The following is a 54,860-nucleotide window of genomic DNA, read 5'->3' on the forward strand; positions in this document are numbered from 1 at the left end:
CTTCTTCGCCAGCTGGCAGGTCGCATCAATCGACTTGACCAACCGCCAACCTGTCAGTGATGTGTCCGAACAAGTGTCAGCCATGTCTCCGGACTAAACAGAAAGCGGGGGATCCAGTACGCCGCGGCCGCTCCATCGTCCGTCCACGTCTCTGGAATACTGGGTCCGCCGCTTTCGCGGAGGACGACAGGCTGAATGAGCCTTTACCCCTCGACGAACTCATCCCGCCGGTATCCCTGCGCATACAGCAGCGCGCTGAGATCGCCGTGGTCGATCCGGACCGCGGCTGCCGCCGCGACCGCCGGCTTGGCGTGATAGGCGACGCCGAGGCCGGCGGCCTGGATCATGCCGAGATCGTTGGCGCCGTCGCCGACGACCAGCGTGTCGATATCGTCGAGGTCGAAGGATTCAGTGAGCTCGATCAGGGTGGCGAGCTTGGTGGCGCGACCGAGGATCGGCTCGACCACCTCGCCGGTCAGCTTGCCGTCCGCGACCTGCAACTGGTTGGCGCGGTTCTCCTGGAAGCCGACCTTTGCCGCGACCACCTCGGTAAACAAGGTGAAGCCGCCGGAGATCAGGCAGGTGTAGGCACCGTGCGCGCGCATGGTCATGACCAACTCGCGGCCGCCCGGCGTCAGCGTGATGCGCTTGTCGAGCACTTCATCGACCACGCTGACCGGCAGGCCCTTGAGCAGCGCCACGCGCTCGCGCAGCGCAGATTCGAATTCGATCTCGCCGCGCATCGCGCGCTCGGTGATCGCGGCGACGTGCGCCTTGAGCCCGGCGAAGTCGGCGAGTTCGTCGATGCACTCCTGACCGATCATGGTCGAATCCATGTCGGCCAGAAAAAGCTTCTTGCGCCGGCCGATCCGAGGCTGCACGACAATGTCGATCGGCAGGTCGCCGCTGGCCTGGCGCAGGCGCTTCTCGATGGCCTTGATCTCGTCCTTGCCGGCATCTCCGCCGGAGTCTTGGCTCGCAAAGGGAATGTCGACGGCGACCTCGTTGAACAGCCACTGCGCCGGTCCGGGCGAGGGCAGCACGGCCCGTGCTCCGTCGACGATGGTGGAATCGAGCGCGGGGCTTGCGGGATTGCAGATCAGCGTGGCAACGAGGGACATGCAGGCGCATTCGGGATTGTTGGACAAGGCAGTGCTTATCGCAGGGCCGACCGCCAGCGGCAAGTCGGCCCTGGCGCTGGCGCTCGCGCAGCGGACCGGCGGGGTCGTGATCAACACCGACTCCATGCAGGTCTATCGCGACCTCAGGATCATCACCGCACGTCCGACCGCGGCCGAGGAGGCCGAGGTTCCGCACCGGCTGTACGGCCATGTCGACGCCGGCGTGAATTTCTCCGCCGGCGCCTGGGTGACTGACGCGGCCAAAGTGCTCGGCGAGGTGCACGCGCAGGGACGGCTGCCGATCTTCATCGGCGGCTCGGGCCTGTATTTCAAGGCGCTGACGCGCGGGCTGTCTGCGGTGCCGCCGATCCCTTCTGACGTGCGCGATGCGGTGCGCGCAAGGCTGGAGCAGCGCGGCGTCGAGGCGCTGCATGCCGAGCTTGCAGCGCGCGATCCGGTGTCGGCCGAACGGCTGAAACCGCGCGATCGCACCCGCATCGCGCGGGCGCTCGAGGTCGTCGAGGCCACCGGCCGCCCGCTGCCGGACTGGCATCGCGATGGCCTGCCGCCGCTGCTGCCGCCGGGCCAACTCCACGCGCTGTTTCTCGCGCCGGATCGCGAGACGCTCTATGCACGGATCGACGCGCGGTTCGGCGCGATGCTCGATGCCGGCGCGCTCGATGAGGTCGCGGCGCTGGCGGCGCGCGGGCTCGATCCGCTGCTGCCGGCCATGAAGGCCCATGGCGTCCCGGCGCTGATCCGCTACCTGAAGGGCGAAATCAGCCGGGAGGAGGCGGCCGAGATCGGCCGCGCCGACACCCGCCATTACGCCAAGCGCCAGTTCACCTGGTTTCGCCACCAGCTGCCGGAATTCGAATGGGTGGCGCCCGAGGCGGCGACGGAATGGCTTACGACCCGGATTCCGTAGGCCCGTAGCCCGGATGGAGCGCAGCGTGATCCGGGAATCTCGCCCCCAGGAAGTGCTGGCCCCGGGTTTCGCTTCGCTTCATCCGGGCTACGGAGGCGCTTTCGGGCAGCGCACGCCCGTCTGCCATGCGCGTTGCGCCGCGCAAAAATGCTCGCCGAACGGCCGGAACCCCGTTACACTTGAAAAATCGCGAAAGTGCTTGCCTTGCCTTGACATTCGGGCTTTGGCCGCTATGTTCGCGCAACCTTTGGGAAGACTGGGTCGTCTCGTGCGCAACATTATTACCAAACTGCTTATCGCCGTCGTACCCAGGCACACCGCCGGGGATGGCTAGCGGCCATCCAAATTCGGGCGGTGTGCATGGGGCCTCTGGGGCCCCTTTTTATTGCCCGAAGCAGCACTGACGAGAACTGACAAAAGCCGCGCAAAAACAAGCGCATCCGGAGCGAACCATGACCGACAAGAGCCACGATCCCAATCAGATGACCGGCGCCGCGATGATCGTGCGCGCGTTCATCGATCACGGCGTGCAGCATGTCTTCGGCTATCCCGGCGGTGCGGTGCTTCCGATCTACGACGAGATTTTCCAGCAGAGCGAGGTCGAGCACATCTTGGTCCGCCACGAGCAGGGCGCCGGCCACGCCGCCGAAGGCTATGCCCGCTCGACCGGCAGGCCCGGCGTGGTCCTGGTGACCTCGGGTCCCGGCGCCACCAACATGGTGACGCCGCTGACCGACGCGCTGATGGATTCGATTCCGCTGGTCTGCATCACCGGCCAGGTGCCGACCCATCTGATCGGCAATGACGCTTTCCAGGAATGCGACACCGTCGGCATCACGCGGCCCGCCACCAAGCACAATTGGCTGGTGCGCGACGTCAACGACCTCGCCAGGGTGCTTCACGAGGCCTTCTATGTCGCTACCACCGGCCGGCCCGGCCCGGTCGTGGTCGACGTGCCGAAGGACGTGCAGTTTGCGACCGGCACCTATCATCCGCCGCGCAAGTCGGACGTGCACATCTCCTACACGCCGCGCGTCAAGGGCGATGCGACCCAGATCCGCAAGGCAGTGGCGATGCTCGCCAACGCCAAGCGTCCGGTGATCTATTCTGGCGGCGGCGTGATCAATTCCGGTCCCGAGGCCTCGCAGCTGCTGCGTCAGCTGGTGGAGGCAACCGGCTTCCCCATCACCTCGACCCTAATGGGGCTGGGCGCCTATCCAGCGTCGGGTCCGAACTGGCTCGGCATGCTCGGCATGCACGGCACCTACGAGGCCAACATGACGATGCATGATTGCGACGTCATGCTGTGCGTCGGCGCGCGCTTCGACGACCGCATCACCGGCCGCACCGATGCGTTCTCGCCGGGCTCCAAGAAGATCCACATCGACATCGACCCGTCCTCGATCAACAAGAACATCCGCGTCGACGTGCCGATCATCGGCGATGCCGGCAACGTGCTCGGCGATTTGCTGCAGGTGTTCAAGGCGGAGGCCCGGAAGCCCGACATCAAGGCGTGGTGGCAGCAGATCGCGCAATGGCGTGCGCGCAACTCGCTGTCCTACCGCAAGAACAACGATATCATCCTGCCGCAATACGCGATCCAGCGCCTGTTCGAGCTGACCCGCGGCAAGGACACCTACATCACGACCGAAGTCGGTCAGCACCAGATGTGGGCGGCGCAGTTCTTCGGCTTCGAGGAGCCGCACCGCTGGATGACATCGGGAGGTCTCGGCACCATGGGCTACGGCCTTCCGGCCGCGGTCGGCGTCCAGGTGGCGCATCCGGACAGCCTGGTGATCGACATCGCCGGCGACGCCTCGGTGCAGATGACGATCCAGGAGATGTCGACCGCGGTCCAGTTCGAGCTGCCGATCAAGATCTTCATCCTGAACAACCAGTACATGGGCATGGTGCGGCAGTGGCAGCAGCTGCTGCACGGCAACCGGCTGTCGCACTCGTACTCCGAGGCGCTGCCGGACTTCGTCAAGCTCGCCGATGCCTATGGCTGCGTCGGCCTGCAGGCGCACAAGCCCGCCGATCTCGACGGCGCGATCAAGGAGATGATCTCGATCAAGCGGCCGGTGCTGTTCGACTGCCGTGTCGCGGCGCTGGAGAACTGCTTCCCGATGATCCCGTCGGGCAAGGCGCATAACGAAATGCTGCTGCCGGAAGAAGCCACCGACGAGGCCACCGCGAAGGCCTTCTCCGGCGGCAAGGCGCTGGTGTGATGATGGGCGACAGAAACTCCACTGTCATCGCCCGGCTTGACCGGGCGATCCAGTACGCCGCGGCGCCTCGATTGCTCTCAGGCGCCTCCGGAATACTGGATCCCCGCTTTCGCGGGGATGACAGGAGAGAACGAAAGTTGGCAGGACGACAGGATGTTTGATCTCGACGACCTCGAGCGCGCGCACAGGATCGTCGGCACCACGGTGCCGGCGACGCCGGCGTATGCCTGGCCGCTGCTGGCCGAGCGGCTCGGCACCGAGGTCGTGGTCAAGCATGAGAACCACACCCCGACCGGCGCCTTCAAGGTGCGCGGCGGGCTGGTCTATCTCGAACGGCTGAAGCGCGAGCGGCCGGATGTGCCCGGCATCATCTCGGCGACGCGCGGCAATCACGGCCAGAGCCTGGCGTTTGCCGCAAGCCGCCACGGCGTGCCGGCGACGATCTACGTGCCGTGCGGCAACTCGGTCGAGAAGAACCGCGCCATGCATGCGTTCGGCGCCGAACTCGTCGAGCATGGCGAGGACTTCCAGGCGGCGCGGGAAGAGGCCGAGCGCCGCGCCCAGTTCGCCGGCCTGCACATGGTGCCGTCGTTCCACACTGACCTGGTGCTGGGCGTTGCGACCTATGCGCTCGAACTGTTTCGGTCGGCGGCCGACCTCGACATCCTCTATGTGCCGATCGGGCAGGGCTCCGGCATCTGCGGCTGCATCATGGCGCGCGACCTGCTCGGGCTGAAGACCGAGATCGTCGGCGTGCAGTCGACCGAGGCGCCGTCCTACGCGCTGTCGTTCGCGGCCGGAAAGATCGTCACCACCGCGACCAGCAACACGCTCGCCGATGGTATGGCGACGCGGATTCCGGACGCGGAGGCATTCGCCCTGATCCAGAAGGGCGCCTCGCGCATCGTGCAGGTCACCGACGACGAAGTCGCCCAGGCGATCCGTGCCTACTGGACCGACACCCACAATCTCGCCGAGGGCGCAGGCGCCGCGGCGCTTGCAGCCGCGCTGCAGGAGAAGACCAGGCTCGCCGGCAAGCGGGTCGGCCTGATCCTGAGCGGCGGCAATATCGATTTCGATCTGTTCCGGACCTGGATCGGAACGGACGCCGCGCCGGCCGCCCGACGGGCGGTGGCGTGAAAAGACGATTAAGGGGACGACCATGAACCAGCCCGCATCCGCCTACTTCCTCGAAGAACGTCACGATCCCACCGAGACGCACACGCTGTCCGTTCTGGTGCAGAACGAGCCCGGCGTGCTCGCGCGCGTGATCGGCCTGTTCTCCGGCCGCGGCTACAACATCGAAAGTCTCACGGTCTCGGAGACCGAGAGCCAGAAGCATCTCTCGCGGATCACCATCGTCACCACGGGCACGCCGATGGTGATCCAGCAGATCAAGCATCAGCTCGACCGCATGATTCCGGTCTACCGCGTCGTCGACATGACCCTGACCGGCAGCTCGATCGAGCGCGAGCTCGCGATGGTCAAGGTCAGGGGCGGCGGCGATCACCGCGTCGAGGCGCTGCGGCTGGCGGATGCGTTCCGCGCCCGGGTGATCGACGCCACGACCGAGAGCTTCGTGTTCGAGATCACGGGCAATTCGTCCAAGATCAGTCAGTTCATCGACCTGATGCGCCCGCTGGGCCTGGTCGAGGTGTCACGAACCGGGGTGGCCGCGATCACGCGTGGGCCGGAAGGGATGTGAATCATGTTGGCGCGCGACTGGTACTACACGCAACGGCGGCAGGTCGGTCTCGATACCGCGGTTGCCTCGATCTATGACGTCAGCGAGGACAGCGATGTCCGTGCCCGTCAGGCCCTGACCATGCTCGGCGTCAAGCCGGGCTGGCGGATCGCCGATATCGGCTGCGGCAACGGCGTGCTGGCGACCGAAGCGGCGCTGATGGGCGCCGAGGTCGACGCCATCGATATCTCGCCGGCGATGATCGGGCTCGCCGAAATCTACGCGCGCGACCGCAAGGCCAAGATCCGGACCCAGCCGGCCGGCCTGTTGTCGTTTGCCTATCAGCCGAATTCCTATGATTTGATCGTCAGCGAGTTCACGCTGCATCATCTGCCGGATTTCTGGAAGGCGGTGGCGCTATCGCGGATCTTCAACGCGTTGAAGCCCGGAGCGAACTTCTATCTGCGCGACATGGTGTTCGTCAGCATGCCCGACGGTGTCGATCGCGATGTCGAGGGCTGGGCCGATTTCTCGATCAAGAACCACGATTTCGAGCGCGAAAGCGTGATGACCCATATGCGCGACGAATACTCGACCTTCGGCTGGGTGATGGAGCGGATGCTGACCGAGACCGGTTTCACGCTGGTTGCCGCCGACTACCATGCGCCGCTGCACGGCACCTATCTGCTGCGCAAGCCGAAGCCGGATGAGCAGATCTAGAGCTTGCATCGACAGAGCTGAACCGAACCAAAGAAGAAGAACAATGAAGCCGGCCGATGTTGGCATCGCCGTCATGGTCGCGGTGATCTGGGGGCTTGCGTTCGTCGCAAGCCGGATCGCGCTCGATGAGTTCTCGCCGGAGCTGATGACGACGCTGCGCTTTGGCATCGCGGCGCTGCCGTGCCTGTTCCTGCGCAAGCCCGACGTTTCGTGGCCGCTGCTGATCGCGATCAGCTCCACGCTGTTCCTCGGCCAGTTCCTCGCGCAGGCCTTTGCAATTTCGCATGGCGTCCCGGTCGGCCTCTCCAGCGTGGTCGTGCAGAGCCAGGCGCTGTTCACCATCGCCTTCGCCGCGATCGTCTTCGGTGAGATGCCGACGCAGACGCAGGCGATCGGCATCGCGATCGCCGCGCTCGGCCTCCTGATGATCTGCGGCACCGTCGGCTACGACTTCAGCGTCGCCGCCTTTGCCATTCTGATGATCTGTCCGATCAGCTTCGCGATCGGCAATCTCTTGCTGCGACGGGCGCAAGGCGCGCCGATGTTCGACCTGTTCGCCTGGCTGTGCCTGTCCGCCGCGGTGCCGCTCGCGGTCATCACCCTGATCAGCAACGGGCCGCAGCCGACCTGGCAGGCGTTGACCCATATGTCGATGACCGGTCTGATCTGCATGCTCTGCCTCGGCGGCATCTCGACCAGCATCGCCTATTGGCTGTGGGGCCGGCTGCTCAGGGATTATCCGGCGGCGCAGGTGGTGCCGTTCGCGCTGCTGGTGCCGTTCGTCGGCTCCGCCGCCTCCAGCATCGCGTTCGGCGAGAGGTTCGGGCCGCTGCGGCTCGCCGGCATGCTCACCGTGATCGCCGGCATCGCGGTGATGCTACTGTCAAGGCGGCCAAAAGCGCTGCCGAAAGCCGCGTGAGGGCGCCATGACGAATTCGCTGCTGTTTGCCTTTGTCGTGTTTTCCGTCGTGATGTTCTTCACGCCCGGTCCCAACAACATCATGCTGCTGTCGTCGGGGCTGACCTACGGCTTCCGCCGCACCGTGCCCCACATCGCCGGCATCACGATCGGCTTCGCCTTCATGGTCGGCGCGGTCGGCGTCGGCCTGGGGGCCGTCTTCATCGCCTATCCGGTCCTGCAGACCATCCTGAAATATGGCGGCGTCGCCTACCTGGTCTATCTCGCCGCCGTCATCGCTATGGCCGCGCCGCCTTCGGCGGACAAGGACCACGGGCCCGGCCGCGGCCCGATGACCTTCTGGGGCGCGGCCATGTTCCAGTGGATCAATGCCAAGGGCTGGGTGATGGTGATCGGCACCATCACGGCCTATGCCGCGATCGCCGCCTTCCCCTGGAACATCGCGATCCAGGTCGGCCTGAGCCTGATCCTGGGGACGGTGTCCTGCATCGTCTGGGCGCTGTTCGGCACCGCCTTGCGGCCGGTCCTGACCTCGCCCCGGGCGATCCGGATCTTCAATGTGGCGATGGCCATCCTGCTGCTGGCCTCGCTCTACCCGGTCTTCATGGACGCATGATGCCGCACCGCGCCATGCGAGATGGGGGTTTCCCCTGAGGGGAAAAATGCTCTAGACAACGCCGGAAATTCGCGGGCGCCCGGCGGTTCTGACCTTCCGAAAGCCTGACTCATCGGCCGATTTTGGCCCCCTTCAAACGAGGAAAAGACGATGCGAGTTTACTACGATCGCGATGCCGACCTGAACCTGATCAAGGGCAAGAAGGTCGCCATCGTCGGCTACGGCAGCCAGGGCCACGCCCACGCGCTGAACCTGAAGGATTCCGGCGTCAAGGAAGTGGCGATCGCGCTGCGCAAGGGTTCGGCCTCGGCCAAGAAGGCCGAGAACGCCGGCTTCAAGGTGATGGAAGTCGCCGAAGCCGCCAAGTGGGCCGACCTCGTCATGATGCTGACCCCGGACGAGTTGCAGGGCGACATCTATCGCGAGCACCTGCACGACAACATGAAGAAGGGCGCGGCGCTCGTGTTCGCCCACGGCCTCAACGTGCACTTCAACCTGCTCGATCCGCGCGCCGACCTCGACGTGCTGATGATCGCGCCGAAGGGCCCGGGCCACACCGTGCGTTCGGAATATCAGCGCGGCGGCGGCGTGCCCTGCCTGATCGCGATCGCCAAGGATTCGTCGGGCAACGCCCATGACCTCGGCCTGTCCTACGCCTCGGCGATCGGCGGCGGCCGCGCCGGCATCATCGAGACCACCTTCAAGGAAGAGTGCGAGACCGACCTGTTCGGCGAGCAGGTGGTGCTCTGTGGCGGCCTGGTCGAGCTGATCAAGGGCGGCTACGAGACCCTGGTCGAAGCCGGCTACGCGCCCGAGATGGCCTATTTCGAGTGCCTGCACGAAGTGAAGCTGATCGTCGACCTGATCTATGAAGGCGGCATCGCCAACATGAACTACTCGATCTCCAACACCGCTGAGTACGGCGAGTATGTCACCGGTCCGCGCATCGTCACGGCCGAGACCAAGGCGGAGATGAAGCGCGTGCTGGCCGACATCCAGGGCGGCAAGTTCGCCCGCGACTGGATGCTGGAGAACAAGGTCAACCAGACCTCGTTCAAGGCGACCCGCGCCAAGCTCGCCCAGCATCCGATCGAGGAAGTCGGCGCCAAGCTGCGCGACATGATGCCCTGGATCAAGAAGGGCGCGCTGGTCGACAAGAGCAAGAACTGAGTTTGGATATGTACGGTGGGTTACGCTTTGCGAACCCACCGTACGCATCGAATCAAAAAGGGTGGGCGCGTTGCCCACCCTTTTTCTTTGTAGCGAAGACTCGCCGAGGCTAACCAGCCGCCATCGGCTGCTTCTCGATCCTGTTGTGCAGCTGCCAGAACCGCACCGTGCGCTGCGCGGTTTCCAGCGACAGCCGGCGGTAATCGCGGTGCGCGACCTCGAGCGTCGCATGGTCGATCGGATGCGGCAGCGGCCGCTTGCGCAAAATGGTTTCGACCGTCGGCCAATTGAGCCGCGCCGAGCGGCAGGGGATCAGCAGCAGGTCGGAGCGAAGGCCGAGCATCAGGCGTTCGATCATGGCGATCGGCACGTCGTTGAGCACGGCGAGCGCGACCGTGACCTCGTCGAACTTGCCGTCCTCGGCGAATTTGTAGACCGCGGCATCATCGAGTTCGTTGAGCTGCTTCATCAGCTTGACCAGCTCTTCGGCGATGCCGTAGTTGCGGCGCGGAGCCGCGGCCTCTTCCTGCGCGATGTCGTTCAGCACCTGGCTGATCTCCTCGCGCGCCCGGGGCGATGCGATCGCGAGCAGGCGGGCGCGTACCGTGTCCTTGGCGCGCTGCAGCAGGTCGCGCAGCAGCTTGGCCGGAATGTCGATGCGCAGTCCGAGGATCTCGACCAGCTCGTCGTCGCCTTCGGCGCGGGCGACGATCGAGGAGTAACCGTTGTCGGAGAACTGCGCGCCGGCATTCTTGGCGAGGCGCCGGATCACCTTGTCCTCGCCGCGATCGATGATCACGTCGGTGACGGAGGCGGGCAGGTTCTCTCGTGCCGAGATCGCGAACAGATGGTCCTGGCCCTTGCTGCTGGCGATCTCGCGCAATGCATCGTTTGAGAGGCGGCTGGAGTGGGTCAGCACGTCGCCGGCGACGCCGATGTCGTCGTCCCAGGCGAGGTGTTGAATCACCTCAAACGGCGCATAGTCGAGCGGTGCGAGCCGCTTGCTGAGCTCGGCCCGCGCACGCGTCTCGACGCGCGCGACCAGGAGGCAGAGCACGTCGTCAAATACCTTGACCTGTTCATCGTTGAGGCGGTCGCCGTCGTTCAGGAACAGATCAGTGACCTGGCGCAGCGTCTGCACGCGCTTGGCTGATGTCCCGTCCCGGACCGCATCCTCGAGTTCGGCAATAATCGATTGTGACGCCTGTTGCGCCATCGATGGGCAACCTTGTTTTTGTTGAATGACACCTGTCCGTGCACCATGCAGGGCGCGGTCTTACACCTGCGTTAAGGTGGAACCCGGTGCAAATACGGGTCCACCGCATCCTTAACGGGCCGCGACCGGACATGATTAAATTCGCGGTTCGGGCGGGCAGCACCTGGCCGCTGCACTTTAAGAGATTGTTTACGACGATGCGCGTGCGACGGCGAAGGTGTCGATCGCAGCCGCACGTCCGCGCAACTGCGTCGAGCCGAGCGCCGCGATGACGAAATCGTGGTCCGGGGGCAGCAGGCGCAGCAGCTCGCCCGAGATCAGCAGCGCCTCGCCGGCCTCCTTGCAATGTGCCTGCAGCCGCGCGGTCACGTTCACGGTGTCGCCGAAATAGGCGATCTGCCGCCGCGAGACACCGCATTCGCTGACCACGACCGGTCCGGCGTGCATTCCGGCCCGAAACGCCGGCACCACGCCGAACTCCTTGCGGTAGTGATCGGCCCGCTTGGCGAGGCGGTCCTCGATCGCGAACACGCAGTCGAGATAGCGCCGCGCCGGTTGGCCGGTGTCTGCCGGCCAGGTGACGATGACCTCGTCGCCGACATAGGCATGCACCTCGCCGCCATGCGCCACGATCGCATCGTCGATGTCGCAGAAGAAGCGGGTCAAGAGCTCCTGCACGCGCAGCTCGCCCATCGTTTCCGCCAACGTCGTCGAGCTGACCAGGTCGAGGAACAGCAGCACACGTTGCTCGCGCACCGGCTGGCGGTAGCGCCCGAGCACGATGCTGAGCAGTGTATGCCCGCCGATCATCCGAACCAGCTCGTAGATCGTCGTGATCGGGATCGAGAGCAGCAGGCCGACCCCGATGATCTTGAAGAAAGTCTCGCGTATCCACTTGGCCTCGACCCCATGTCCGTACAGCACGACCTCCAGCACGATCGCGGCGATCGCGACGATCACGGCGAGGATCACGGAGCGGACGACCAACTCGACAATGAGCGGCTGCCGCCGCAGCCAGCCACCACGCGCGGCGAGATAGAGATGCGTGGCCCAGACGATCAGGGTAAGGGCGGCGCCGTCGACGGCACTGCGCAGATAGTTCGCGACGGAGGCTTCGTTGGATTCATCGAAGGCATAGCGAAACAGCCCGCCGACGAGCAGGCCGAACACGGCCAGAACGATCACAGGCGTCACCGCGCGCCGCATGGTTCCTCCACAGCCATGAAATATCCTGCGCAGGCCGGGAAGACCAGCCGCGTCGCGGCCGGTATGAACGGGATGGGCGGCGGCCACACTAACGTGGGGTCGAGTGACAGGATCGACCGGAAAAGGAAGGCGGGATGAAATCGGCTCTCTCCACAAGCGTGTGCAGGCTCGGGCCGTTGGTTGCGGCCGCTTTCGTCATCGTCACCTCGTCGGCCTGGGCCGGCGATCAGGGCGATCCCGAGCAGTCCTGCGACGGCAACACCTACCAGATGGTCGAGTGCCTCAAGGCCAAGACCGCCCAGTGGGACAAGCGGATGAACGTCGCCTATCAGCAGGCGCTCAAGGACGCCGCCGGCGACAAGCAGCGCGACCAGCTGCGCACCGCGCAACGGTTGTGGATCCAGTACCGCGACGCCAACTGCCTGTATTACGACCTCGGCGAGGGCACCATCGCCCGGCTCGATGCCGGCGAATGCATGCGCAGCATGACCGAGGCCCGCGCCAAGGAACTGGAGAATCTCGGCCATCAGTGAGCCATGTTCCGGAGTCAGGACCGGCGTCATGACTGACGGAAAGAGCCAGGACGAATTGACCCAGCTTGCCGAGGAGGCGCTGCGCGCGCAGCCGGGCTGCGAGACCGCGCGGGTGCCGACGGTCGCGGCGCTGCCCGCTGCGCAGATCGGGCGTAACTGGGAGATTCCGAACGTCGTGCTCGGCGACAGCCTGATCAGCGACGTCGACCGCGCGGTGCTGTCGGTTCACCGCCGGCTCAGCCGCAAGTTTCATCTGGTGTGAGGCAACTTGATCTTCAGCTCGCCTGTGCCTGACGTGGCGCGGGCCGCGCCGCCATGCTGATCATCCTGAACGCGAACACCGCGGCGAGCGGTACGAGGAACAGCGCGTAGAGCGGCATTTCGGGAATCCGCTTGCCGAACGACACCGTGAACTGCAACAGCAGATAATAGCCGCCGATCAAATGCAGCCTGCGCCAGACGCGCGGGCCGAGCAGCGCTGCCGTGCGATCGAACGAGGTCACGGTCAGCGCGATGATCACGAGATAGCCGATGCCGCCGAAGATGTAGGAGACGATGGAGGTTGCGGCGCCAAAGCCGGCCGGGTCGAGCATCGCGAACGCAGCGATCGCGACCGCGTGGATGGCGTGTGAGGCCGCGAAGGTGACGCCGAGGTAACGGCGGTTGCGGCGCTGCCACTGCGTCCAGGCATTCGGCCGCAGCCGCGCCAGCGCCGCCGCGGAAAAGGCGAGGCAGAACAACAGCAGCGAGGTCCGCGCCGTGAAGCGGATCACCATCCGCGCACCCTCGACCTCGAACTGCCGCATCGCGGCGATCCAGATCGAAAGCCCGATCAGGGTCAGCGTGAGCAGGCCGAACAGCCGCCAGCCTTCGAACCAGTTTCGACGCGCCGTCATGTCCGCCTCCCGCGTTGATGTAATCGCCAGTTACATTGCGCGGTCGCGTGCGGTCAATCCGTGTAATCGATGCTTACATTCACAAGCGGGTGATGCTAGGGGTGAGTCATGCGTCGTCCCGCCAAAACCCCGCCCGCCGGACGCCGGTCCGCGAAGCCGCGTCCGGCGCCGGCTGCCAAGCCGTATCATCACGGCGATCTCCGCCGGGTCCTGATCGAGGCCGCCATGCAATTGGTCGGCGAGGGCGGGCCGGAGGCGGTCAGCGTCCGCGAGGCCGCGCGCCGCGCCGGGGTCTCGCCGGGGGCGCCGTTCCGGCACTTCCCGAGCCGGGATGCCCTGATCAATGCGGTGGCCGAGGAGGCGCAGCGCCGCTTCCGCGCCGAGATCCAGGCGGCGCTGGCCGATGCGCCGCCCGGGGATCCGCTCGGCCGCTTCCGCTGTCTCGGGATCGCCTATCTGCGCTGGGCGATGAAGAACCCGACCCATTTCGAGATCATTTCCAGCCGCCGCTTCTTCGACCACGACCGCTCGGCCGGGGTCTCCAGCGACAATGCGGAGCTGATCGGCCTGTCCGAGCGCACGCTGGCGGAGGCATTGTCGGCCGGTCAGCTTGGGACGCGCGACCTGAAGCAGGTCCAGATCGCCGGCCGCGCGCTGGTCTATGGTTTTGCCCGGATGCATATCGACGGCCATTTGCCGCGCTGGGGCGTTGGCGAAGCGGAGGCCGAGCGGATGGCCGCCGACATCGTCGACCTCTTCATTGCGGGCATCGCAAAGCGCTCGGCGGCGCCTGCGGCCAAGGTCTAAGACGCACGGCGCCGCTCGGGCAAATTCATTGCGCGTTCATGACGATTCAATTACGGTTTTGTGACGCCGCGCAGACACCGGCTGTGGGGTGTGCCTCCTGGCCATTGCCAGTCAAGGCCGTGGCATTGCGCCGGGTTTGTATTGCGTCCCGCCCATGGCGCCCGCGCCTCAGCAGAACTCATCCGTTGCCGCACTGGCCGGCGGTCTTGCCGCGATCGGCATCTGGCGCTTGATGGCGCTCGCCGCGCCGCATCTCGGCGCGCTGATCCTGATGCTGCGGACCGAGACCGATTTCGGCTCGCGGCTGTGCTTCCTGCTCACCTGGGGAATCCTGAATTTCCTGTTCATCGCGCTGCTGCGCAGGCCGGCGCTGTCGAGCGCACTGTCGCTGACGCTGGTCGTGGTGCTGGTGCTGCTGTCGCGGTTCAAGCACGACGTGGTGCAGATGACCGCGAACTTCGTCGACCTGATGGTGATCGACCGCGACACCGCGACGTTCCTGCTCACGATCTTTCCGAACCTGCGCTGGTCGATCATCGGTGCCGGCCTCGTCACGCTGCCCTTGATGTACGCGCTGTGGTGGCTCGATCCGTTCCGCATCCGCCGCCTGCCGGCCGCGGCCTGCTGCCTTGCCTGCACCGCGGCGCTCTCGGGCTACGCATTCGCCTGGCCGGATGAAGCCTGGCGCGGTTATTACGACGACGGCTATCTGTCGAAATTCGCCCGCTCCGGCGTGACGGCGGTGTCCGATTTCGTTGCCTACGGCTTCATGGAGTCGGATCCGAGCGCGAGCGATCAGCTCAAGATCCCCGCGGTCGATGCCTGCCACCCCGCCGGCCGGCGGCCGAACATCATCATGATCCATGATGAGTCGAGCTTCGACATCCGCACCGCATCCGGCGTCAAGGTCCCGCCGGGCTATGGCAGCCAGTTCAAATCCTACGACGGTATCGAACGCAAATTCCTCGCCGAGAGCAATGGCGGGCCGAGCTGGTTCACCGAATACAACGTGCTGGCGGGATTGTCGTCGCGTTCGTTCGGCCGGTTCTCCTATTTCGTCACCCGGATCGCATCCGGCCGGGTCGAGCGCGGCCTGCCGCTGGCGCTGCGCCGCTGCGGCTACGATACGCTGTCGCTCTATCCGGCGTTCGGCGCCTTCATGAGCGCGCGCAACTTCCAGGCCACGACCGGCATCCAGCGCTTCTACGACGCGCATGACCTGCATGCGAAGGACGTCGAGCCCGACAGCTTCTTCTACGACAAGGCCGTGAGGTTGATGGCCGAGCAGAAGACATCAGGCACGCCGCTGTTCACCTTCGTCTATCTCGCCGCCAATCATTTCCCGTGGGAGACGAAATTCCGTCCCGACCTGCTGCCGGCGTGGAAGCGGCCGGGCAACACGCCGTCGATCGACGAATATCTGCGCCGGCAGACCATGAGCGCCAACGATTATGCCGGCTTCGTCGCAGCGCTGAAGAAGAAGTTCCCGGCGCAGCCGTTCCTGATCGTGCGCTACGGCGATCACCAGCCGGAGTTCTCGCCGCAGCTGCTCGATCCCGGGCTCGACGAGGCCGGCATCGGCAAGAAGCTGATGGACTACGATCCGCGCTACTACGCGACCTATTACGCGATCGACGCCGTCAACTTCGAGCCGGTGAAGAGCCCGGCGGTGATGGACACGATCGACGCCGCCTATCTGCCGCTGGTGATTCAGGAAGCCGCGGGCATTCCGCTCGATCCGTCGTTCGAGGAGCAGAAGGCCATCATGCTTCGCTGCAACGGCGCGTTCTATTCCTGCAAGGACGGCGCAGAGGCGCGCCGCTTCAACCGCATGTTGATCGACGCGGGAATCATCAAGGGATTGTGAGACGTCGTCATTGCGAGGAGCCAACGGGTCGCGCGAACGCGCGCCCGATGACAGGCTCCGCGACGAAGCAATCCATCTTTCCTCGCATGTGGAGAGATGGATTGCTTCGCTTCGCTCGCAATGAGGCTATCTTCCTCCGATCTTCTCCCAGAGCCAGCGCGCCACGGCGTCGGGCGACGATGACGCATCATTGCCCGACGCGCGCAAATTCGCCTCGCGCATCGCGGCGATGTCGATCTTGCCGAGCAGCGGCCGCAGCGCCGCCTGGAACGCCTCGTCGTCGCGGCGTTTCGGCGACAGCAGCACGATCGCGTCATAAGGCGGGATCGCGTGCCTGTCGTCTGCAAGCGTGACCAGGTCGTATTTCGCGATCAGCCCGTCGCTGGTGTAGCCCGCGATGACGTCGACCTCGCCGGAGGCAACCGCGGCATACATGAAATCCGGCTGCATCGTGCGCTGGGCGCGGAACGTCAGCCCGTAGGCCTTCTGGATGCCGGCCCATTCCGGCCGTGAGAAGAATTCATAGTCGCCCGCGATCGATATCGTCGCGGCGCGCGATGCCAGGTCGGCGATCGAATGGATGCCGAGCGCTTCGGCGCGCTTCCGCGGCATCACCAGCGCATAGGCGTTCTCGAAGCCGAGCTCGCCGAACAGCGTGATGTCCTGCGTGGCCAGGGTCGTCTTCAGCTCACCCAACAGCTCGGCGCGCGGCCTGATGTCGGTGTGGTGAAACTGGTTGGCCCACAGCGTGCCGGAATAGTCGACGTAAACGTCGATATCGCCCGATCCGAGCGCGTCGAAAATCACGTTGGAGCCGAGGCCGGCGCGGGTCGTGGCCGGCAGCCCGGCCGCCTGCAGCCGCTGCGCGATCAGCGCCGACAGCACATATTGCTCGGTGAAGGTCTTGGCACCGACGACGTAGCGGGCGTGCGGACGCGCGATCGCCGGCACCAGCGTCGCCGCGATCAGGGCGGCGATGCCGAGCCCGCCGAGCGCAGTGCGGATCCGGCTGCGGTTGCGCAGGCCATTCTCGATCAGCGCCAGCAGCTGATCGACGACGAGCGCGAGCGCCGCGGCGGCGAAGCAGCCGAACAGCACGAACACCCAGTTCTGGGTCTGCAAGCCGGCAAAGATGTAGTTGCCGAGGCTGGTCTGGCCGATCGGCGTCGACAGCGTCGCGGTGCCGATCACCCACACCGCGGCGGTGCGGATCCCCGCCATCATCACCGGCAGCGCGAGCGGCAATTCGACCATGGTGAGCGATTGCCGCGGCGTCATGCCGACGCCTTCGGCGGCCTCCAGCACGGCGGGATCGACGCCCGACAGGCCGGTAATGGTGTTGCGCAATACCGGCAGCATCGAATAGAGCGCGAGCGCCAGCACTGCGGGCAGGAAGCCGAACGCGGAGAAGCTGAAGCCGAGCCACGTTGCGGTCAGCGCCGCGAGCGCCAGCAGCAGCGGATAGAACAGAGCGAGCAGCGCGAGGCCGGGCACGGTCTGCACGATGCTGGCAAGTCCGAGCAGCGTGCCGCGCAGCACCGGCCGGTTGCGGGCCACGATCGCAAGCGGCAGGCTGATCAAAAGCCCGAGCGCCAGCGCGGATACGCTGACCCGGACATGACTGCCGAGATAATCCGGCAGATGCGCAAGCGCCTCGCTCCAGCGTGGATCGGCTAACAAGCTCATAGGGCGCCGTCCCGCGGCAGCAATGCGCCGAGGCGCTCCGCCTGCCGCCGCGGCGTGCGCAAGAGTTCGCCGACATAGCTGTCGGTGCTGGCCGAGAGTTCTGCAGGCGTACCCTGGGCCAGCAGCCGGCCGCCATGCATCACCGCGACACGATCGGCCAGCAACAATGCCTCGGTCATGTCATGGGTGATCATGACGGTGGTCAGGCCGAGCTCGCGGTGCAGGGTGCGATAATCGTCGCCGAGCGCGTCGCGGGTCAGCGGATCGAGCGCGCCGAACGGCTCGTCCATCAGCACGATGCGCGGCTTCGCAGCCAGCGCACGCGCCACGCCGACGCGTTGACGCTGGCCGCCGGACAGCTCGTGCGGCAGACGGTCGCGATATTGTGAGCGGTCGAGCCGCACGAGGTCGAGCAGTTCGCCGACCCGCGCCGCGATCTCCGCCTGCGGCCAGCCGAGCAGCTTCGGCGTGATGCCGATATTGCCGGCGACGGTGAGATGCGGAAACAGTCCGCCGCTCTGGAACACATAGCCGATGCGGCGCCGCAGCAGGATCGGGTCGATGCGGCTGACATCTTCGCCCTCGACTGCGATCCGGCCGCGATCGGCTTCGATCAGGCGGTTGGCGAGCCTGAGCAGCGTCGTCTTGCCGGAGCCCGAGCCGCCGACGACAGCGAGGAATTCGCCCTCGGCCACGTCAAGCGAGACGTCGTCGACCGCCACCACGCGACCATCGTCGAAACTCTTGCCGACATGCGCGTAGGCAATCAGCGGCGTTGCAGGCATTCGGTCCTGTCCCTCCCAGGGGCCGCCGGATCACCGGATCGGTTGTGGCGTGCACATCTGATCTATTATGCTGTCGGAAGCGTTGACGGAAGGGCGGCGAAGGGCAGCAATGAGCGCCGATCAGTGCAGTTACGACTACTGGCTCGGCGTCTGGGAACTCAAGTACAGCGCCGCCGGCGTGGAGCGTTCCGTCAAACCGGCCGCCACGATCCGGCGGGCGCGGGCCGTCCTCGATATCATCGGCGTCACCAAGGTTGCCGACGTGACCGACCTGGACCGGATCGGCATTCCGAGTTTTACGGCAGTGCGGCCGCACGATGCCGGGCCCGGTATCTCCTATTACAGCGGCAAGGGCACGACGCGCGACCAGGCTCATGCGGGTGCGCTGATGGAGGCGATCGAGCGGCATGGGGCCGAATGGTACGACGGTCCGATTACCGCTGCATCCCACGCCAATCTGCGCCAGGAAGGTGCTTGTGTGGACCCGCTTCACATTCATGTGCCGACGGTCCGCGATTACAGCGAGAAGCTGCGCCTGGAGTGGGCACAGGGATTCGATCTGATCGGTCGCCGTCCCACATACGTCCCGGTTAACTGCCTGCTGGCGCCTTACCGTCCCTATTTGGGCGCGCTGCTGTTCTATTCGAGCACCAACGGTCTCGCCTCCGGCAACACCAGGATCGACGCGCTTTGCCACGCGCTGTGCGAGGTGATCGAGCGGGACACGACCGCGCTGGCGATGGCGGAAGCGTTGGTTGGGCCGGCAGTGGCCGCAACCCTCTCCGAGATCGGATTTGACGTCCGCCAATCGCCGGAGCCCGCGAACGCGCCACTGATCGCGCTTCGAAGCCTGCCCCGTCAGGCGACGGCGCTGGTCCGCAAGATGCAGCGTGCCGGCATCGAAGTCGAGCTGCGGAATTTGACGTCCACGATCGGGATTCCGACGATCGACTGCATCATCACCGAACGGGATGGTCCGGCGGGTGTCGCGGTTGCCTATGGCGGGGCCGGCACCCATCCCGACGCGCGCATCGCTCTGACCCGCGCCCTGACTGAAGCCGCGCAATCGCGGGTGACCGGAATTCATGGTGGCCGGGAGGACATCCCGGAATATGCATCTGCCGTTCCGCGCCACGTACCGGAGCCCAGTCGTTCAACGATCAGCTTCGGCGAAATCCCGTCACGCGAGCATGCCTCCGTGAATGAAGACGTCGAGTTCATCATTGACCGGATGCGTAACGCCGGGTTCGATCAGGCCGTCGCATTCGATCTCACGCGGGCGGAGGTCGGAATTCCGGTGGTACGGGTTGTCGTGCCGCGGGCCGAATCGTGGACGCTCTTCATTGAGCATGGCGGCCGCGCGAGTCTGGGGCCTCGGGCGTTGCGGCAGATCACATGAACCAAACCGCCGTGCCGATGGCCGATCCGCAGGCTTCGCCGAGGATGATCGTGTTTGCCGGTCCATCGATCACCGAGACCGAGCTGCGCAAGTATGCCGATGCCACCCATGCGCCCCCGGTTCGGCGGGGTGACCTCGCAGTGGCCGATGACCACGACATCATCGTAATCCTCGATGGCGAGTTCGGCCAGAGCATGTCGGTGTCGCCCAAGGAGATCCTGGGTCTGCTCGCGCGCGGAAAGACTGTGATCGGTGCGTCGAGCATGGGGGCGCTCCGCGCTTCCGAGCTCGACCGCTGCGGCATGATCGGGGTCGGCTGGGTGTACGAATATTTCCGGCGGAGCGCGGTTCGCCACGACGCCGATGTCGCCCTGGTCTACTCGCCGTTCGACATGAAGGCGATGACGGTGCCGATGGTCGATCTCGAATTCTGGATGGAGGGTGCGGCGCGGGCGGGCCTGGCGTCGCGCAAGGACGTGGTTCGCCTGCTCAAGGCGGCCAGGAGCATCTTCTATGCCGATCGAACGCCGGACCGGTTGATGGACGCGCTGCACCGCGTGGCGAGTTCCGAGATGCTCGAAGCGCTGCTCGGGTTCTCGGGTGGAGCCGTTCCAAGTGTCAAATTGCTCGACGCGGTTGAGGCAGCATGTTTCGGAGCGTCATTGGTCGCGCGCGGCCGGCGGGGCGGGTAGCGCCTCGGGACGGGAGGGGGACGGCAATTGGACGTCGACACGTTTTCAATACCGAGCCGACAGTTGAAGGAGCTGCTTGCCAGGGCGCTGCTGGACGACGAATTGCGCGCGCGGTTATTCGCCGATCCCGGCGCAGTCGCGCGGGAGCTCGATCTTGCTCCCGCCGAGGCCCGGGCCCTTACGCGGCTCGACCATATAGCCTTCGAGCAGCGGGCTGCCCGACTGCGACAGGTCTGAAGCCGCGCCAGCTGCGACAGATCCGTTCAGGGTGTCTCCTGATCAGGATGTTTTGGGTGGGCAACACATCGTGAAGCGGAGCAGGGTTGGACGGGTGCTGTCGGCCGCGTATTCCCATTCCAACTTGACCTCATGCACCTTGCTGCCCGCCGGCAGGTCTTCGACGTCGACAATGATGCAGATCGGATCCGGTTCCGAGTTGAAGCACTTGCGAAGGCAGGCGTCCAGCAGCGCACATCGTGTCAGCGGAATGACGTCGGGCTCGTCTTTCGACAGCGGCGTCGTATTGGGTTGGTTGGTGAGATCGAGACGGGCTTGCCCCATCTCCTTGGTCCAGTACTGGCCGGCCCCGAACGGCCAGTCTTTCAGCGGTGACAATACCGGCTGATACTGCCCGTACTCCATGGTCGCCATGTGGATCTGGTTCGAGGCCTTGAGCTTGGCCACGCTCGCTCTCATGGCGTCGATCGGATGGTAGAGCTGGTTCATATGATCTTTGAACTGCTGATTGTTGTAGATCGCGCCGCCGAATTTGGTGGGCATAATCGGGGATCCTTTCGAAACAAAACCGTGATGGCACTACCGCGGGAAGTCTACGCAAGGTTGCGCGCTTGGCAATACCGCGGGAGCGCCGAACGACGGGTATCCGGTCGACATGGCACGTCTTGCGGGGGACTTGTCCGACCGGTTCGGCTACGTCACAATTGATTAACATCCCTGTCAGATGGGCTGCCGAGCATCCGCTCGGAAATGCGTCTGCCGGCGTAACGCAATAGCAGGCTGGATGGTGGACCCCGATAGCGAACGGAAGTTCGTGACAATTCTCCGCGCGGATGTGGTTCAGTCGACGGGTCTCATTGCCGAGCTCGAACCTGAGCAGGCGGTATCGCGCCTCGAGCCGGCATTGGTGGCGATGCGGGCTGCCGTGCGCCAGTTCGGCGGCATTGTCAGCAAGGAACTGGGCGATGGCCTGGCAGCCGTCTTTGGTGCGCCGATCGCCGACGACAACCACGCACCGTTGGCCTGCCACGCGGCCATCGAGCTGGTCCGGCGGGTGGAGAACCTCGGCGATCCGAACCTGCAGGTCCGCGTCGGGCTCCATTCCGGTCTCGTGGTGGCGTATGTGGTCGCCAGCGAATTCTCCAAGGTCTACGAGATCGGTGGTGCGGCGCAACATCTTGCCGCCAGACTGGAGTCGGTCGCGGAAGCCGGTCAGATCTGCGCGTCGGAGGCCTGCCAGAAGCTTTGCGAAGGACATGTGCGCTTCGAGTTCCTGGGAACGCGGGCGCTCCGGGGCTTCGCGGATCCGACCCCGGTCTATCGGGTTGTCGGAGCAAGCGATCTGTCGAGCTGGCGGGTGCGCAAGGCGCGCAGTGTTTCCCGGTTCGTGGGGCGCCTGGGAGAGACAGAACTTCTTAAGGACATTGCCGAGGCCGCGAGGAGCAATGGACGAACCGTTTGCCTGAGCGGCGATCCCGGGATCGGGAAATCGCGTCTGGTCCACGAGCTTGTTCAGGAGCTCGAGGGCGAAGGTTGGAAGATTGTCGAGGCCGAATGCAGTCCCAATTTGCAGGGTTCGCCATTTGCTGCGCTTAAGCGATTGTTGCTGTCCGTCCTCGGCCCTGCGCACGGCAGTTACGAGCACGGCAATGGCGGTGATCTGCGATCGAGATTGCCCGCGGTCATGCGAACGGCGATCGATGCCGTCCTCGACCTACCGATCGCGGACGCGCACTGGGAGCGGCTGGAGCCTCAGTTGCGCGGGCGAGCGATCTGCGATGCCACCTGCGCGCTGATCGAGAAACTCGCGTGGCAGAAGCCCACGGTGCTGCTGATCGAAGACGTCCACTGGGTCGACCGCGCCAGCGATGCCGCGATGGCTGCCCTGGCGTCGCTGCGCGTCCGAAATCTGCTGATTATCATCACCAGCCGGACCAATGGCCTCCCGGATTGGGTCGATCGAGGCTCTGCCGAGCGGGTCGTTCTGCGACCGCTCGAGGAGGGGGCAGGATTGGCCATGCTCGACGCAATTCTGGGAATCTCGGCGACGACGCTTGATCTGAAGAGCCGGATCATGCGTCACACTGCCAATGTTCCGCTGTTCATCGAAGAAGTCTGCCGCGGCCTCAAGGAGGCCGAGGTTCTCCACGGGCAATGGGGCGCGCTGGTTCTCGCGCAACCGATCAACGAACTGGGAATTCCTGCCAATATCCAGGGGGTGATCGCGTCGCGTCTCGACCGATTGTCGAGAGAGGAGCATTCGCTCATGCAGACCGCGGCCGCGCTCGGTCCGCGTTCGACGTTGAGCACGCTCCGCGACGCCGCCGAACTTCCCGATGCCTTGTTGCAGAGCTGTCTCGCCACGCTCGACGGGGCCGAACTGTTCGTCAGGGCAGGCGACGTTTCGGGGGAATCCTTCGAGTTTCGCCACGACATGGTGCGCCAGGTCACCTACGACACGATGGTCCAGCGCACGCGCGAACGAATCCACACGCGCATCCTTTCGGTGCTGGAACGTGACGACAGCCTGCGAGAGGAGCCCGACAAGCTCTGCTACCATGCGACGCGCGCCAAGGATTGGCCGAAGGCCTTCACCTATGGGCGCGTCATCGCCAGGAAATGCGTCGGCCGCTCCGCGTTCGCCGATGCGGCCACGCATTTCGAGATCGCGATGGATGCGCTCGACCGAACGCCGATCTCCCATGAGCGAGAGGCCGAGGCCGTCGACCTGCGCATCGAGGCCCGGATGGCCTTCATGGGATCCGGCAGGGTCTCAGAATGGCTCGATCTCGGAAAGGAGGCCGAGCGACGTTCTGACTCCATCGGCGATATCGGGCGCAAGGTCGCGGCGATGACGATCCGCTCGGCGGCGCAGAATTTCTACGGCGCGGCGGTCGACGCGGTCGCGACCGGCGAGCAGGTGGTGCATCTTGCGGAGGAATGGGGCAATGTCGGATGGCTCAATCTCGCCGAATACGGCCTTGGCCAGGCGTACCATCTGTGTGGCCGTTATCGCGAAGCCGAACAGGCGCTCGGACGCGCTTGTGCTCGATTGATGGGACCCGAGCCAAGCGCGCCGATCGGGACCACGCCAAAATATCTCCTGCTGGTATGCTGCATGATGAAGGCGATTGCGCACACGGCGCTCGGGGAATTCGAGTTGGCTGGTGCGTTTCAGCGGCAGGCGGATGAAATCGCCGATGAAAGCGGACGTCCGTTCGACCGCGTTGCGGCCGCCTATAGCGGCGGCAGCCTGATCCTGGCGCGCCAGGATCCGGCGGCCGCGGCGATCTTGCTCGATGATGCGTTTGCGTTGGCGCAGGAGCACGGCGTGCGAATTTTCGCTCCGGTCATCGGCAGCCAGCGCGGCATGGCCTACCTCGAGCAGGACCGGGTGGATGATGCATGCGCCATTCTATCGGAAGCCCGTGAGACCGCGCGCGCGGTGGGCTACACCTCAACCGTCGTGCGCAGCTCGGCGTTCCTGGCCGTGGCTCTCAGCCGGAGAGGTGAATTGGCCGACGCACAGAGAATGGTCCGCGACGCCCGCAACATAGCCCGGCAGCAGGGGTTTCGCGGATTGGAGGCCGAGGCCCTGTATTACGAAGCCGTGATCGCACCTGCGACGAGCGAGGACGATCGGGCTCCACTCGTTCGCACCTTGCAAGCCTGCATCGCGCTTGCGACCGAGTGCGAGGCTCATCCGTTGCGCGCGAAAGCAGAGGCGCTTTTCGACAAGATGTTTGCTTCGATGCGCAGCTGAGGCCGGACCTGCCCGCAGTGTGAGGTCCTGCACCTCACACATCACACTTCGTTCTTGGGTACGTATTTGCCCATGATGCACTTATAACTCTGCAGGTGCCAATCATGGTACGGGCCCTTGGCGAGCCAATCGGCGATGCCGATCTGCGCGTTCACTGCGCAGGCCCCCATGGTGATGCCGGATTGGTCGCTATTGGTGACGACCTTTTCCATACAGAGTTGAGCATTGCAGAGGATGGCGACGAGCGTAACAAGCATGATGGTCTTTATCCGTCGAATTAACCCGGTCTACACCGACTCATGCAGGGTTCATGCCACTATCAGCAGGTTTGCCGCGGAGGCCGGCAAGACCGGGAAAGTACGGCCGGTGCGAATCACCGCGTTCGTCAGCGCGTAGCCGCACGCCCGCAGATACGCTATAGTTGCAGTCCAACTACGACGTGAGATCGGGGCGAGCGAGGAAGGTTGCGCGGTCGGGGGCTGCATCGATGATGACGTTACCTGAGTTGGCGGCAGGTGCTTTGGAGAAGTTTCTCGCCACGCATGTCAGCCGCACCTTCGGAGCTTCGCAGGCCCGCTTCGGCGAACTGCTCCCGGCCGCCGCGCGCATCGCGCTGGAATGCATCGGCAACAGCGACGCGCTCTACCACAATGTCGAGCACACGATGCTGGTGACGCTGGCCGGGCACGACATCATCCGCGGCCGCGCGCTGCATACCCACGTCACCGCCGAGGATTACACCCACACGATCATCGCCTGCCTGACGCACGACATCGGCTATGTACGCGGTCTGCTCAAGGGCGATGGGCCGGATGGTTATGTGATCGATGCCGCCGGCAACAAGGTGGTGCTGCCGCGCGGCTCGTCGGATGCCGGCCTGATGCCGTATCATGTCGACCGCTCGAAGCTGTATGTGCTCGACAGGCTCGAGGCCGTGCTGCCGCTCGATCGCGAGCGCGTCGCGCGCAACATCGAGGGGACACGGTTTCCGTCGCCCGAAGGCCAGCACTATGACGATGAGGCGGCGATCGTCCGGGCCGCCGATTTCATCGGGCAGCTCGGCGATCCCAACTACATCAGGAAGGCCAACGCGCTCTATCACGAGTTCGAGGAGGTCGGCATTAACCGCCAGCTCGGCTATGAATCGCCGGCCGATATCGTCGACCGCTATCCGCAATTTTACTGGAACATGGTCGCGCCGCACATCCAGGGCGCCATCAATTGCCTGAACATGACGGCGAGCGGCCGTCAGTGGATCGCAAACCTCTACAGCAACGTGTTCCGCGCCGAGCGCGAGGTCACGCTGTCCGGCCCGCAGATCTGACGCAAGGCGCCAGCAGCGCGGCGTTTCGGCGCGGTCCCCGGCCGATTGCGGGGCGTCCACATTTCAGCCTGCTTCATCGTTGCACAGTCGGTGGAAATCGGCGACCTTGCGCCATGGACCTCGCCATTGACCGTGTTCTCGACCGCTTCAGCATGATCTCCCGTTTCGCTCAATTGATCGCGATTGCCGTCGTCTGCTGGCCTGCGCTCGCCATCGCCGCGGGGCCGGTCTACGACGTCGACCTGTATGCGTTGATGTCGGGCACCTGCCGCAACGTCACCGTTGCGGGCCGCAGTTATAGCTGCAAGGCGGTGGCCTATTTCCACACCCTGCGCGGCCGTTCCGAATTCACCGTGGTGCTCGACGATCCCGCCGACAAGAGCCACATCGTCTCGTTCTCCGGCGAGAGCACCGAACGCACTCAGGACAATCTGTTCGAGCTCGCGGTCGACCGCATGTTGCTGAAGTCGAGCGACCGCCCGCGCGTCGACGGCCTGCCGGTGCCGCTGGTCGAGATGTCGACGGGCTCCTGCCGCCAGGTCGGAAGCTTCATCACGCGACAGGTGTCCACCATCACCTGCGCCGCCACCGACCAGGGCGGCAAGAAATACGAGCTGAGCTTCGAGTCGGATGGCTCGCCGATGACGTTGCGCCGGTTGCGGCAATCGACGCTGCCGTCCGAGCGGCAACGGGCGCGGCAGATCGCGCAGCTCGAATGCCGTCTCAAGGCCCGTGCAGCGCAGGTCCTGCCGCGGGACACGACGGCCTTCATGATCCGCTGTCTCGGTGAAGGCGACGGCAAGCCGGCCGACGAACAGCGATAGCCGCGCGGCCGGCGCTCAGGCTTGAGGAGAACGCGATGCGCCTGACATTCTTCATCGTCGCTGCGATCGGGGTTGGCATCGCCGGGCCCGCCGCCGCGCAAATGTACGATCCGAACTATCCGGTGTGCCTGGAAGTCTATGGCGGCAGGCTGACGCCGGAATATATCGATTGCAGCTACACGTCGCTGCCGCAGTGCCAGGCCACGGCCTCGGGGCGCTCGGCGACATGCTCGGTCAATCCGTTCTACAAGGGCTCCAAGAAGCCGCCCAAGGGGCAAAGACAGCGCCAACCCGCCTATTAGCGCTCGGGCTTGCCGCTCCGCCGGTCACCACCGCATGGCCGTCGCGTCGCCGGTGCTGTTGACTCACTCCGCCGGTTGTGGGGAAACCGTCCGGACGACAAGGAGAGATCATGCGCCTGAAGCTGTTCGCGATCGCCGCGTTTGCGGTCACCCTGGCCGGGCCTGCCGCCGGGCAGGCCTATGATCCGAACTATCCGGTGTGCATGCAGGTCTTTGAGGGCAGGGGCGCCGGAAACTACATCGATTGCAGCTTTACCTCGATCCCGCAGTGCCAGTTCAATGCGTCTGGCCGCTCCGCGATCTGCTCCGAGAATCCGTTCTTCGCGCCACCGCCGGCGCCGAAGCGCCGGGCGCATCGCAGTCGCCACCGCGCTCACTGAGCAATGCCTGCCGTCAGACCGGCACGCTCAACGCGTCGTAGGTGAACAGCCAGTCATAGCGCTCGCGCACCCGGTCGGGCTGCCACTCGCGCGAGACATAGGCGTCGGCGCCATCGGCATCGGCGAGTGCCGGATTGTGGAAGCGCCTGGCATTCTCGGCCGACTTCACCACGATCGTATTGGTTCGCGTCAGCCTTGCGGCCTGATAGCGCTGCAGCGCCTCCTCGGGCGGGAAACGTTCGAGGCAGCGCGCCAGCACCATGCCGTCCTCGATCGCCATATTGGCACCTTGCGCCAGGAACGGCAGCGTCGGATGCGCGGCGTCGCCGAGCAGGCAGGCGCGCCCGGCGACGAAGCGATCGAGCGGATCGCGGCCGAGCAGGGCCCATTTGTAGGGAATATCGAGATTGTCGATGATGGTGTGGATCTCCGGATTCCATCCGGCAAAAGCGCCGCTGCAGGCTTCGCGCGTGCCGCGTTCGGTCCACGACTCGACCGACCAGCTCTCGCCCTCGAAGATGCCGACGAAGTTCAACAGCTCGCCGCGGCGAAGCGGATAGGTGATGACGTGGCCGCCGGGGCCGATCCAGTTGGTGCCGACGTCGCGCCTGAGCGCCGCCGGCAGCCGCTGCATCGGCACCAGGCCGCGCCAGGCGGCGACGCCCGAGAAGAACGGCCTGGCGTCGCCGCCGATCTGTCGGCGAATCTCGGAGTGCACGCCGTCGGCGCCGATCACGATGTCGCCGCGCCGCTGCGCGCCATTGGCGAGCAGCAGCTGGATGCCGTCGGCGCCCTGGTCAAAACCGGTGCAGCGGCTGTCGAGATGAAGCCGCCCCGGTGCCCGCGCATTGAAGGCGTCGACCAGCACGCGGTGAAAGTCGCCGCGATGCACCATCCAGTACGGCGCGCCATAGATCGCGCGCGAGGCGGCGCCGAGGTCGAACAGTTTCCAGGTCCGTCCGGTGCTGAACAGCCGGATCTCCTTGCCCGACGGCTCGCAGGCGATCGCCTGCATCTGCTGCTCGAGGCCGAGCGCGATCAGGACGCGCGTGCCGTTGGCGCTGAGCTGGACGCCGGCGCCGAGCTCGCGCAGCTCGGAGGCCTGCTCGAAGATCTCGACCTCAATGCCCCGCTGCAGCAGCGACAAGCCCGCGACGAGGCCGCCGATCCCGCCGCCGGCAATCAGGACTTTTGGCTTGTGCTGTGAGTTCACGCGATCTGCCCGCCGCTATCTGCGCGTGATCAGGAAGTCGTCGGTGAACTCGCCGCGCGACACCTTGACCGGGATCTCGCCCTCGCTGCCGATCTCGACGATTTCCGAGCCGGACTTGTTGTCTTCAGGCGTCAGTAGCTCGATGCGCTCGGCGATCCGCTGCGCCTGCCAATCGGTCAGCTTCCAGGCGAACCGGCCGCCGAGATCGCGCATGCCGAACTCGTCGTCGGCCGGCGCCAGCACCAGTTCGTTGCGCGAGACCGCGCCGGGAATGCCCTCCGCCACGGCGATGGCGCGCGGGTTCTCGGCAAAGTGCCGCAGCAGCTTGGCCAGCGCGGCGATATCAGCGGCCTCGCCGAGGAACAGGAACAGCGGATGGAAATCGCTCGGCATGTATTCAAATCGCAGCATGATCGATGCTCCGTTCGCCGCAATTACTCGCTGAGCACCTTGATGACGTCCTGGGCATGGCACAGCTCGACGGTGCCGACATCGCCGGGCCGGGCGGGGCACTCCAGATAACGCACCTGCAGCCACTGGCCATCGTCCATGTTCTCCACCACCTCGGCGACGACGCCGGCCTCGAGCTTCAGCCGCGTCCCCACCTTGATCGCCATCACGTCAATCATTGTTACCCTTGGCTCCGCCTGAATTCGCTTCGCTCAGAAGAACGTCGTGAGATTCTTGGCCAGCAGGATGTTCTGTTCAAGCAGTATCTCGCGCCGCGCGATCTTGAAGCCATTGCCGGTCAGCCGCAGCGTGTCGTTGCGGCGGCCGACGAAGATGTAGGTCTCGTACTCGACGCGGTTCTGATAGACCAGGAAGCGGCTGGTGACATCGAGCTCGTGCGGCGCGCCGATCTCCGGCCGCGCGCCCTTGATCTGCACATTGCTGACGATGTGGGTGATCCGCGACAGCGGCTCCTCGGCATAGTGCACGCCGGTCAGGATTTGCTCGACCCGCTTGGTCAATGTCCATTTGTCCTCGTCGAACCAGCTGATGCCTTCGCCACGTTTGGTGTTCTCGCGTGCGGCCTGCTGGCCGAACTTCACGTTGCGCCGGATCGGCATGAAATAGCTGATGTCGTCGCTGAGCAGCTCGAGCCAGTCGCGGAAGCGGCGCTCATCGAGCAGATCGGCCTCGTTGTAGTAGAAGTCCTCGACATCGGCCTTCAGCCGGTAGTAGGCCGCCGATCGTTCGATCGCGGCATTGGTGAGCTGTTCCTGTCGGTCCTGATCCTGAACGGTGGTCGTCATCGGTCTCTCCTCATCAGGCAGGGGTGTCAGGTCGCCGGCTTCGGCGGGATCGGTCCGCCCTGCTGGGCGAAGCAGCCGACATCGATCACGGTGCCGGACAGTGTTTCGGCGTCCGGCGACAGCAGGAAGGCGACGACATTGGCGATGTCGCTGCCTTCAGCGACGCGGCCCGCGGCAGTGCCCGGCGCGCTTTTGCCAAGGCGCGCCGCGTCGCCGCCGACACGGCCGAGGCTCATGCCGCTGACGATGCCGCCGCCGCCGGGGATCACGGTGTTGACGCGGATGCGCTGGTGGAAGAAGTCGTAGGCCATCGCCGCGCTCAACGCGACAACGCCGCCCTTGCTTGCGCTGTAGACTGCCATGTTCGGCTTGCCCCAGCCGGCGCCGGACCCGATGTTGACGATCGAGCCGCCGCCCTGCGCGATCATGTGCGGGATCGCGGCGCGGCTGGTCAAATACGGGCCCTTCAGATTGACGGCGATGATGCGGTCGAACAGCGCCTCGTCGGTGTCGAGCACGGTGCCGAGCGGACCGATCGCGGCATTGTTGACGACGCCGTCGATACGGCCGAACCGCGCCATGGCGTGCGCGACCACCTTGCCGACATCACCCGCCTGCGACACGTCGGCTTCCATCAGTTCGGCGGTGAGGCCTTCGCGAGCGAGCTCGTCGCGCAAGGCCGGAATGGCGTTCTGCGCGGTGCTCGAGATTTGCGGTGCCTCGAGGCCGAACGCCACCACCGCATGGCCGCGCCTGGCGAGGCCGAGCGTGATCGCGCGGCCGATGCCGAAGGTGCCTCCGCTGACGAGGACGGTTTTTCGGGGCGCGGTCATTCTGCGGCCTGCCGGTCGCTTGCGGGCGATCCGAGCAACTCGTGCCAGTCGCCGCCCTGCATGTAGGTGGTCCAGCGGCGATAGAAGCCGCGTGCGATCTGCTCGGTGACCTGGGTGGAGACATCGCCGCCGAGCGGATGATCGGTGACGTAGGCGCCCATCGACTGCTGATAGTTGAAGGGATAGCGCCGGGCGACCGTGCCGGTGCTCGCCGCGGTCGCATAAAGCCAGTTCTCCATGTCGTCCTGCTCGGTCATGCCGGCCGGGCCGGAGTAGCGCATGTAATAGCGGCGCAGATATTCCTTGGCTTCCTTCGGCGCGTCCTTGTCGACCAGGAAGAAGCGCCAGCCCTCGGTCGAGGTCGGGCTGTGCGGATGCCAGGCGCACAATCCGCGCGGCTGGCGGCCGTGATAGGAGGTGTTGGGGAAGATCGTGCCGACGAACGGCAGCAGCCGCGCGCCTTCGCCGAGCCGCCGCTTGCGCTCCTCGAAGCAGTGCCGGAAGTATTGCTCGAGGATCGGGTTGTCGAGGAAGGACTCGATATATTCGTTGGCCTCCGGCTGGATCGCGCTGTGCACGCCGTGGCCCTCGGGAAAGCTGATCCAGACGTGCTGCGCCTTTTCCAGCTCGTCGTCGCGGCGGCCCTTCTTGCCGGCGGCCGCGCTCGGTCCGATGCCGATCAGGTCGACCGAGCGGTGGCTCGGATTGTGATAGGTGTCGCCGAGGAAGTTCTCGGCGGCGAATTTCCAGTTGGCGGGGAATACCCATTTGTGGACGCCGATCACCTCGGAGCCGCCCTCGCGGCCGTCGCGGCAGTCGAGTGCCTGGTCGAGATGGATCCTGGCATCGCCGAGATAGGTGATGAAGTCGGGCGCATCCTTGTCCCAGGTCGCCCAGATCGAGCCCTTGTAGTTGCAGAGTTTGGCGACAGAAACGAGGGAATTTGCCTCGCGGTCGAGCACGCCGTCATAGAGCGTCCGGTGCAGCGGAACGCCCTGCAGCTTGCCGTCGGTGGTGTAGGTCCAGCTGTGATAGGGGCAGGTGAACAGCGACGTGTTGCCCTGCTCGTAGCGGCACACCTTCATGCCGCGGTGCCGGCATGAATTGAGGAAGACGTGGATCTCGCTTTTCTTGTCGCGGCAGAGGATCACGGATTCCTCGCCCATCCGCGAGGTGTAGAAATCGCCGGGGTTGGGCACCAGGCTTTCGTGACCGACCAGCAGCCAGGCGCGGGTGAACACCTTGTCGAGCTCCTGCCGATAGATATCGGCGTCGACGAAGATCTCGCGGCTGATGAAGCCACCCTTGACGTCAACAAGCTGATCGAAATCGTTGCGAAGCGGCATCGGCTCCTCCTTGTCAGACCTGCGCGACCGTGGGTCGCGGCGAATGATGGTGCGTCCTATTTGTCGAGCTTGCAGCCGCCCGTTCCCTCGGGGCGGAACGCCTTGTCGCCGGGGATGACCGCGATCTTCTGGTAGTAGTCCCAGGGATATTTGCTCTCGTCCGGCTTCTTCACGCGGTAGAGCGAGAGGTCGTAGACAACGCGGCCGTCCTTGCGGATATGCGCGGGGCGGCCGAAGAAATCGACGGGCAGCTTGCGCATCTCGGCATTGACCGACTTGGCCTCGTCGCTGCCGGCGGCCTCGATCGCTTTCAGATAATGGCGCACGGCGGCATAGGTCGCGGCCTGCAATTTGGTCGGCTCGCGCTTCTCGATCTCGATGAAGCGCTTGGCGAAGGCGCGGGTGCCGTCGTCGTCATCCCAGTAATATTGCGACGCGATGTACATGCCCTGCGCGTCGCGCAGGCCGATCGAATGCACGTCGGAGATGAAGGTCAGCATGCCGACGATGGTCTGCCCGCCCTGTTGCAGGCCGAATTCATGGGTCTGCTTCACCGCGTTGACGGTGTCGGCGCCGGTGCCGGCCAGCGCCACCACCTTGGCGCCGGAATTCTGCGCCGCCAGCAGGAAGGACGAGAAGTCGGTGGTGTTGAAGGGATAGCGCACCGCGCCGATCACCTTGCCGCCGGCATCGGTCACCGCGCGCGAGGCATCCTTCACCATCGCGGTGCCGAACGAATAGTCGACCGCGACGAAGAACCATTCCTTGCCGACGCGGCGGCTGAGCTCGCCGACCAGGCCGGCCGACAGCGCGTAAGTGTCGTCGGCCCAATGGGTGATGACGGGCGAGCATTTGTCGCCGGTCAGATCGGAGGTCGCGGCGCCCGAGACCAGCGCGGTCCGGTTGCTCTGCGTCGCAAGTCCGGCAACCGCAAGGCCGACCGAGCTCACCGCGAGATCGGTCACCGCGTCGACATGTTCGACATCGAACCATTGCCGCGCGATCCCGACCGCGACGTCGGGTTTGTTCTGGTGGTCCGCCGAGATGATCTCGATCGGCTTGCCCAGCACCTTGTTGTGAAAATCCTCGGCGGCGAGCCTGGCGGCGGTCACCGAGCCCGGCCCGCCGAGATCGCGGCCGCTGCCGTAATCGCCGAGGACGGCAATCCGCACCACGCCGTCCGAGATGCCTGAGCCGTCGGGCGCGGCGTGCGCCAGCGGTGTCGCGAGCATCAGCAGGGCGATCGCCGAGGCGGCCGATCTGCGCGAGGCGTGTGTCTGCAGCAATTCCAATCCTCCCGTCGATTTGTCGTATGTCCATCTAGTGGACATCATTCTCATTATTTGAGATAGTATCCGGGCGGGCCGAATGGTCAAGCGCGCTGGATGCAGCGCGCCCTGCCGAATTTGCGGATGTGGATGGATGGCGAAGAAACCGAAGGCGGAGGCTCAGGACGCGGAGCAGGGGGCGTCAGGCGTGCGGGCGGTCGATCGCGCGATCGCGATCCTGCAATGCTTCACGCCCGATCAGCCGGCGATGAGCGTGATCGAGATCCAGAAGCGCGTCGGGCTGAGCCGGCCGACGCTCTATCGTCTGCTGCAGACGCTGGCGCAACGCGATCTGATCCAGGCCGAGGGCGACCCGCAGCGCTTCCGCCTCTCGCATGGCGTGATGAAGCTGTCGCATGTCTGGCTCAAGGGGCTGGAGATCGTCGCGGTCGCGCGCCCGATCGTCGAGGGCCTGCGCGAGGCGACCGGCGAGACCGCCGCCTTGTTCCGCGAGCAGGACGATCGCGGCATCTGCATCCTCGAATGCGAGAGCCGTCACGTGCTCTCGATCAGCCGCGGCGTCGGCCACAGTCTGAGCCTGATCAAGGGATCGACCGGCAAGGCGATGCTCGCCTTCATGGACCCGGCGCGGCAGGCCAGGCTACTGTCCGGCATTCCTGATAAAGCCGACCGCGCGCGGCTCGAGCAAGCCCTTAGCTTTGCGCGGCGCAACGGCTATGCCACCAGCCACAGCGAGATCTTCGCCGGTTCAGCCGCGGTCTCCGCGCCCTGCTTCGATCACCGCGGCAATGTCGTCGGTTCGGTCGGTCTCTACGGACCGACCGCGCGCATCGACGAGCAGAAGCTGCTGGACTATTCCAGGCTGGTGCGCGAGGCGGGCCGGCAGATCTCAATCCTGCTCGGCTATCAGGACGGCGCGCCCATCGCGTAGGGCTTGAGCACCGCATAAAGGAAGTCGTGCGTCGGCGTCGGCACGCCGAGCTTGCGGCCGAGCTCGACCACCTTGCCGTTCAGCCAGGGCAGTTCGAGCCGGTTGCCGCGCTCGAGGTCGAGCGCCATCGAGGCCTTCATCGCCGGCGGCGCGTGTCCGATGAAGTCGAGCACCTTCGCAAGCGGCTCCGGCGGCAGCTTGATGCCGCTGGCGTGGGCGATGGCGATGATCTCCTCGCAGGCCGACACGAACAGCGGGCGGATGTCGGGGTCGTCGCGCAGCCTGCCGATCGGCCGGCGCGTGACGGCGGTCATGCCGGCATTGGTGGCGAGACCGATGAACTTCATCCAGAGCTCGGTGTTGATCTGCTCGCTCAGCGTCGCGTCGAAGCCGGCCTTCAGGCAGAGCTCGAGCAGCGCCTTGCCGCGCGGCGTGACGCGGCCGTCGAGTTCGCCGAAGATCATGCGCATGAAGGTGCCGACCTGATTGATCACGCCGGGCTTGATGATCGAGGCCGAGATCTGCGCGACGCCGCCCATCACTGCGTCGCGGCCGAGGATCGGGATCAGCCGGTCGGGCGCGTCGATGCCGTTCTGCAGCGGGATCACCGCGGTGTCGGGACCGACCATCGGCTTGATGCGCGCTCCGGCGCTCTCGACGTCCCACAGCTTGACGCAGAACAGCACGATATCGACCGGGCCGACGGCAGCGGGATCGTCGGTCGCCTGGGTCGGCACCAGATGGGTCTCGCCGCGGCCGCCCTGAACCTTCAACCCCTCGCTGCGCATGGCGGCGAGATGAGCGCCGCGCGCGATAAAGGTGACGTCGGCTCCGGCATGCGCGAGCGCTGCACCAAAGCCACCACCGACGCCTCCAGCGCCCACCACTGCGATCCGCATGACCTGCCTGCTCCTGTTTAATATGTCGGCCCGCAGCCTCGGCGATGTCAGAACAATTCTCAACCCGTCTTGCCGTGAAAACTCCGTGACCGCAGCCCTGCGGCCCTGCGCCATCTTCCTGCGTTGACTTGCCCGCCCGAACCGCTAAGCCATTTCGGAATGTTCGGGAGGGATGCGTGGCGATGACGAAGCCGACGGCGGTCGCGCTTGACAGTGCGACGGTGGCGTTTCGGTTGGCGGACGGACGGGTCTATACCGCGGTCGAGCAGGCCAATCTTGCGGTTGATCATGGCGAGTTCGTCGCCATTGTCGGGCCGACCGGATGCGGGAAGTCGACGCTGCTCAATGTCACCGCCGGGCTGTTGAAACCCGCGGCAGGAACGGCAAGGATCTTCGACAAGCCGCTCGCCGGCCTCAATCGCGACGCCGGCTATCTGTTCCAGGCCGACGCGCTGTTCCCGTGGAAGACCGCGATCGACAATGTCGCGATCGGGCTCGAGATCCGCGGCACGCCGCGCAGCGAGGCGCTCGCCCGCGCGCAGCAATGGCTGACCTCGGTCGGGCTCGGCGCCTTCGCGGGCCGCTATCCGCATATGCTGTCGGGCGGCCAGCGCAAGCGCGTCGCGCTGGCGCAAGTCCTGATCCGCGATCCGAAGATCCTCTTGATGGACGAGCCGTTCGGTCCGCTCGATGCCCAGACAAGGCAGATCATGGGCAATCTGCTGCTCGAATTGTGGACCGCCGACCGCAAGGCGGTGCTGTTCGTCACCCATGATCTCGAGGAGGCCATCGCGCTGGCCGACCGCGTCGTGATCATGTCGGCCGGGCCGAGCGCGCGCATCATCGGCGACTGGCGCATCACGCTGCCACGGCCGCGCGATATCGCCGAAATCAGGATGGAGAAGGATTTCCATGCCTTGCACCGCGAGATCTGGGGCGTGCTGAAGGACGAGGTGATGAAGGGGTACGTGCAGTCGACGCAGGCGGGAGCCGCCTGATGTCGCGCGTCACATTGCTGTTCCTGCAGATTCTGGTCGCCGTCGTCACGCTGGCGCTGTGGCAGTTGCTCTCCACCGTGCCTGTGTTCGGCAAGGTGCTGCTGCCGCCGTTCTTCTTCTCCAATCCGGTCGACGTCTTCAGCCAGATCGTCAAATGGTTCTCGAGCGGGGTGATCTGGAAGCATCTCGCGATCACGCTGTGGGAATCGATCCTCGCCTTCGTGATCGGCTCGGCCGGCGGCATCCTGGTCGGCTTCTGGTTCGCGCGGCAGCCGCGCGTCGCCGCGGTGTTCGATCCCTATGTGAAGATGGTCAACGCGCTGCCCCGCGTGGTGCTGGCGCCGATCTTCGCGCTGTGGTTCGGGCTCGGTGTCTGGTCCAAGGTCGCGCTCGGCGTGACCCTGGTGTTCTTCATCGTGTTCTTCAACGTCTACCAGGGCGTCAAGGAGGTGCCGACCACGGTGCTCGACAATGGCCGCATGCTCGGCATGAACGAGCGGCAGCTGATGCGGCACGTCTACTGGCCCTCGGCGCTGTCCTGGATGTTCTCCTCGCTGCACACCTCGGTCGGCTTTGCCGTGGTCGGCGCGGTGGTCGGCGAATATCTCGGCTCCGCCGCCGGCCTCGGCTATTTGATCCAGCAGGCCGAAGGCGTGTTCGACGTCGCCGGCGTGTTCGCCGGGATGTTCGTGCTGTCGGCCTTCGTCATCCTGATCGACATGGCCGTGACTGCCGTGGAGAAGCGGTTGCTGGTCTGGCGGCCGACGGCGGTGACGCGGGACTGACCGTCATTGCAATCAAGGAGGCCGCCAACGGAGGCGGCCTCTACGCGTTCCGGGTACGAAGCCGTCAGGATTTGTATCCCTGGCTGTGGCACCACCACGAAATGCCGTTGGTATCGTGGCCAAACTTAAGCATGGCTTCCCTGCAGTCGTTGAAGCTGTGGAAGCGCTTGACGCCCTCCGGCCAGCAGACCACCGGCGTAGGATTGGGCCAGCTGCTGGAGACGGAGCAGGGTGGTCCCGCGGCGGCCTGCTTGGCGGGGGCTGGCTTGTTCTGAGCATCTGCGGGGGCAATCGACAAGATCGCGACAGCTAGGCCCGCGAAGAGTAACGAGGCTTTCATGGCTATCTTCTCCCATCCACCGTTGGATCGGTGGCGGCCGACTATACCGTGGGTCGTGACAACGCGGCGATACAATTCGCGTTTCGTTTCGTGAACGGGCCGACGATCGTGTCCGTTCATTTCGCCGGTGCGGCGTTCATCAATCCACTGATCTTCGCCGCCACCTCGGGGTCGACAGGATTGTAGACGATCATGCTGAGGTCGGGCCGGCCGTCGACGGCGAACGCCGAATATTCGAACTTGACCGGACCGAGGATCGGGTGCCGGAGCTGCTTGACGCCTTCGCCGTGGGTGCGCACGTCGTTGTCGCGCCAAAGCGCCGCGAATTCCGGGCTCAGCCGGCACAGCTCGTCGACGAACGGCTGCACCTCGGCGGCAGCGCCGGCCCGCGCGGCGTCGACCCTGAAGGCGCCGACCACGAAGCGCGCCACGCTTGCCCAGTCGTGTTGCGCAGCGCGGACGCGCGGATCGAGGAACATGAAGCGCAGCACGTTGCGCTCGCGCGGCGGCAGCGATCCGTAGTCCGTCAGCATCACGGTCGCGGCCCGGTTCCAGGCGACGATGTCCCAGGTCGCGGTGCGCAGCACGGCAGGGCGCGGCTCCAGCGCGTCGAGCACGCGTTGCAGCCGCGGCGAGACGCCGTCATTTTTCTGGTAGCGCACCTCGGGGGTGCGTCCGAGACCGAGCAGGAACAGATGCTCGCGTTCGACATCGGTCAGCATCAGCGCGCGCGCGATGCGGTCGAGCACATCGGCCGACGGCGCGCCGCCGCGGCCCTGTTCGAGCCAGGTGTACCAGGTGGCGCTGATGTTGGCGCGCTGCGCCACCTCCTCGCGGCGCAGCCCCGGCGTGCGCCGCCGCTCCGGCGGAAAGCCGAACACGGCCGGATCGAGCTTGCTGCGGCGGTCCTTCAGGTAGGCGCCGAGCAGGTTCTCTTGTCGACTCTCTTGCCGGTTCTCTCGCGCGAGCGGTTCGCTCATCCTGTTAGCCGTTATACCATGATAAGGTCACTACTTTAACAGGATAGCGCGCAGGGCCAGATTTGTCTCCACGAAACCTGGAGACTGCCTCATGCGCGTGTTCGTCACTGGTGCCACCGGATTCATCGGCACTCCCGTCGTCAAGGACCTGATCGCCGCCGGACATCAGGTTCTTGGCTTGGCCCGTTCGGACGAGGGGGCAAACGCGATCTCTGCCCTCGGTGCCGAGGTTCTTCGCGGCTCGCTCGAGGATCTTGATTGCTTACGCAAGGGGGCAGCCGCGTCGGACGCGGTCATTCACCTGGGCTTCGTCCACGACTGGTCCAATTTCGCGAAGAGCTGCGAGATCGACCGCCGCGCGATCGAAGCCCTGGGTTCTGTTCTGGCTGGATCGAACAGGCCATTGATCGTGACCGGGGGCTTGGCGGGATTGGCCAAGCCCGGCGAGGTCGCGACCGAGGACCAAACGATATCGCCGGATTTCCCATTCCCCCGCGTGTCGGAACAGACGGCCCTGTCACTGAAGGGCGTCTGTGCGTCGGCCATGCGTCTGCCCCAGGTCCACGATCCTGTCAGGCAGGGTCTCATCAGCCCCTTGATCGCGGTGTACCGCGACAAGGGCGTGTGCGCCTATCTCGGCGACGGGCAAAATCGCTGGCCGGCGGCACATGTGCTCGACGTGGCGCGTCTCTACCGGCTGGCCATCGAAAAGGCCGAGCCGAACGCAAGGTATCACGCCGTCGCGGAAGAAGGCGTCTCGATGCGCGAGATTGCCGAAACGATCGGACGGCGCCTGAAGCTGCCGGTTAGATCCATCGCCCCACAAGAGGCGCAGGCCTTTTTTGGCTGGCTCGGCACGTTCGCGGCATACGACATGGCGGCCTCCAGCGCGCAGACGCGCAAGAAGCTTGGATGGCAGCCGACCGGACCGGGGTTGATCGCCGATCTCGAACAGCTGGTCTATTCCGCGCAGTAGGATGCGGTGCAGGCGGGTTACGCTTCGCTAACCCGCCTTGCGCAGCTGAGCCGGAGGTCAGAGCGGGAAGCACCGCATGTAGGCTGCGAACAGCTTCTCATCGCTCACGCTCACCAGCTCTGAAGCGATCGCGTCGGCAAGGTCGAGATCGCGGTTCTGGATGCGCAGCCATGCTTGAGAGTCAGCAGTGACAGTCAGGGCCGCCTCGCCAACGTGCCGCCCCGGCACCACCTGCAGCTCCTTGCCCTTGATCGCGACCGTCATGTCCAGCGCGCTTGCACCGGTGAAGCGCAGATGGGTCACGAAATCGAGGCCGCGCGCCCGGCCGCGCTGAAATCCGAGCGAGAGCGAGAAGATGTAGGCCTGCAGGCTGCCGGTATGGCGGCCGGACGTGACTTGCTGGACCTTCTTGTGCGGAAACCGCCGCGTCACGGTGTCCTCGGCATCGGTATCCGGGATCACGTAGACGAACTCGTCCTTGTCGATCAGCGGCTGCACCACCTCAGTGAAATGTTCGTCACGATCATGCAGGAATGGCCCGATCACGTCCTCGCCGGCCGGGCAGGCCGAGATGCAATAGGCCGCCTTGTAGCCCGGCTTGAACGACAGCGATTGCCAGATGTTCAATGTCTCGGTGCGGGGCACGCGGGCGCGATAATCCCTGGCGTCCTTGGAATCGGCGACCTTCTCGACCCACTGCGTGAAGTTGCCGAGGAAGTCGTGATAATTGTGGGTGTGGCAGGACAGGAAATCGAAGCCGCCGTCCGGCTTGATGGCGCCGACCGGGCAGGCGGCGACGCACAGCTTGCATTCCAGGCAGGGATTGTAGTCGATCGGCTGGTCGTGGGCGTCGACCTCGCAGCCGAGCAGCACGGTGCCGAGCAGGACGAAGCTGCCGAATTTCGGGTGGATGACGCTGCGATGGATTCCCATCCGCCCGAGCCCGGCTTCGACCGCGATCGGCTTGTGCTGGACCATCATGATCCGCGGCAGGTCCATCTCCATCGGAAAGGCGGCAACCGAGTTGCAGGCCGGGATGCCGCGCTCGTCGAGCGCGCGAACGATGGCACGTGCGGTTTCATTGACGTGATCGTAGGTGCCGTGGAATTCCTCGTTGGCGACCGAGCGCGATGGCGAGCGCACCGGCTCGCGGTTCATGTGGCAGGCGATGGCGAGCAGGGAGCGGGTCCGGCCGTAGACCTTGCGGATGAAGTCGCGCTGCGGCGCGATGGCGGCGCGCTCGAACTCGATGATGCCGGCGTCATCGGCGCCGCACTGGCGCGCGATCTGCTTGATGAGCTCCGCTGACACCGGGACATCGTGGACCGGCTGGCTGCTGCGCGCCCGCACCGCCCTGACCGTCGGGTGATCGTCCAGGCTCATCGTGCTGTTCCCATAAAATGACGACTATCATATTATTGAGCGAGCGAGCGCGAGGCAAGTGAATTATCTGTCAGTCGTCATGTCATGGAACTGTCGGTGACGTGACAGATCCGCATAAAGCCTGGACGATGCTTTGCACGGAGCGACGATGTCAGCTCCGTCATCCTGAGCTGCGAGCGGAGCGAGCCTCGAAGGATGGACGGCCACACTCGGGCCGTCGACCCTTCGAGACGGCCGCTTCGCGGCCTCCTCCAGCGACAAAGGCGGAGCCTTTGCGCGGGGGTGACGGGTCCGTTCTCGCGATGACGGCGGATCGACCGCCATCAATCCAGCAGCTTGGTATCGTCAGGTGCCTGCGGTGGCGTCTTGATCGCGATCGCCTTGATGGCGCGGCCGTTCGGCTTGGTGCCGCCATGCGGCGTGCCCTTCGGGATCACGATCAGGTCGCCGGGCTTCACCGTGACTTCCTTGTCGCCGAGCCAGACCGTGCCGGTGCCTTCGAGCACGAATTGCAGCTCGTTGGTGTTGGGGTGCATGTGCTTCGGCACGTTGCCGTCCTGGATCGAGACGGTGGCGCCGTCGGCGGAGACGAACATCTTCGAGCGGAAGCCGACCTTGTTGGCGTCGCCGAGCTTGTCGCCCTCCATCTCGCCGGTGTGGATGACCTGTGCGGTGATGCTCTCGGCTGCGAGCGCCGGCCGCAGCAGATGGGTGACGCCGCAGCCGGCGGCAAAGGCGGCGGCAATCGACAGCGTGGTTGCAATGCGATTCATGAAGATCTCCCTTGATGTTTCTCTTGACGTATTCTTGGCGCTTCGTCGGTGTTTTGTTGTATCCGCGATGCTATGCCGCCGTCGCAGGCTTGACCAGCTATCGGAAAGTCGCCTTCTCAAGCCGGGCCTGCTCCTCTATCTTGCCGGCCAGTCGAACGGAGGACGTCATGAACAAATGGCTTGGCAAGCTTGCCGGAACGCTGCTGGCGCTGATCCTGTCCACGGGCCTTGCCGCGGCGCAAAGCAAGATCACGATCGCGATCGGGGGCGGCGCCTGCCTGTGCTATTTGCCCACCGTGCTGGCCAAGCAGCTCGGCGAATATGACAAGGCCGGGCTTGCGGTCGAACTGGTCGATCTCAAGGGCGGTTCGGATGCGCTGAAGGCCGTGCTCGGCGGCAGCGCCGATGTCGTCTCCGGCTATTTCGACCACTGCGTCAACCTCGCGGCCAAGAAGCAGGAGCTGCAGGCCTTCGTGGTCTATGACCGCTATCCCGGGCTGGTGCTGGTGGTGTCGCCGAAACACACCGGCGAGATCAATTCGATCAAGGATCTTGCCGGCAAGAAGGTCGGCGTCAGCGCGCCGGGCTCCTCGACCGACTTCTTCCTGAAGTATCTCTTGAAGAAGAACGGCCTCGATCCGGCCGGCACCGCCGTGATCGGCGTCGGTCTCGGCGCGACCGCAGTCGCGGCGATGGAGCAGGGCCAGATCGACGCCGCCGTGATGCTCGATCCCGCCGTGACCGTGCTGCAGGGCGGCTACAAGGACCTCAAGATCCTGAGCGACACCCGCACCCAGCACGACACGCTGGCGGTGTTCGGCGGCGAATATCCCGGCGGCGCGCTGTACTCGACCGCGGCCTGGGTCAATGGCCACGAGAAGGAGGTGCAGGCGCTGACCAATGCGATCATGGCGACGCTCGGCTGGATCCATTCGCACACCGCCGAAGACATCATGGCCAAGATGCCGGACGAACTCGTCGGCAAGGACAGGGCGCAATACCTCGCAGCGCTGAAGAACACGATCCCGATGTATTCGGAGACCGGCAAGATGGATCCCAAGGGTGCGGAGGCGGTGCTCGCCGTGTTCAGCGAGGGCTCGCCCGAGGTCGCCAAGGCCGGCATCGACGTCACCAAGACCTACACCAACAAGTTCGTCGATCAGGCCAAGAAGACGACCGGAAGCGCGAAGTAAGCGCGCCGTGCCCGAGATGCAGTCTCCGCTGATTTGTCGGGTCACAGCGCTCGACCTCGTGCTGCAGCGCCGCCCCTGGCCGTTCGCGGACCAGCGGCGCGCCGAGATCGACGCGCATTTCGCCGAGCAGCAGCGGCTGAACCCGAACCTGTGGAACGGCCGCGTGCTGCTCGGGCGCGATCCGCTCTTCTCCGGCGAGCGGCTCAGCGCGAGCTATTTCGAGACCGATTTCGCGAGCTTCCTCGCCTGGCGCGACTGGGGCTTTCCCGACCGCGAGGTGTTCAACGGCTTCGGCATGGGCGCACTGCTGGCCAGCGACGGCGCCTTTGTGTGTGGGGTGATGGGCCAGCAGACCGCGAATGCCGGACGGATCTATTTCCCCTCCGGCACGCCCGACCTCGACGACATCAGGGGCGATACGGTCGATATCGCCGGCAGCGTGATGCGCGAGCTCGAGGAGGAGACCGGACTGCTGCCGTCGGATTGCCGCGGCGACGCCGACTGGCACTGCATCTACACCGGGCCCGCGCTCGCGATGATGCAGATCCTGCGCGTCGACATGCCGGGCGATGCGCTGCGTGCGCGGATCGAGTCCAATCTCGCACAACAGCAGAATCCCGAACTCGCCGGCATCCATCTGGTGCGCAGCCGCGCCGATCTCAATGCCCAGATGCCACGCTTCGTCACCGCGTTCATCGAGACGCAGCTGCCAGCATAGGCGCCTGGAGGTCCGCTTCCGAGGTGAAGCGGTCGCGGACTGGACCTGTCTGACGTTTCCAACGAACCAATCTTGAGGTAGCCTGCGGCGATCTTGAACGTGGCGAGCCACCATGCTCACGCTCTATTCCTATCCGCCGCTGTTCGGCGTCGCCGACAACAACGGCTACGGCCTGAAGGTCTTCGCGTTTCTGAAGCTCGCCGGCGTACCGTTCCGGCACGAGCACATTTTTGACGCGTCGAAGGCGCCGCGCCGGCAATTGCCCTATATCGTCGACGGCCCCGACACCGTCGGCGACAGCGAGACCATCCTCGGCTATGTCACCGACAAATATCGGGTGACGCTGGATGCGGCGCTGACGCCGGCGCAGCGTACCACCAATCTTCTCGTCACCCGTACGCTCGACGATCTCTACTGGGTGATGTCGTATTCGCGCTGGCAGGACGAGCGCTACTGGCCCCAGTTCCGCGATGCGCTCAAGCGCGAGCATCCGGGCCTCACCGACGACGGGTTGATCAAGGCCAGGGAGTTCAACGCGCAGCGCTATTACTACCAGGGCATCGGCCGCTTCGAGCCCGACGCCGCGATGGCCCGCGGGCTTGCCGATCTCGCCGCGCTGGCGGATTTGATCCCGAACCAGGGCTATGTGCATGGCGACGCGCCGACGAGCATCGACGCCGGCATCTATGGCTTTGTGGCCAACATCTACTTCTACGACATCGAAACGCCGTTGAAGAGATTCGTGGTCTCGCACGATGGGCTGGCGCGACATTGCCGTGCGATCCACACGGCAGTCAGCGCGAGCGCGCAATAAGAGCAAGCTGCTTCGACCGCCTTTGTCCCGAGCCAAGCCACACCGAACGCTACATTGCGCTATGGTTGCTGCGGGCGATTCACATATCATTCTGAAGCGCGAAAGAGGGACATACCAATGCAGCCAGTCGTGAGGACCTCGATTCTTCGATGCCCGCCGGATAAATTCGACGAAATGCGGCAAATGATGATCGAGACCGAAAAGGTGCTTCGCCCCGGCATCGAGGTGATGCGTGGATTGATCGCATTCTATGTCGGTGCAGATGAGGCGACCTCGTCGCTCTCGAACATCAGCCTGTGGGCCGATCTGGACGCGGCCAAGCAGCTGGATCGATATCAGCCGATGCTGGATTCGGGGAAACCATTTGTCGCCGCGGGAGGGACGTTCGAGCGGCCGATCATGAACTACACGACCCTGTGGCAGCTGCAACCTGTGAAGAGTTGAGATTCGCCGCGATTCCCTTTGGCTGGGCGCGGCCTGGCGCCGCGCGCCGGCACCGCGCCGCCGAAACTTTGCGCAAGCCTGCGCCGTGGCGACGCAGCCATCGCGCTTGACATCATCGGCCGCTCCCCCTGTGATAGGGCGGCACGATAACAAAAAACGCAGTGCACAATCTCTGGGGAGGGATTCATGCCGGTCAGGAGGATTGCCCGCTGGCTCGCGGGTCTGTCTGTCGTGGTTGCCGCGCTGGGCATTGCCCATGCTGCACAGGCGCAGGACAAGAAGATCAAGATCGGCGTGATCTTCGACTTGACCGGCCCCTTGGCCGGCGGCGGCTCCGAGCTGCAATATACCGGCGTCAAGATCATGCTCGACCATTACGCCAGAACCGGCGTCGAGGGATACAAGGTCGAGGCGGTCTACGCCGACGCGCAGAGCAAGCCCGACATCGCCATCAACGAGGCCGTCCGCCTGCTCGAGCAGGAGAAGGTCGACATGGTGATGGGCTTCTTCTCCTCGGCGCAATGCGTGCCGGTGGCGGCGAGGGTCGACCAGATGAAAAAGTTCATGTGGATCACGACCTGCATCTCCTCGGGCGTGTTCGACGGCAAGAATTACAAATACGTGTTCCGGCCGCAGGCCGCCGGCAACCAATACGGCATGATGACCACCGACTTCATCGCGCAATACTCGATGTCCAAGTTCGGCAAGGAGCCGAAGGACCTCCGCGTCGCCATCATCCACGAGGACGGCGCCTATGGCGTCGACGTCGCCAAGGGCAACGAGGCCGGTGCCAGGAAGGCCGGCTTCAACATCGTGCTCAAGGAGGGCTATTCGGCGACCGCGCCCGATCTGTCGGCGCTGGTCACCAAGCTGAAGCGCGCCAAGCCCGACGTGATCTTCCACACCGGCTACAATCCGGACATTACCCTGCTGTTCCGACAGGCGCGCGAGCAGGGGCTGAAGTTCGGCGCCATCGTCGGCCATGGCGCGGGCTATGGCGTCTACGAGAAGCTGAAGGAAGGTCTCGGCGCCGACGCCAACTATCTCTTCAACACCGACCCGATCTCGATCTGGCTGGCCAATCAGAAGGACATGGATCCCAAGCTGCCGCCGGTCATCAAGATGGTCGGCGAGGAATTCGACCGGCTGAAGCCCGGCGTGCCGATCCGCTCCGCCCATGTCGGCATCGGTGCGGCCAACGCCTATGTGTTCCTCGACGACGTGCTGCCGCGCGCGATCAAGAAGTATGGCGGCGTCGATCCGGACGCGCTGCGCAAGGCCGCGCTCGACACCGACATTCCCGAAGGCGGCACCATGCTCGGCTACGGCGTGAAGTTCTACGGCGAGGGGGAACAATACGCCGGTCAGAATGCGCGCTCGTTCCCGGTGGTGCTGCAATATATCGACGACAAATCCTATGTGGTGTGGCCGAAGAGCCAGATGCAGCGCGAGACCGAGCTGCCGCTGCCCGCCGGCACCACCTACAGCTACAAATAGCTCGCTCGCGAAGGGGACGCCGTGCTCGCCGTCGAAGGCCTGGTCAAGCGGTTTGGCGGCTTTCGTGCCGTCAACAACGTGTCGTTCCGCGTCGAGCAGGGCGAGATCCTCGGCCTGATCGGCCCGAACGGCTCGGGCAAGAGCACGATCTTCAACATGCTGTCGGGCACGCTGCCGCCCACCGAGGGCTCGATCCTGTTCGACGGCCGCGAGATCGCGGGGCTCCCCCCGCACCGGATCATCGTCGGCGGCATCGGCCGCACCTTCCAGATCCCGCGGCCGTTCCATCGGCTCAGCATTTTCGAGAATGTCGTGCTCGCCGGCTTCTATGGCCAGGGCCGTCACAGCCGCAGCAAGGCGGAGGAGGCGGCCGAGCGCGCGCTGGCGACGGTCGGGCTGCCGACCGACCGCCATAGCAGCGTCGAAGGCCTGGGTGCTGCCGGCTTGAAGAAGCTCGAACTCGCCAAGGCGATCGCCACCGGGCCAAAACTCTTGCTCGCCGACGAGAGCCTCGGCGGCCTCGACGAGGCCGAGATGGACCAGGCGGCCGACATGCTGCGCCGGATCCGCGACGAGCTCGGCATCACCATCATCTGGGTCGAGCACATCATGGGCGTGTTGATGCGGGTGGTCGACCGCGTGATGGTGCTGGATCACGGCGAGAAGATCGCCGAGGGCCTGCCGGCAGATGTCGCCGGCAATCCGCGGGTGATCGAGGTCTATCTCGGCACCGACGCGGACGCGAGCCTTGCGGCGGCGGCCGCTGCGCAAGCCCGCCGCCGGATCGGGGCGTGAGCGGCATGCTGGAATTGAAGTCGATCGACGCGGGCTATGGCAGCTTCCAGGCGCTGTTCGACGTCAGCCTCGACGTCAGGGCAGGCGAGGCGGTCGGCGTGATCGGCCCGAACGGTGCCGGCAAGACCACCTTGATGCGGGTGATCTCCGGATTGATCCGCCCGATCCGGGGCACCATCGCGATGGAGGGCATCGACGTCGTCGCGACGCCTGCGCACCGTATCGTCAGCCTTGGGATCGCGCATGTGCCGGAAAACCGCCGGCTGTTTCCGCGGCTCACCGTGGCGGACAATCTGAAGATGGGCGCCTACATGCCGGGCGCCCGCGCGCATTACGCCGAGCGGCTCGACTTCGTGTTCGAGCTGTTTCCGCGCATGAAGGAGCGCCAGCACCAGATGGCCGGCACGATGTCGGGCGGCGAGCAGCAGATGTGCGCGATCGGCCGCGCACTGATGTCGAACCCGAAACTGCTGCTGCTCGACGAGCCGTCGGCCGGGCTGGCGCCGGTCGTGGTGCAGCAGGTGTTCGAGCTGGTCAAGCGCATCCGCTCCAGCGGGCTGACGGTGTTGATCGTCGAGCAGAACGTGCAGCAGGTGCTGCGCGTGGTCGACCGCGCCTATCTGCTGGAAGCCGGCAGCATCCGCGCCGCCGGCACAGCAGCGGAACTCGCGGCCAGCGATACCATCAAGCAGGCGTATTTGGGGGTGTGAGCGGATGATGATCGTGAATCGAGCAGGCGCACTCACATATCCCCCCGTCATCCTGAGGAGCCGCGAAGCGGCGTCTCGAAGGATGCACGGCCCGGCTGGTGGCCGTGCATCCTTCGAGGCGCGCAAGGGCGCGCAGCTCAGGATGACAGTTCGGCTAGTTCAGCCAGACGACGCCACGGTCTAGGACGCAGCCACCATGCAATCCTTCCTCGACATCTTCGACATCTACCTGCTGGAGGCCGTGATCAACGGCATCCTGCTCGGCGGCGTGCTGGCGCTGCTGGCGCTCGGGCTCAATCTGATCTTCGGCGTCATCGACGTCACCTGGATCTGCTACGCGGAGCTGGTGATGATCGGCATGTATGGCATGTACTATCTGGTGCAGGTGTTTCATCTGCCGTACTGGGCCGCCGCGCCGCTCGTCATCCTGCTGGTGGCGCTGCTCGGTGCAGCGCTGCATTTCCTGGTCATCGCGCCGCTGTTGACGGCGCCGCCGATCAACCAGCTGCTCGCCACCGGCGGCGTGCTGTTCATCCTGCAGAGCTTCGCCACCGTCGCCTTCGGCATCGACTTCCGCAATCTCGGCATCCGCCTGCCGGTGCTGGCGCTCGGCGAGATGAATTTCAGTTACGCGCGATTGTTGTCATTCGGTGCGGCGCTGCTCGGCATGATCGGCGTCTATCTGTTCCTGACCCGCACCTTCACCGGCACCGCGATCCGTGCCATCGCGCAGGACCGCCAGATCATGCCGCTGATGGGCGTCGACCCCAAGCGCATCTATCTCGTCACCTCGGCGATCGGCGGCGGGCTCGCCGGGCTCGCGGCCTGTCTGCTGGTGCTGCAATATGACGTGCATCCGTTCGTCGGGCTGTCGTTCGGGCCGATCACCTTCCTGATCTGCGTGCTCGGCGGTCTCGGCAATTTCATCGGCGGCTTCATTGCGGCCTTCGTGTTCGCCGAGATCATCTCGCTCGGCGGCCTGTTCTCCGATCTCGAATGGGGCTATGTGCTGGCGTTCGCCTTCTTCATCGTCATGATGTTCATCCGGCCTGCGGGCCTGCTGGCGAGGCGCTCGTGAACAGGCAGGCGGCGTTCTGGATCATCGCGCTGATTGCGCTCGTCGCGCTGCCCTTCGTGCACCGCGATCCCTATCACCTGCACGTGCTGGTGCTGATCCTGATCTGGTCGTTCGCCTACACGTCGTGGTCGATCATGGGCCGCTTCGGCCTGGTCTCGCTCGGTCATGGCGGTTTCATGGGCATCGGCGCCTATGTCACCGCGCTCTTGTGGAACCACCTCGGCGTCTCGCCCTGGATCGGCATTCCCCTCGGCATGGCGACCGCGGGCGTGCTCGCGCTGATCGTCGCCTATCCCTGCTTCCGCTTCCGCATCACCGGGCACTATTTCGTGCTGGTGACCTTGGCGCTGTCCGGCATCGTGCTGCAGGTCATCACCGCGACGCGCGACTATACCGGCGGCTCGCTCGGCTACACGCCGCAGCGCGCCCCGAGCGGCAAGGGGCTGTTCGCGCTGCAATTCGACGACAAGACCACCTGGTATCTGATCGCGCTCGCGGTCTGGGTGCTCGGCCTCGTGATCTGGCGCGCGATCGACCGCAGCATGATCCGCCATGCCATGGAGGCGATCTCGGAGGATGAGGACGCGGCAGCCGCGGCCGGCGTCAACGTCACCGCCGAGAAGCTCAAGATCACCCTGATCAGCGCGCTGATGACTGCGCTCGCGGGTGCGCTATATTGCCAGTACCAGATGTTCATCTCGCCCGACACGGTGAGCGGCATCGCGGTCTCGCTGCAGATGGTGTTCGCGGCGATCGTCGGCGGCGTCTATGTCGCGCTCGGGCCGACGGTCGGTGCGGTCATCACCATCGTGCTGGCCGAGGTGCTGCGAATCTCGTTCGGCACCAAGGCGGTCGGCTGGGACAATCTGGTCTATGGCCTGCTGCTGGTGCTGTTCATCATCTTCCTGCCCAAGGGCATTCTTGGTAGCGTGATCGACCGGATCAAATCGCCACGCAAGCCGTCGAGAGGCCATGAGCAACAAACCGTCCCCATCGCTCGCCGATGAACTGAAGCCCTTCGTCGCGCCGTTTCGCTTCGATGGATCGGGCGAATTTCACCTCAAATCGTATCCGACCGCCGAGAAGGGCGGCATCGACAAGGACGCCGGCGGCAAGATCATCGAGGCCAACCGCAAGCGGCTCAACGATTTCCAGGAGAAGCTCTACGCCCAGGACCGCTGGTCGCTGCTCCTGATCTTTCAGGGCATGGACGCCGCCGGCAAGGACTCGGCGATCAAGAGCGTGTTCGAGGGCGTCAACCCGCAGGGCTGCGAGGTCTCCTCCTTCAAGCAGCCCTCGACCAGGGAGCTCGACCACGACTACATGTGGCGCGCCATGATCGCGCTGCCGGAGCGCGGCCGGATCGGCATCTTCAACCGCTCCTATTACGAGGAGTGCCTGGTCGTGCGCGTGCACGCCGATGTGCTGGCCAAGCAGAAGATCCCGAAGAAGCTCGTGACCAAGAACATCTGGCGCGAGCGCTTCGAGGACATCTCCGCGATCGAGCGCTATCTGGCGCGCAACGGCACCGTGATCCTGAAATTCTTCCTCAACGTCTCCAAGGAGGAGCAGCGCCAGCGCTTTCTCGACCGGCTGGAGGAGCCGGCCAAGAACTGGAAATTCTCGATGGCCGACGTCTCCGAGCGCGCGCTATGGGCCAGGTATCAGGCCGCCTATCAGGACATGATCCATCACACCGCGACCAGAGACGCGCCCTGGCACATCGTGCCCGCCGACCACAAATGGTTCGCCCGCGTCGTGATCGGCTCGACCATCGTCAATGCGCTCGACAGGCTCGATCTGAAATTCCCCGAAGTCGACAAGGCCGATCTGAGCGAATTCAAGCGCGTCCGCGCCGCGCTGGAAGCGGAGGGCAAGGGCGCCGCGGCGGAGAAGAAGGCGCCCGCCAAGAAATAGGTGGCCGTCGTCTGCCGCTCGGGCACGCCCTTACGTGAGGCGAGCACGTCGGTCAGGCTCCCTCCCCCCTTGCGGGGGAGGGTGGGGAGAGGGGTAGCCCCGGGCACGATGACCGACATGAGCGCGCCTTCGCAATTTCATCGCTCGCTGCCGACGACAAATTGGAGAGAGCACGTCGTGTGGTACCCCTCTCCCTAACCCTCCCCCGCAAGGGGGGGAGGGAACCCTGCCGTCGGCGTCCCTTACGTGCTACACGATTTTTAAAGGTATAATAACACCGTAGATTTGCAGGGCGAGTCGAGTTGCCGTGTCCGCCGGCAGCCGCCGGCTACTGTGCATGGGGTTGTTTTCGATATTTCGGCAGCGCGCCTGCGAGGCGGGGAACCCTACCGTTGGTTTGTCCCCTTGCTCGCAGGCAGCGTCAGATCAGCGTCACCGCCGCTAGCCCTTGCGCGACGGCATCCAGGCAGACAGCAGATAGAAGCCGATCGCCACGATCAGGAGATAGCGGAAGCCGAGCAGGGTCGAGCACGACTCGGCGAGGCCGCCGATCACCGATCCCGCGATGTTCGATCCGAACGCCTGGTCGGGGTTGGCCTCGTCGCGGAACGAGCGGGCGAAGATCACGCCGGCGAAGAACATCGGGCCGAGCGCCAGCGCGCACGGGATCACGTAGCGCCAGACGATGCCGCCGCTGAGGAACGTGTCCAGCGGCACCAGCACCGAGACCGCCAGCAGCGCCAGCAGCCCGGCATAGTGCCGCACCAGCCGGGTCGACGGCACCTTGATCACGTACAGATTGGCGGCGAGGATCAGCAGCAGCGCGGTGAAGAACACCGCCGAGTTGACCAGCCAGGTGCTGCCGAACAGCAGCGCCATCTGCACCACGGCCTTGGTCTCGAGCAGCATGAACGCCGCGCCGAGGAAGAACATCCGGTTGTTGGGCCGCCAGGCGCCCTTCGGCTTGAACAGATAGACGAGGCCGAGCCCGAGCACGCCGAGCAGGATCATCGAGCGGACCGTCAGATCGGGGATCAGCCTGCCGCTGACATAGAGGAACGGCCAGTCGTCGCTGGTCGATTGCTTGGCGCCCTCATTGTCGATCACGAGCTTCGCCGGCGCCAGCGGCACCCAGTCGCCGCGCCGGGCGGCTGCCTTCTCTTGCGGCTTGTCGAAGCCATCGACCGCCAGGTTTTCCGGCGGAATGCTGTTCAGCCAGAACTGGCCGCGGTCGCGGAACGCGGTGGAGATGCGCGGATTGCAGCCCGCGATGATGGTGGTGAAACCGACCGCTTCGGACGAGGTCAGCGTTTCCTTGTAGGGCAGCGGCAGCACCAGCGGATCGCAGCCGAACACCTGCTTCGCCATCTCGGCGACGCGCTGCACGATCCAGCCCTGGCGGTAGTAGTTGTACATCACGAAGATGCCGTCCTGCTTCAGCACGCGGCGGATGTCCTGGAATGCCTGTTCGGTGAACAGATAGCTTTCCAGCCGGATGTTGGCGTAGCCGCTGTGCAGGATCAGCGAGTCGACCAGCGCATACACCACCAGATCGTATTTGCGTTCGGTGGTGCGCAGGAAATGCCGGCCGTCGTCGAGATGCGGCACCACCCTCGGATCCTGATAGGGCTTGTCGGGATGGTTGTGGATGCCGATGTTCTGGATCACGGGATCGATCTCGACCGCATCGATGCGCTCGACGCCGAAGCGCAAGGCGTGCGCCAGGTCGTTGCCGGAGCCGGCGCCGATGATCATGACATCCTTGAACGGCGCGCCGCCGCTGTGCTTCTGCAGCAGATGGATCAGCGAATAGGACGAGCCACGCTCGCTGAACGGCATCATCTCCTGATGACCGATATTGTTGACGGTGATTTCGCCGCTCGCCTTGTTCAGGTCGACGGCGTAGTAGGGCGACCAGCGGACGTCATGGCTGTCGGAACGGTCGGTGTACCATCCGGTAAATCCCACCACGATGACCAGCGTGGCGAGGCGCAGGATCGACAGCGCCTTGTCCTGGTAGAGCAGGTAGACGATGCCGGCGCAGCTGATGCCGAACCAGACCACCGGCGGCGCCTGCGCGAACGACAGCAGCGAGAACCCGACGATGCCCGCGAGGCTGCCGCCGATATTCAGCGAATAGCCGGCGACGCGGTTGGGATAGGCGTCGAAGGCGCGGCCGAGTGTCTGGCCGAGGCCGACGAACATCAGCGCGATCAGCACGAAGAACAGCCCGGCGATCGCCTCGATCGGCACGACGAACTTGGCGAGATCCGGGTTGCGATACTCGGTGCCGAAAAACACTTCCTGTGGCGAGGCCTGATGGCCGACGTCGACCGCGAACTTGCCCCAGTTGAAGTACAGCACCATGATCGTGACCACGGCGGCGAAGGTCACGAAAGCGAGCCCGGGAAACAGCGCAAGCCAGTTGGTGGTCCGCCGCGCGGCGAGGCAGCCGCAGGACATGCCGAGGAAGGCTGCGAGCAGCACGATATTGGTGAAGAATTGCAGGAACACGACCTTGGCCGAGAACCAGCGGATGCAGGCCAGCTCGAGGAACAGGATCAGGAAACCGACGAGGAAGAGATTGAAGCCGGCCTGTCGCTGATTGAGCCCTTCGGCCACGTTCGTCGCGGGCATGATCCCGATATCTCCTTAACCAATAAATCACGCGCCCTTAACACCCGGTCGCCGCCGGCACATTAGATGCAACCCGTTGAGCAAAGATTGATTTGCCCGGCCGCCTGCGCGCCGCGCTTGTCGCCGCTGCCGGGCATGGAGTCATGGTGTAGGAAAGGTTTCGTTGCGGGCGTGTCACGCGGCGTTGTCTTGGCATCGATTGACGATGTGAGGAGCGACAGGGGGAGGGGGTCTTTTCAGCACCGGGTTCCTCACCAGTCGGCAATGGCCGTGCTCACACCACAGCTTCGCCAAACACCATCTGCCAGCCCTTGCGCGTATCCATATATTCCCGCACCTGCTTGATGCGGCCCGCCTCGACCGTGAACACGAAGCAGTAATCGTTGTCGTAGGGGCGGCCGCCCGGCAGCGTCGCCTGCATGCGCTCCTCGACGATCACGCAGTCGCCGTCGGCATGAACTGCGCGGAATGCGATGTCGATCTCGGAGAACAGGCGGTGCATCTCGGTCGAGATGAAGCGCGCGATCGCATCCGCTCCGATCATGTGATCGGTATGATCGAGCGCGACCGCGGTAGCGTTGCGCGCCGGTGCGATCCATTCGGCATCCGGCGCGAACATGGCGGAGATCAGCTCGGCGTCGCGGGTCCTGAAGGTCTGCCAGGCGTTGAGGACGACTTCCTTGGCGGTTTCATTGGTGGTCGGGCTGGTCATGTCGATTTCTCCGGGGGTGATCGATCGGCTCGATCTAGGTCGGCGCAGCCTTTGGTGCTGGCCGGAATCGGACCTCATCACCGCCGGCCACTTTCCCCGATCGCGTGATGCGCTAGTGTCCGGCCATGCTCAGCTTCGAGGTCTGTAACGCGGCGCGGCTGCGGCGCGACGTGCGCTATGACGGCCGCTTCTTCACCGCGGTGAAGACCACACGGATCTATTGCCGCCCGGTCTGTCCGGTGAAGCATCCGCTGCCGCGCAATGTCACCTACTACCCGACCGCCGCCGCGGCCGAGGCGGCGGGCTATCGGCCGTGCCTGCGCTGTCGACCCGAAACCGCGCCGTTCTGTCCGGCGTGGAACGGCACCCGCTCCACGGTTGCGCGGGCGCTGAAGCTGATCGACGGCGGCGCGCTGGAGCGCGGCTCGGTCGCGGCATTGGCCGACCGGCTCGGCATCACCTCGCGCCATCTTGGACGGCTGTTCGAGCGCCATGTCGGCGCCAGCCCGCAGCAGGTCGCGACGACCCGCCGCGTCCAGCGCGCCAAGCGTCTGATCGACGGCACCGATGATGCGATGACCGAGATCGCCTTCCGTGCCGGCTTCGGCAGCGTCCGCCGCTTCAACGCCGCCTTCGCCGACCTCTATGGCCGCTCGCCGTCGAGCCTGCGCGCGAGCGCGCGCGGGCGGAGATGGGGGACGGGGCCGGGCCATGCCCACTCGATAGGTCAACCCAGCTGACCATCTTTACCCATTGCGGCGGCTTGCCATAATCGTCTAGAACGACGGCGCTCAAGCGCTCCCGGCAACCAACCGTCAACGGTTTTGCCCGAGGATTTCGGCGCTCAACAGGGTCTGGCAATGCTGATTCGCGGCCAAATCGATGGGATTTCGGGGGAGGTGGCCCAGGCTACCGCCACGATCCCGGCCGCAGCGCCCACCCTGCTTATTGGCGGCCTGCTTCTTACCTGCCCCTGAGGGCCGGCTGGGCGTTTGCGCCTGGGCACTCAGGGGTTTGTACGAGATCACCGGACCCTGATA

56 protein-coding genes are annotated in these 54,860 nt (G+C 65.1%); 35 read left to right on the forward strand and 21 right to left on the reverse strand.

Annotated elements, in window-relative coordinates:
- Positions 1-203 precede the first annotated feature (203 nt).
- On the reverse strand, positions 204-1,121 hold the full coding sequence (serB, locus tag BRSPCE3_RS17825; RefSeq protein ID WP_244067276.1) for a phosphoserine phosphatase SerB: 918 nt from the start codon (positions 1,119-1,121) through the stop codon (positions 204-206).
- Between serB and miaA the strand changes: the two genes are divergently transcribed.
- The 8 genes from miaA to ilvC all read left to right on the forward strand — a co-directional run bounded on the left by miaA (position 1,120) and on the right by ilvC (position 9,386).
- Entirely contained in the window at positions 1,120-2,049 is a 930-nt protein-coding gene (gene miaA, locus BRSPCE3_RS17830; RefSeq protein ID WP_244067926.1) for a tRNA (adenosine(37)-N6)-dimethylallyltransferase MiaA, read from the forward strand. The genes serB and miaA overlap by 2 nt on opposite strands.
- Before the next feature lie 452 nt (positions 2,050-2,501).
- Positions 2,502-4,277 carry an acetolactate synthase 3 large subunit gene (locus BRSPCE3_RS17835; RefSeq protein WP_244067277.1) on the forward strand — a complete coding sequence of 592 codons (1,776 nt, stop codon included), beginning with the start codon at positions 2,502-2,504 and terminating at the stop codon, positions 4,275-4,277.
- Between the two features lie 153 nt (positions 4,278-4,430).
- A complete protein-coding gene (locus BRSPCE3_RS17840) occupies positions 4,431-5,417 on the forward strand; it encodes a threonine dehydratase (RefSeq protein ID WP_244067279.1) in 987 nt (328 codons plus the stop codon).
- Between the two features lie 22 nt (positions 5,418-5,439).
- Positions 5,440-5,982, forward strand: a complete 543-nt coding sequence (gene ilvN / locus BRSPCE3_RS17845; RefSeq protein ID WP_244067285.1) for an acetolactate synthase small subunit — start codon at positions 5,440-5,442, stop codon at positions 5,980-5,982.
- A gap of 3 nt (positions 5,983-5,985) precedes the next feature.
- Positions 5,986-6,681, forward strand: coding sequence for a class I SAM-dependent methyltransferase (locus tag BRSPCE3_RS17850; RefSeq protein WP_050628421.1), 696 nt, complete (start codon positions 5,986-5,988; stop codon positions 6,679-6,681).
- Positions 6,682-6,724: 43 nt separating this feature from the next.
- Complete coding sequence (locus BRSPCE3_RS17855) at positions 6,725-7,600, forward strand: EamA family transporter (protein ID WP_244067288.1); 876 nt, start codon at positions 6,725-6,727, stop codon at positions 7,598-7,600.
- Between the two features lie 7 nt (positions 7,601-7,607).
- Entirely contained in the window at positions 7,608-8,216 is a 609-nt protein-coding gene (locus tag BRSPCE3_RS17860; RefSeq protein ID WP_244067289.1) for a LysE family translocator, read from the forward strand.
- A 150-nt stretch (positions 8,217-8,366) separates the two neighbouring features.
- Entirely contained in the window at positions 8,367-9,386 is a 1,020-nt protein-coding gene (gene ilvC / locus BRSPCE3_RS17865; protein WP_028342350.1) for a ketol-acid reductoisomerase, read from the forward strand.
- A gap of 109 nt (positions 9,387-9,495) precedes the next feature.
- Here the strand turns inward: ilvC and BRSPCE3_RS17870 are convergent, their stop codons facing one another.
- Both BRSPCE3_RS17870 and BRSPCE3_RS17875 read right to left on the reverse strand, forming a co-directional pair.
- Positions 9,496-10,602 (reverse strand): DUF2336 domain-containing protein, encoded by a 1,107-nt coding sequence (locus BRSPCE3_RS17870; RefSeq protein ID WP_244067290.1) that lies wholly within the window; start codon positions 10,600-10,602, stop codon positions 9,496-9,498.
- Between the two features lie 189 nt (positions 10,603-10,791).
- Positions 10,792-11,808: an adenylate/guanylate cyclase domain-containing protein gene (locus BRSPCE3_RS17875; protein WP_244067291.1), complete on the reverse strand. Its 1,017-nt coding sequence runs from the start codon at positions 11,806-11,808 to the stop codon at positions 10,792-10,794.
- Between the two features lie 134 nt (positions 11,809-11,942).
- Here BRSPCE3_RS17875 and BRSPCE3_RS17880 point away from each other — a divergent pair, with 134 nt between their 5' ends.
- Together BRSPCE3_RS17880 and BRSPCE3_RS17885 are read left to right on the forward strand one after the other, a co-directional pair.
- The gene (locus BRSPCE3_RS17880; RefSeq protein ID WP_244067292.1) at positions 11,943-12,341 is read left to right on the forward strand and encodes a lysozyme inhibitor LprI family protein; all 399 of its coding nucleotides are present in this window, start codon (positions 11,943-11,945) and stop codon (positions 12,339-12,341) included.
- Positions 12,342-12,369: 28 nt separating this feature from the next.
- Complete coding sequence (locus tag BRSPCE3_RS17885; protein ID WP_244067293.1) at positions 12,370-12,603, forward strand: hypothetical protein; 234 nt, start codon at positions 12,370-12,372, stop codon at positions 12,601-12,603.
- 13 nt (positions 12,604-12,616) lie between these two features.
- Here the strand turns inward: BRSPCE3_RS17885 and BRSPCE3_RS17890 are convergent, their stop codons facing one another.
- A complete protein-coding gene (locus tag BRSPCE3_RS17890) occupies positions 12,617-13,237 on the reverse strand; it encodes a hypothetical protein (RefSeq protein WP_244067294.1) in 621 nt (206 codons plus the stop codon).
- A 108-nt stretch (positions 13,238-13,345) separates the two neighbouring features.
- Here BRSPCE3_RS17890 and BRSPCE3_RS17895 point away from each other — a divergent pair, with 108 nt between their 5' ends.
- Together BRSPCE3_RS17895 and BRSPCE3_RS17900 are read left to right on the forward strand one after the other, a co-directional pair.
- The gene (locus BRSPCE3_RS17895; RefSeq protein ID WP_244067296.1) at positions 13,346-14,044 is read left to right on the forward strand and encodes a TetR/AcrR family transcriptional regulator; all 699 of its coding nucleotides are present in this window, start codon (positions 13,346-13,348) and stop codon (positions 14,042-14,044) included.
- Positions 14,045-14,198: 154 nt separating this feature from the next.
- Positions 14,199-15,911 carry a sulfatase-like hydrolase/transferase gene (locus tag BRSPCE3_RS17900; protein ID WP_244067297.1) on the forward strand — a complete coding sequence of 571 codons (1,713 nt, stop codon included), beginning with the start codon at positions 14,199-14,201 and terminating at the stop codon, positions 15,909-15,911.
- 126 nt (positions 15,912-16,037) lie between these two features.
- Here the strand turns inward: BRSPCE3_RS17900 and BRSPCE3_RS17905 are convergent, their stop codons facing one another.
- Together BRSPCE3_RS17905 and BRSPCE3_RS17910 are read right to left on the reverse strand one after the other, a co-directional pair.
- Positions 16,038-17,597, reverse strand: coding sequence for an ABC transporter permease/substrate-binding protein (locus BRSPCE3_RS17905; RefSeq protein ID WP_244067299.1), 1,560 nt, complete (start codon positions 17,595-17,597; stop codon positions 16,038-16,040).
- A complete protein-coding gene (locus BRSPCE3_RS17910; RefSeq protein ID WP_244067301.1) occupies positions 17,594-18,382 on the reverse strand; it encodes an ATP-binding cassette domain-containing protein in 789 nt (262 codons plus the stop codon). Before BRSPCE3_RS17910 ends, BRSPCE3_RS17905 begins: the two co-directional genes overlap by 4 nt.
- A 109-nt stretch (positions 18,383-18,491) precedes the next feature.
- On the opposite strand from BRSPCE3_RS17910, the gene BRSPCE3_RS17915 reads away from it, so the two are divergent.
- The 3 genes from BRSPCE3_RS17915 to BRSPCE3_RS17925 all read left to right on the forward strand — a co-directional run bounded on the left by BRSPCE3_RS17915 (position 18,492) and on the right by BRSPCE3_RS17925 (position 20,710).
- Entirely contained in the window at positions 18,492-19,781 is a 1,290-nt protein-coding gene (locus BRSPCE3_RS17915; RefSeq protein ID WP_244067302.1) for a YcaO-like family protein, read from the forward strand.
- Positions 19,778-20,473 carry a TfuA-like protein gene (locus tag BRSPCE3_RS17920; protein WP_244067303.1) on the forward strand — a complete coding sequence of 232 codons (696 nt, stop codon included), beginning with the start codon at positions 19,778-19,780 and terminating at the stop codon, positions 20,471-20,473. Before BRSPCE3_RS17915 ends, BRSPCE3_RS17920 begins: the two co-directional genes overlap by 4 nt.
- Before the next feature lie 63 nt (positions 20,474-20,536).
- The gene (locus tag BRSPCE3_RS17925; RefSeq protein ID WP_244067304.1) at positions 20,537-20,710 is read left to right on the forward strand and encodes an Os1348 family NHLP clan protein; all 174 of its coding nucleotides are present in this window, start codon (positions 20,537-20,539) and stop codon (positions 20,708-20,710) included.
- A 42-nt stretch (positions 20,711-20,752) separates the two neighbouring features.
- On the opposite strand, the gene BRSPCE3_RS17930 is transcribed toward BRSPCE3_RS17925, so the two are convergent.
- Positions 20,753-21,253: a hypothetical protein gene (locus BRSPCE3_RS17930; RefSeq protein WP_244067306.1), complete on the reverse strand. Its 501-nt coding sequence runs from the start codon at positions 21,251-21,253 to the stop codon at positions 20,753-20,755.
- Positions 21,254-21,494: 241 nt separating this feature from the next.
- Here BRSPCE3_RS17930 and BRSPCE3_RS17935 point away from each other — a divergent pair, with 241 nt between their 5' ends.
- Positions 21,495-24,473 (forward strand): AAA family ATPase, encoded by a 2,979-nt coding sequence (locus BRSPCE3_RS17935; protein WP_244067307.1) that lies wholly within the window; start codon positions 21,495-21,497, stop codon positions 24,471-24,473.
- 41 nt (positions 24,474-24,514) lie between these two features.
- Here the strand turns inward: BRSPCE3_RS17935 and BRSPCE3_RS17940 are convergent, their stop codons facing one another.
- Positions 24,515-24,730, reverse strand: a complete 216-nt coding sequence (locus BRSPCE3_RS17940; protein WP_163155826.1) for a hypothetical protein — start codon at positions 24,728-24,730, stop codon at positions 24,515-24,517.
- Positions 24,731-24,960: 230 nt separating this feature from the next.
- On the opposite strand from BRSPCE3_RS17940, the gene BRSPCE3_RS17945 reads away from it, so the two are divergent.
- The 4 genes from BRSPCE3_RS17945 to BRSPCE3_RS17960 all read left to right on the forward strand — a co-directional run bounded on the left by BRSPCE3_RS17945 (position 24,961) and on the right by BRSPCE3_RS17960 (position 27,303).
- A complete protein-coding gene (locus BRSPCE3_RS17945; protein ID WP_021077147.1) occupies positions 24,961-25,797 on the forward strand; it encodes a hypothetical protein in 837 nt (278 codons plus the stop codon).
- A gap of 113 nt (positions 25,798-25,910) precedes the next feature.
- Entirely contained in the window at positions 25,911-26,621 is a 711-nt protein-coding gene (locus BRSPCE3_RS17950) for a hypothetical protein (RefSeq protein ID WP_244067308.1), read from the forward strand.
- Between the two features lie 35 nt (positions 26,622-26,656).
- Positions 26,657-26,923, forward strand: a complete 267-nt coding sequence (locus tag BRSPCE3_RS17955; RefSeq protein WP_244067310.1) for a DUF3551 domain-containing protein — start codon at positions 26,657-26,659, stop codon at positions 26,921-26,923.
- 110 nt (positions 26,924-27,033) lie between these two features.
- Positions 27,034-27,303 carry a DUF3551 domain-containing protein gene (locus BRSPCE3_RS17960; protein WP_244067311.1) on the forward strand — a complete coding sequence of 90 codons (270 nt, stop codon included), beginning with the start codon at positions 27,034-27,036 and terminating at the stop codon, positions 27,301-27,303.
- A 13-nt stretch (positions 27,304-27,316) separates the two neighbouring features.
- On the opposite strand, the gene BRSPCE3_RS17965 is transcribed toward BRSPCE3_RS17960, so the two are convergent.
- From BRSPCE3_RS17965 to BRSPCE3_RS17995, 7 genes are read right to left on the reverse strand one after another with little or no spacing between them, the layout of a single operon-like run.
- Positions 27,317-28,516 (reverse strand): FAD-dependent monooxygenase, encoded by a 1,200-nt coding sequence (locus tag BRSPCE3_RS17965; protein WP_244067312.1) that lies wholly within the window; start codon positions 28,514-28,516, stop codon positions 27,317-27,319.
- A 15-nt stretch (positions 28,517-28,531) separates the two neighbouring features.
- Entirely contained in the window at positions 28,532-28,927 is a 396-nt protein-coding gene (locus tag BRSPCE3_RS17970; RefSeq protein ID WP_244067313.1) for a hypothetical protein, read from the reverse strand.
- 23 nt (positions 28,928-28,950) lie between these two features.
- Entirely contained in the window at positions 28,951-29,145 is a 195-nt protein-coding gene (locus tag BRSPCE3_RS17975) for a hypothetical protein (RefSeq protein ID WP_229182479.1), read from the reverse strand.
- Positions 29,146-29,178: 33 nt separating this feature from the next.
- Positions 29,179-29,772, reverse strand: coding sequence for a 3-phenylpropionate/cinnamic acid dioxygenase subunit beta (locus tag BRSPCE3_RS17980; RefSeq protein WP_244067317.1), 594 nt, complete (start codon positions 29,770-29,772; stop codon positions 29,179-29,181).
- 26 nt (positions 29,773-29,798) lie between these two features.
- Positions 29,799-30,605, reverse strand: a complete 807-nt coding sequence (locus tag BRSPCE3_RS17985) for an SDR family NAD(P)-dependent oxidoreductase (RefSeq protein ID WP_244067319.1) — start codon at positions 30,603-30,605, stop codon at positions 29,799-29,801.
- Positions 30,602-31,951 (reverse strand): aromatic ring-hydroxylating dioxygenase subunit alpha, encoded by a 1,350-nt coding sequence (locus tag BRSPCE3_RS17990; RefSeq protein ID WP_244067320.1) that lies wholly within the window; start codon positions 31,949-31,951, stop codon positions 30,602-30,604. Before BRSPCE3_RS17990 ends, BRSPCE3_RS17985 begins: the two co-directional genes overlap by 4 nt.
- Positions 31,952-32,007: 56 nt before the next feature.
- On the reverse strand, positions 32,008-33,243 hold the full coding sequence (locus tag BRSPCE3_RS17995) for an ABC transporter substrate-binding protein (protein WP_244067321.1): 1,236 nt from the start codon (positions 33,241-33,243) through the stop codon (positions 32,008-32,010).
- Between the two features lie 130 nt (positions 33,244-33,373).
- On the opposite strand from BRSPCE3_RS17995, the gene BRSPCE3_RS18000 reads away from it, so the two are divergent.
- Positions 33,374-34,171: an IclR family transcriptional regulator gene (locus tag BRSPCE3_RS18000; RefSeq protein WP_244067323.1), complete on the forward strand. Its 798-nt coding sequence runs from the start codon at positions 33,374-33,376 to the stop codon at positions 34,169-34,171.
- On the opposite strand, the gene BRSPCE3_RS18005 is transcribed toward BRSPCE3_RS18000, so the two are convergent.
- A complete protein-coding gene (locus BRSPCE3_RS18005; RefSeq protein WP_244067324.1) occupies positions 34,147-35,070 on the reverse strand; it encodes a ketopantoate reductase family protein in 924 nt (307 codons plus the stop codon). The two genes, BRSPCE3_RS18000 and BRSPCE3_RS18005, sit on opposite strands and share 25 nt — an antisense overlap.
- A gap of 182 nt (positions 35,071-35,252) precedes the next feature.
- On the opposite strand from BRSPCE3_RS18005, the gene BRSPCE3_RS18010 reads away from it, so the two are divergent.
- Positions 35,253-36,068 carry an ABC transporter ATP-binding protein gene (locus tag BRSPCE3_RS18010; protein ID WP_244067325.1) on the forward strand — a complete coding sequence of 272 codons (816 nt, stop codon included), beginning with the start codon at positions 35,253-35,255 and terminating at the stop codon, positions 36,066-36,068.
- Positions 36,068-36,853, forward strand: coding sequence for an ABC transporter permease (locus BRSPCE3_RS18015; RefSeq protein WP_244067326.1), 786 nt, complete (start codon positions 36,068-36,070; stop codon positions 36,851-36,853). Before BRSPCE3_RS18010 ends, BRSPCE3_RS18015 begins: the two co-directional genes overlap by 1 nt.
- 456 nt (positions 36,854-37,309) lie before the next feature.
- On the opposite strand, the gene BRSPCE3_RS18020 is transcribed toward BRSPCE3_RS18015, so the two are convergent.
- Positions 37,310-38,173 (reverse strand): helix-turn-helix transcriptional regulator, encoded by an 864-nt coding sequence (locus tag BRSPCE3_RS18020; RefSeq protein ID WP_244067327.1) that lies wholly within the window; start codon positions 38,171-38,173, stop codon positions 37,310-37,312.
- A 91-nt stretch (positions 38,174-38,264) separates the two neighbouring features.
- Here BRSPCE3_RS18020 and BRSPCE3_RS18025 point away from each other — a divergent pair, with 91 nt between their 5' ends.
- Positions 38,265-39,149: an SDR family oxidoreductase gene (locus BRSPCE3_RS18025; RefSeq protein ID WP_244067329.1), complete on the forward strand. Its 885-nt coding sequence runs from the start codon at positions 38,265-38,267 to the stop codon at positions 39,147-39,149.
- A gap of 57 nt (positions 39,150-39,206) precedes the next feature.
- Here BRSPCE3_RS18025 and BRSPCE3_RS18030 read toward each other — a convergent pair whose 3' ends face one another.
- Positions 39,207-40,532 carry a 4Fe-4S binding protein gene (locus BRSPCE3_RS18030; RefSeq protein ID WP_244067330.1) on the reverse strand — a complete coding sequence of 442 codons (1,326 nt, stop codon included), beginning with the start codon at positions 40,530-40,532 and terminating at the stop codon, positions 39,207-39,209.
- Positions 40,533-40,855: 323 nt separating this feature from the next.
- Positions 40,856-41,305, reverse strand: coding sequence for a cupin domain-containing protein (locus BRSPCE3_RS18035; protein ID WP_244067332.1), 450 nt, complete (start codon positions 41,303-41,305; stop codon positions 40,856-40,858).
- Positions 41,306-41,472: 167 nt separating this feature from the next.
- On the opposite strand from BRSPCE3_RS18035, the gene BRSPCE3_RS18040 reads away from it, so the two are divergent.
- The 10 genes from BRSPCE3_RS18040 (at position 41,473) to BRSPCE3_RS18085 (ending at position 50,471) form a co-directional block, all read left to right on the forward strand.
- Entirely contained in the window at positions 41,473-42,498 is a 1,026-nt protein-coding gene (locus BRSPCE3_RS18040) for an ABC transporter substrate-binding protein (protein ID WP_244067334.1), read from the forward strand.
- A 16-nt stretch (positions 42,499-42,514) separates the two neighbouring features.
- Positions 42,515-43,216: an NUDIX hydrolase gene (locus BRSPCE3_RS18045; RefSeq protein WP_244067927.1), complete on the forward strand. Its 702-nt coding sequence runs from the start codon at positions 42,515-42,517 to the stop codon at positions 43,214-43,216.
- A gap of 112 nt (positions 43,217-43,328) precedes the next feature.
- Positions 43,329-44,030: a glutathione S-transferase C-terminal domain-containing protein gene (locus tag BRSPCE3_RS18050; RefSeq protein WP_244067335.1), complete on the forward strand. Its 702-nt coding sequence runs from the start codon at positions 43,329-43,331 to the stop codon at positions 44,028-44,030.
- Between the two features lie 117 nt (positions 44,031-44,147).
- Positions 44,148-44,474 carry a hypothetical protein gene (locus tag BRSPCE3_RS18055; RefSeq protein WP_244067336.1) on the forward strand — a complete coding sequence of 109 codons (327 nt, stop codon included), beginning with the start codon at positions 44,148-44,150 and terminating at the stop codon, positions 44,472-44,474.
- A 186-nt stretch (positions 44,475-44,660) separates the two neighbouring features.
- Positions 44,661-45,971, forward strand: coding sequence for an ABC transporter substrate-binding protein (locus BRSPCE3_RS18060; RefSeq protein WP_244067337.1), 1,311 nt, complete (start codon positions 44,661-44,663; stop codon positions 45,969-45,971).
- Positions 45,972-45,992: 21 nt separating this feature from the next.
- On the forward strand, positions 45,993-46,766 hold the full coding sequence (locus BRSPCE3_RS18065) for an ABC transporter ATP-binding protein (protein ID WP_244067338.1): 774 nt from the start codon (positions 45,993-45,995) through the stop codon (positions 46,764-46,766).
- A 5-nt stretch (positions 46,767-46,771) separates the two neighbouring features.
- A complete protein-coding gene (locus BRSPCE3_RS18070; RefSeq protein ID WP_244067928.1) occupies positions 46,772-47,476 on the forward strand; it encodes an ABC transporter ATP-binding protein in 705 nt (234 codons plus the stop codon).
- A 196-nt stretch (positions 47,477-47,672) separates the two neighbouring features.
- Positions 47,673-48,554, forward strand: a complete 882-nt coding sequence (locus tag BRSPCE3_RS18075) for a branched-chain amino acid ABC transporter permease (RefSeq protein WP_244067339.1) — start codon at positions 47,673-47,675, stop codon at positions 48,552-48,554.
- Complete coding sequence (locus BRSPCE3_RS18080) at positions 48,551-49,561, forward strand: branched-chain amino acid ABC transporter permease (protein WP_244067340.1); 1,011 nt, start codon at positions 48,551-48,553, stop codon at positions 49,559-49,561. Before BRSPCE3_RS18075 ends, BRSPCE3_RS18080 begins: the two co-directional genes overlap by 4 nt.
- Positions 49,527-50,471: a polyphosphate kinase 2 family protein gene (locus tag BRSPCE3_RS18085; RefSeq protein WP_244067341.1), complete on the forward strand. Its 945-nt coding sequence runs from the start codon at positions 49,527-49,529 to the stop codon at positions 50,469-50,471. The genes BRSPCE3_RS18080 and BRSPCE3_RS18085 overlap by 35 nt, the downstream gene beginning before the upstream one ends.
- A gap of 441 nt (positions 50,472-50,912) precedes the next feature.
- On the opposite strand, the gene BRSPCE3_RS18090 is transcribed toward BRSPCE3_RS18085, so the two are convergent.
- On the reverse strand, positions 50,913-53,108 hold the full coding sequence (locus tag BRSPCE3_RS18090) for a hypothetical protein (RefSeq protein WP_244067342.1): 2,196 nt from the start codon (positions 53,106-53,108) through the stop codon (positions 50,913-50,915).
- Between the two features lie 274 nt (positions 53,109-53,382).
- A complete protein-coding gene (locus tag BRSPCE3_RS18095; protein ID WP_244067343.1) occupies positions 53,383-53,820 on the reverse strand; it encodes a nuclear transport factor 2 family protein in 438 nt (145 codons plus the stop codon).
- 125 nt (positions 53,821-53,945) lie between these two features.
- On the opposite strand from BRSPCE3_RS18095, the gene BRSPCE3_RS18100 reads away from it, so the two are divergent.
- Positions 53,946-54,560: a bifunctional transcriptional activator/DNA repair enzyme AdaA gene (locus BRSPCE3_RS18100; RefSeq protein ID WP_244067344.1), complete on the forward strand. Its 615-nt coding sequence runs from the start codon at positions 53,946-53,948 to the stop codon at positions 54,558-54,560.
- Positions 54,561-54,860 lie beyond the last annotated feature (300 nt).

Source organism: Bradyrhizobium sp. Ce-3, from assembly GCF_022835695.1.
Taxonomy (GTDB): Bacteria; Pseudomonadota; Alphaproteobacteria; order Rhizobiales; family Xanthobacteraceae; genus Bradyrhizobium.

Excerpts from the sequence above, each read along its gene's own strand:
- BRSPCE3_RS18035 (WP_244067332.1), bottom strand. The coding sequence starts at position 41,305 with ATGAATCGCATTGCAACCACGCTGTCGATTGCCGCCGCCTTTGCCGCC.
- BRSPCE3_RS17950 (WP_244067308.1), top strand. The coding sequence starts at position 25,911 with ATGGACCTCGCCATTGACCGTGTTCTCGACCGCTTCAGCATGATCTCC.
- BRSPCE3_RS17895 (WP_244067296.1), top strand. The coding sequence starts at position 13,346 with ATGCGTCGTCCCGCCAAAACCCCGCCCGCCGGACGCCGGTCCGCGAAG.
- BRSPCE3_RS18015 (WP_244067326.1), top strand. The coding sequence starts at position 36,068 with ATGTCGCGCGTCACATTGCTGTTCCTGCAGATTCTGGTCGCCGTCGTC.
- ilvN (WP_244067285.1), top strand. The coding sequence starts at position 5,440 with ATGAACCAGCCCGCATCCGCCTACTTCCTCGAAGAACGTCACGATCCC.
- BRSPCE3_RS17905 (WP_244067299.1), bottom strand. The coding sequence starts at position 17,597 with ATGAGCTTGTTAGCCGATCCACGCTGGAGCGAGGCGCTTGCGCATCTG.
- ilvC (WP_028342350.1), top strand. The coding sequence starts at position 8,367 with ATGCGAGTTTACTACGATCGCGATGCCGACCTGAACCTGATCAAGGGC.
- BRSPCE3_RS17930 (WP_244067306.1), bottom strand. The coding sequence starts at position 21,253 with ATGCCCACCAAATTCGGCGGCGCGATCTACAACAATCAGCAGTTCAAA.
- BRSPCE3_RS17940 (WP_163155826.1), bottom strand. The coding sequence starts at position 24,730 with ATGCTTGTTACGCTCGTCGCCATCCTCTGCAATGCTCAACTCTGTATG.
- miaA (WP_244067926.1), top strand. The coding sequence starts at position 1,120 with ATGCAGGCGCATTCGGGATTGTTGGACAAGGCAGTGCTTATCGCAGGG.
- BRSPCE3_RS18030 (WP_244067330.1), bottom strand. The coding sequence starts at position 40,532 with ATGAGCCTGGACGATCACCCGACGGTCAGGGCGGTGCGGGCGCGCAGC.
- BRSPCE3_RS17970 (WP_244067313.1), bottom strand. The coding sequence starts at position 28,927 with ATGCTGCGATTTGAATACATGCCGAGCGATTTCCATCCGCTGTTCCTG.
- BRSPCE3_RS18100 (WP_244067344.1), top strand. The coding sequence starts at position 53,946 with ATGCTCAGCTTCGAGGTCTGTAACGCGGCGCGGCTGCGGCGCGACGTG.
- BRSPCE3_RS18045 (WP_244067927.1), top strand. The coding sequence starts at position 42,515 with ATGCAGTCTCCGCTGATTTGTCGGGTCACAGCGCTCGACCTCGTGCTG.
- BRSPCE3_RS18060 (WP_244067337.1), top strand. The coding sequence starts at position 44,661 with ATGCCGGTCAGGAGGATTGCCCGCTGGCTCGCGGGTCTGTCTGTCGTG.
- BRSPCE3_RS17835 (WP_244067277.1), top strand. The coding sequence starts at position 2,502 with ATGACCGACAAGAGCCACGATCCCAATCAGATGACCGGCGCCGCGATG.
- BRSPCE3_RS17980 (WP_244067317.1), bottom strand. The coding sequence starts at position 29,772 with ATGACGACCACCGTTCAGGATCAGGACCGACAGGAACAGCTCACCAAT.
- BRSPCE3_RS18010 (WP_244067325.1), top strand. The coding sequence starts at position 35,253 with ATGACGAAGCCGACGGCGGTCGCGCTTGACAGTGCGACGGTGGCGTTT.
- BRSPCE3_RS18025 (WP_244067329.1), top strand. The coding sequence starts at position 38,265 with ATGCGCGTGTTCGTCACTGGTGCCACCGGATTCATCGGCACTCCCGTC.
- BRSPCE3_RS18000 (WP_244067323.1), top strand. The coding sequence starts at position 33,374 with ATGGCGAAGAAACCGAAGGCGGAGGCTCAGGACGCGGAGCAGGGGGCG.
- BRSPCE3_RS17900 (WP_244067297.1), top strand. The coding sequence starts at position 14,199 with ATGGCGCCCGCGCCTCAGCAGAACTCATCCGTTGCCGCACTGGCCGGC.
- BRSPCE3_RS18090 (WP_244067342.1), bottom strand. The coding sequence starts at position 53,108 with ATGCCCGCGACGAACGTGGCCGAAGGGCTCAATCAGCGACAGGCCGGC.
- BRSPCE3_RS18040 (WP_244067334.1), top strand. The coding sequence starts at position 41,473 with ATGAACAAATGGCTTGGCAAGCTTGCCGGAACGCTGCTGGCGCTGATC.
- BRSPCE3_RS18050 (WP_244067335.1), top strand. The coding sequence starts at position 43,329 with ATGCTCACGCTCTATTCCTATCCGCCGCTGTTCGGCGTCGCCGACAAC.
- BRSPCE3_RS17910 (WP_244067301.1), bottom strand. The coding sequence starts at position 18,382 with ATGCCTGCAACGCCGCTGATTGCCTACGCGCATGTCGGCAAGAGTTTC.
- BRSPCE3_RS17870 (WP_244067290.1), bottom strand. The coding sequence starts at position 10,602 with ATGGCGCAACAGGCGTCACAATCGATTATTGCCGAACTCGAGGATGCG.
- BRSPCE3_RS17960 (WP_244067311.1), top strand. The coding sequence starts at position 27,034 with ATGCGCCTGAAGCTGTTCGCGATCGCCGCGTTTGCGGTCACCCTGGCC.
- BRSPCE3_RS17990 (WP_244067320.1), bottom strand. The coding sequence starts at position 31,951 with ATGCCGCTTCGCAACGATTTCGATCAGCTTGTTGACGTCAAGGGTGGC.
- BRSPCE3_RS18075 (WP_244067339.1), top strand. The coding sequence starts at position 47,673 with ATGCAATCCTTCCTCGACATCTTCGACATCTACCTGCTGGAGGCCGTG.
- BRSPCE3_RS17875 (WP_244067291.1), bottom strand. The coding sequence starts at position 11,808 with ATGCGGCGCGCGGTGACGCCTGTGATCGTTCTGGCCGTGTTCGGCCTG.
- BRSPCE3_RS18095 (WP_244067343.1), bottom strand. The coding sequence starts at position 53,820 with ATGACCAGCCCGACCACCAATGAAACCGCCAAGGAAGTCGTCCTCAAC.
- BRSPCE3_RS17850 (WP_050628421.1), top strand. The coding sequence starts at position 5,986 with ATGTTGGCGCGCGACTGGTACTACACGCAACGGCGGCAGGTCGGTCTC.
- BRSPCE3_RS18055 (WP_244067336.1), top strand. The coding sequence starts at position 44,148 with ATGCAGCCAGTCGTGAGGACCTCGATTCTTCGATGCCCGCCGGATAAA.
- BRSPCE3_RS17915 (WP_244067302.1), top strand. The coding sequence starts at position 18,492 with ATGAGCGCCGATCAGTGCAGTTACGACTACTGGCTCGGCGTCTGGGAA.
- BRSPCE3_RS17890 (WP_244067294.1), bottom strand. The coding sequence starts at position 13,237 with ATGACGGCGCGTCGAAACTGGTTCGAAGGCTGGCGGCTGTTCGGCCTG.
- BRSPCE3_RS18020 (WP_244067327.1), bottom strand. The coding sequence starts at position 38,173 with ATGAGCGAACCGCTCGCGCGAGAGAACCGGCAAGAGAGTCGACAAGAG.
- BRSPCE3_RS17935 (WP_244067307.1), top strand. The coding sequence starts at position 21,495 with ATGGTGGACCCCGATAGCGAACGGAAGTTCGTGACAATTCTCCGCGCG.
- BRSPCE3_RS17920 (WP_244067303.1), top strand. The coding sequence starts at position 19,778 with ATGAACCAAACCGCCGTGCCGATGGCCGATCCGCAGGCTTCGCCGAGG.
- BRSPCE3_RS18070 (WP_244067928.1), top strand. The coding sequence starts at position 46,772 with ATGCTGGAATTGAAGTCGATCGACGCGGGCTATGGCAGCTTCCAGGCG.
- BRSPCE3_RS17945 (WP_021077147.1), top strand. The coding sequence starts at position 24,961 with ATGATGACGTTACCTGAGTTGGCGGCAGGTGCTTTGGAGAAGTTTCTC.
- BRSPCE3_RS17860 (WP_244067289.1), top strand. The coding sequence starts at position 7,608 with ATGACGAATTCGCTGCTGTTTGCCTTTGTCGTGTTTTCCGTCGTGATG.
- BRSPCE3_RS17855 (WP_244067288.1), top strand. The coding sequence starts at position 6,725 with ATGAAGCCGGCCGATGTTGGCATCGCCGTCATGGTCGCGGTGATCTGG.
- serB (WP_244067276.1), bottom strand. The coding sequence starts at position 1,121 with ATGTCCCTCGTTGCCACGCTGATCTGCAATCCCGCAAGCCCCGCGCTC.
- BRSPCE3_RS17985 (WP_244067319.1), bottom strand. The coding sequence starts at position 30,605 with ATGACCGCGCCCCGAAAAACCGTCCTCGTCAGCGGAGGCACCTTCGGC.
- BRSPCE3_RS18085 (WP_244067341.1), top strand. The coding sequence starts at position 49,527 with ATGAGCAACAAACCGTCCCCATCGCTCGCCGATGAACTGAAGCCCTTC.
- BRSPCE3_RS17975 (WP_229182479.1), bottom strand. The coding sequence starts at position 29,145 with ATGATTGACGTGATGGCGATCAAGGTGGGGACGCGGCTGAAGCTCGAG.
- BRSPCE3_RS17885 (WP_244067293.1), top strand. The coding sequence starts at position 12,370 with ATGACTGACGGAAAGAGCCAGGACGAATTGACCCAGCTTGCCGAGGAG.
- BRSPCE3_RS17880 (WP_244067292.1), top strand. The coding sequence starts at position 11,943 with ATGAAATCGGCTCTCTCCACAAGCGTGTGCAGGCTCGGGCCGTTGGTT.
- BRSPCE3_RS18005 (WP_244067324.1), bottom strand. The coding sequence starts at position 35,070 with ATGCGGATCGCAGTGGTGGGCGCTGGAGGCGTCGGTGGTGGCTTTGGT.
- BRSPCE3_RS17955 (WP_244067310.1), top strand. The coding sequence starts at position 26,657 with ATGCGCCTGACATTCTTCATCGTCGCTGCGATCGGGGTTGGCATCGCC.
- BRSPCE3_RS17840 (WP_244067279.1), top strand. The coding sequence starts at position 4,431 with ATGTTTGATCTCGACGACCTCGAGCGCGCGCACAGGATCGTCGGCACC.